At 70.1% G+C, this 57,671-nt stretch carries 45 protein-coding genes and 1 pseudogene (1 of these 46 running past the window's edge); 31 read left to right on the plus strand and 15 right to left on the minus strand.

Annotated features, from left to right (window positions below):
* Positions 1 to 135: 135 nt before the first annotated feature.
* A pseudogene (locus BU204_RS42300) lies at positions 136 to 390 on the minus strand (ferric iron reductase); the annotation flags it as partial.
* A 51-nt stretch (positions 391 to 441) separates the two neighbouring features.
* Positions 442 to 1,029, minus strand: a complete 588-nt coding sequence (locus BU204_RS25265; protein WP_075128242.1) for a hypothetical protein — start codon at positions 1,027 to 1,029, stop codon at positions 442 to 444.
* A gap of 135 nt (positions 1,030 to 1,164) precedes the next feature.
* Here BU204_RS25265 and BU204_RS39340 point away from each other — a divergent pair, with 135 nt between their 5' ends.
* The 3 genes from BU204_RS39340 (at position 1,165) to BU204_RS25275 (ending at position 5,084) form a co-directional block, all read left to right on the plus strand.
* Positions 1,165 to 1,293 (plus strand): SapB/AmfS family lanthipeptide, encoded by a 129-nt coding sequence (locus BU204_RS39340; protein WP_143229726.1) that lies wholly within the window; start codon positions 1,165 to 1,167, stop codon positions 1,291 to 1,293.
* Between the two features lie 90 nt (positions 1,294 to 1,383).
* Positions 1,384 to 3,975: a class III lanthionine synthetase LanKC gene (gene lanKC / locus BU204_RS25270; RefSeq protein ID WP_143229727.1), complete on the plus strand. Its 2,592-nt coding sequence runs from the start codon at positions 1,384 to 1,386 to the stop codon at positions 3,973 to 3,975.
* Positions 3,972 to 5,084, plus strand: a complete 1,113-nt coding sequence (locus BU204_RS25275) for a right-handed parallel beta-helix repeat-containing protein (RefSeq protein ID WP_075128244.1) — start codon at positions 3,972 to 3,974, stop codon at positions 5,082 to 5,084. The genes lanKC and BU204_RS25275 overlap by 4 nt, the downstream gene beginning before the upstream one ends.
* Positions 5,085 to 5,165: 81 nt before the next feature.
* On the opposite strand, the gene BU204_RS25280 is transcribed toward BU204_RS25275, so the two are convergent.
* The gene (locus tag BU204_RS25280) at positions 5,166 to 6,731 is read right to left on the minus strand and encodes a methyl-accepting chemotaxis protein (protein ID WP_083661620.1); all 1,566 of its coding nucleotides are present in this window, start codon (positions 6,729 to 6,731) and stop codon (positions 5,166 to 5,168) included.
* 658 nt (positions 6,732 to 7,389) lie between these two features.
* On the opposite strand from BU204_RS25280, the gene BU204_RS25285 reads away from it, so the two are divergent.
* Positions 7,390 to 7,593 carry a cold-shock protein gene (locus BU204_RS25285; RefSeq protein ID WP_075128245.1) on the plus strand — a complete coding sequence of 68 codons (204 nt, stop codon included), beginning with the start codon at positions 7,390 to 7,392 and terminating at the stop codon, positions 7,591 to 7,593.
* Positions 7,594 to 7,642: 49 nt separating this feature from the next.
* On the opposite strand, the gene BU204_RS25290 is transcribed toward BU204_RS25285, so the two are convergent.
* Entirely contained in the window at positions 7,643 to 8,713 is a 1,071-nt protein-coding gene (locus BU204_RS25290; RefSeq protein ID WP_075128246.1) for a hypothetical protein, read from the minus strand.
* A 129-nt stretch (positions 8,714 to 8,842) separates the two neighbouring features.
* Between BU204_RS25290 and BU204_RS25295 the strand changes: the two genes are divergently transcribed.
* The gene (locus BU204_RS25295) at positions 8,843 to 9,976 is read left to right on the plus strand and encodes a sensor histidine kinase (protein WP_143229728.1); all 1,134 of its coding nucleotides are present in this window, start codon (positions 8,843 to 8,845) and stop codon (positions 9,974 to 9,976) included.
* A complete protein-coding gene (locus BU204_RS25300; protein ID WP_075128247.1) occupies positions 9,973 to 10,617 on the plus strand; it encodes a response regulator in 645 nt (214 codons plus the stop codon). The genes BU204_RS25295 and BU204_RS25300 overlap by 4 nt, the downstream gene beginning before the upstream one ends.
* Positions 10,618 to 10,638: 21 nt before the next feature.
* On the opposite strand, the gene BU204_RS25305 is transcribed toward BU204_RS25300, so the two are convergent.
* The 5 genes from BU204_RS25305 to BU204_RS25325 all read right to left on the minus strand — a co-directional run bounded on the left by BU204_RS25305 (position 10,639) and on the right by BU204_RS25325 (position 14,998).
* Entirely contained in the window at positions 10,639 to 11,559 is a 921-nt protein-coding gene (locus tag BU204_RS25305; protein ID WP_075128248.1) for an acetamidase/formamidase family protein, read from the minus strand.
* On the minus strand, positions 11,556 to 12,503 hold the full coding sequence (locus tag BU204_RS25310; protein ID WP_143229729.1) for a PDR/VanB family oxidoreductase: 948 nt from the start codon (positions 12,501 to 12,503) through the stop codon (positions 11,556 to 11,558). The genes BU204_RS25305 and BU204_RS25310 overlap by 4 nt, the downstream gene beginning before the upstream one ends.
* The gene (locus BU204_RS25315) at positions 12,496 to 13,278 is read right to left on the minus strand and encodes an MOSC domain-containing protein (protein WP_075128250.1); all 783 of its coding nucleotides are present in this window, start codon (positions 13,276 to 13,278) and stop codon (positions 12,496 to 12,498) included. Before BU204_RS25315 ends, BU204_RS25310 begins: the two co-directional genes overlap by 8 nt.
* Positions 13,279 to 13,319: 41 nt before the next feature.
* A complete protein-coding gene (locus tag BU204_RS25320; RefSeq protein ID WP_075128251.1) occupies positions 13,320 to 13,943 on the minus strand; it encodes a DedA family protein in 624 nt (207 codons plus the stop codon).
* A 143-nt stretch (positions 13,944 to 14,086) separates the two neighbouring features.
* Positions 14,087 to 14,998: a LysR family transcriptional regulator gene (locus tag BU204_RS25325; protein ID WP_075128252.1), complete on the minus strand. Its 912-nt coding sequence runs from the start codon at positions 14,996 to 14,998 to the stop codon at positions 14,087 to 14,089.
* A 97-nt stretch (positions 14,999 to 15,095) separates the two neighbouring features.
* Here BU204_RS25325 and BU204_RS25330 point away from each other — a divergent pair, with 97 nt between their 5' ends.
* The 5 genes from BU204_RS25330 to BU204_RS25350 are packed head-to-tail and all read left to right on the plus strand — an operon-like array spanning position 15,096 to position 20,520.
* Positions 15,096 to 16,217 (plus strand): FAD-dependent monooxygenase, encoded by a 1,122-nt coding sequence (locus BU204_RS25330; RefSeq protein ID WP_075128253.1) that lies wholly within the window; start codon positions 15,096 to 15,098, stop codon positions 16,215 to 16,217.
* Entirely contained in the window at positions 16,214 to 17,968 is a 1,755-nt protein-coding gene (locus BU204_RS25335) for a CocE/NonD family hydrolase (RefSeq protein WP_075128254.1), read from the plus strand. The genes BU204_RS25330 and BU204_RS25335 overlap by 4 nt, the downstream gene beginning before the upstream one ends.
* Positions 17,965 to 18,456, plus strand: coding sequence for a nuclear transport factor 2 family protein (locus BU204_RS25340; protein ID WP_075128305.1), 492 nt, complete (start codon positions 17,965 to 17,967; stop codon positions 18,454 to 18,456). The genes BU204_RS25335 and BU204_RS25340 overlap by 4 nt, the downstream gene beginning before the upstream one ends.
* Positions 18,457 to 18,458: 2 nt before the next feature.
* Positions 18,459 to 18,773 carry an NIPSNAP family protein gene (locus BU204_RS25345; protein WP_075128255.1) on the plus strand — a complete coding sequence of 105 codons (315 nt, stop codon included), beginning with the start codon at positions 18,459 to 18,461 and terminating at the stop codon, positions 18,771 to 18,773.
* A gap of 46 nt (positions 18,774 to 18,819) precedes the next feature.
* A complete protein-coding gene (locus BU204_RS25350) occupies positions 18,820 to 20,520 on the plus strand; it encodes an AMP-binding protein (protein ID WP_075128256.1) in 1,701 nt (566 codons plus the stop codon).
* A 24-nt stretch (positions 20,521 to 20,544) separates the two neighbouring features.
* Here the strand turns inward: BU204_RS25350 and BU204_RS25355 are convergent, their stop codons facing one another.
* Together BU204_RS25355 and BU204_RS25360 are read right to left on the minus strand one after the other, a co-directional pair.
* On the minus strand, positions 20,545 to 21,132 hold the full coding sequence (locus BU204_RS25355) for a DUF3558 domain-containing protein (protein WP_075128257.1): 588 nt from the start codon (positions 21,130 to 21,132) through the stop codon (positions 20,545 to 20,547).
* 123 nt (positions 21,133 to 21,255) lie between these two features.
* Complete coding sequence (locus tag BU204_RS25360; RefSeq protein WP_075128258.1) at positions 21,256 to 24,156, minus strand: S8 family serine peptidase; 2,901 nt, start codon at positions 24,154 to 24,156, stop codon at positions 21,256 to 21,258.
* Between the two features lie 500 nt (positions 24,157 to 24,656).
* Here BU204_RS25360 and BU204_RS25370 point away from each other — a divergent pair, with 500 nt between their 5' ends.
* On the plus strand, positions 24,657 to 25,316 hold the full coding sequence (locus BU204_RS25370) for a helix-turn-helix transcriptional regulator (RefSeq protein ID WP_075128306.1): 660 nt from the start codon (positions 24,657 to 24,659) through the stop codon (positions 25,314 to 25,316).
* A 32-nt stretch (positions 25,317 to 25,348) separates the two neighbouring features.
* Complete coding sequence (locus tag BU204_RS25375; protein ID WP_075128307.1) at positions 25,349 to 25,840, plus strand: DUF3291 domain-containing protein; 492 nt, start codon at positions 25,349 to 25,351, stop codon at positions 25,838 to 25,840.
* A 7-nt stretch (positions 25,841 to 25,847) separates the two neighbouring features.
* Here BU204_RS25375 and BU204_RS25380 read toward each other — a convergent pair whose 3' ends face one another.
* On the minus strand, positions 25,848 to 27,410 hold the full coding sequence (locus BU204_RS25380) for an outer membrane protein assembly factor BamB family protein (protein WP_075128260.1): 1,563 nt from the start codon (positions 27,408 to 27,410) through the stop codon (positions 25,848 to 25,850).
* 353 nt (positions 27,411 to 27,763) lie between these two features.
* Here BU204_RS25380 and BU204_RS25385 point away from each other — a divergent pair, with 353 nt between their 5' ends.
* From BU204_RS25385 to lanL, 6 genes are all read left to right on the plus strand, one after another.
* Positions 27,764 to 28,330 carry a hypothetical protein gene (locus BU204_RS25385; RefSeq protein ID WP_143229731.1) on the plus strand — a complete coding sequence of 189 codons (567 nt, stop codon included), beginning with the start codon at positions 27,764 to 27,766 and terminating at the stop codon, positions 28,328 to 28,330.
* A 217-nt stretch (positions 28,331 to 28,547) separates the two neighbouring features.
* The gene (locus BU204_RS25390) at positions 28,548 to 29,564 is read left to right on the plus strand and encodes a radical SAM protein (protein ID WP_198942998.1); all 1,017 of its coding nucleotides are present in this window, start codon (positions 28,548 to 28,550) and stop codon (positions 29,562 to 29,564) included.
* A 203-nt stretch (positions 29,565 to 29,767) separates the two neighbouring features.
* Complete coding sequence (locus BU204_RS25395) at positions 29,768 to 31,444, plus strand: ABC transporter ATP-binding protein (RefSeq protein ID WP_075128263.1); 1,677 nt, start codon at positions 29,768 to 29,770, stop codon at positions 31,442 to 31,444.
* On the plus strand, positions 31,441 to 33,192 hold the full coding sequence (locus tag BU204_RS40225) for an ABC transporter ATP-binding protein (RefSeq protein WP_075128264.1): 1,752 nt from the start codon (positions 31,441 to 31,443) through the stop codon (positions 33,190 to 33,192). The genes BU204_RS25395 and BU204_RS40225 overlap by 4 nt, the downstream gene beginning before the upstream one ends.
* Before the next feature lie 23 nt (positions 33,193 to 33,215).
* The gene (locus BU204_RS25405; RefSeq protein ID WP_075128265.1) at positions 33,216 to 34,262 is read left to right on the plus strand and encodes a radical SAM protein; all 1,047 of its coding nucleotides are present in this window, start codon (positions 33,216 to 33,218) and stop codon (positions 34,260 to 34,262) included.
* A 7-nt stretch (positions 34,263 to 34,269) separates the two neighbouring features.
* Positions 34,270 to 36,942, plus strand: coding sequence for a class IV lanthionine synthetase LanL (lanL, locus tag BU204_RS25410; protein ID WP_075128266.1), 2,673 nt, complete (start codon positions 34,270 to 34,272; stop codon positions 36,940 to 36,942).
* Here lanL and BU204_RS25415 read toward each other — a convergent pair.
* Positions 36,839 to 37,603: a LuxR C-terminal-related transcriptional regulator gene (locus tag BU204_RS25415; protein ID WP_075128267.1), complete on the minus strand. Its 765-nt coding sequence runs from the start codon at positions 37,601 to 37,603 to the stop codon at positions 36,839 to 36,841. The two genes, lanL and BU204_RS25415, sit on opposite strands and share 104 nt — an antisense overlap.
* A 292-nt stretch (positions 37,604 to 37,895) precedes the next feature.
* On the opposite strand from BU204_RS25415, the gene BU204_RS25420 reads away from it, so the two are divergent.
* The 12 genes from BU204_RS25420 (at position 37,896) to arfA (ending at position 55,009) form a co-directional block, all read left to right on the plus strand.
* Positions 37,896 to 40,655, plus strand: coding sequence for an AfsR/SARP family transcriptional regulator (locus tag BU204_RS25420; RefSeq protein ID WP_075128268.1), 2,760 nt, complete (start codon positions 37,896 to 37,898; stop codon positions 40,653 to 40,655).
* Positions 40,656 to 40,985 (plus strand): hypothetical protein, encoded by a 330-nt coding sequence (locus BU204_RS25425; RefSeq protein ID WP_075128269.1) that lies wholly within the window; start codon positions 40,656 to 40,658, stop codon positions 40,983 to 40,985.
* A 14-nt stretch (positions 40,986 to 40,999) separates the two neighbouring features.
* Positions 41,000 to 42,850: a RiPP maturation radical SAM C-methyltransferase gene (locus BU204_RS25430; protein WP_075128270.1), complete on the plus strand. Its 1,851-nt coding sequence runs from the start codon at positions 41,000 to 41,002 to the stop codon at positions 42,848 to 42,850.
* 92 nt (positions 42,851 to 42,942) lie between these two features.
* Positions 42,943 to 43,530, plus strand: a complete 588-nt coding sequence (locus tag BU204_RS25435; protein ID WP_158073509.1) for a DUF3558 family protein — start codon at positions 42,943 to 42,945, stop codon at positions 43,528 to 43,530.
* A gap of 85 nt (positions 43,531 to 43,615) precedes the next feature.
* Positions 43,616 to 45,799 carry a HEAT repeat domain-containing protein gene (locus BU204_RS25440; RefSeq protein ID WP_075128272.1) on the plus strand — a complete coding sequence of 728 codons (2,184 nt, stop codon included), beginning with the start codon at positions 43,616 to 43,618 and terminating at the stop codon, positions 45,797 to 45,799.
* Between the two features lie 102 nt (positions 45,800 to 45,901).
* Entirely contained in the window at positions 45,902 to 47,104 is a 1,203-nt protein-coding gene (locus tag BU204_RS25445; protein WP_075128273.1) for an MFS transporter, read from the plus strand.
* A 525-nt stretch (positions 47,105 to 47,629) separates the two neighbouring features.
* Positions 47,630 to 49,147, plus strand: a complete 1,518-nt coding sequence (locus BU204_RS25450; protein WP_075128274.1) for a non-reducing end alpha-L-arabinofuranosidase family hydrolase — start codon at positions 47,630 to 47,632, stop codon at positions 49,145 to 49,147.
* Positions 49,148 to 49,251: 104 nt separating this feature from the next.
* The gene (locus BU204_RS25455; RefSeq protein WP_075128308.1) at positions 49,252 to 50,244 is read left to right on the plus strand and encodes a LacI family DNA-binding transcriptional regulator; all 993 of its coding nucleotides are present in this window, start codon (positions 49,252 to 49,254) and stop codon (positions 50,242 to 50,244) included.
* Between the two features lie 10 nt (positions 50,245 to 50,254).
* Positions 50,255 to 51,598 (plus strand): extracellular solute-binding protein, encoded by a 1,344-nt coding sequence (locus BU204_RS25460; RefSeq protein ID WP_075128275.1) that lies wholly within the window; start codon positions 50,255 to 50,257, stop codon positions 51,596 to 51,598.
* A gap of 22 nt (positions 51,599 to 51,620) precedes the next feature.
* Complete coding sequence (locus BU204_RS25465) at positions 51,621 to 52,604, plus strand: carbohydrate ABC transporter permease (protein WP_198942999.1); 984 nt, start codon at positions 51,621 to 51,623, stop codon at positions 52,602 to 52,604.
* Between the two features lie 2 nt (positions 52,605 to 52,606).
* Entirely contained in the window at positions 52,607 to 53,500 is an 894-nt protein-coding gene (locus tag BU204_RS25470) for a carbohydrate ABC transporter permease (RefSeq protein WP_075128277.1), read from the plus strand.
* Between the two features lie 3 nt (positions 53,501 to 53,503).
* Positions 53,504 to 55,009: an arabinosylfuranosidase ArfA gene (gene arfA / locus BU204_RS25475; protein ID WP_075128278.1), complete on the plus strand. Its 1,506-nt coding sequence runs from the start codon at positions 53,504 to 53,506 to the stop codon at positions 55,007 to 55,009.
* A 240-nt stretch (positions 55,010 to 55,249) separates the two neighbouring features.
* Here the strand turns inward: arfA and BU204_RS25480 are convergent, their stop codons facing one another.
* Positions 55,250 to 57,310: an RICIN domain-containing protein gene (locus tag BU204_RS25480; protein WP_075128279.1), complete on the minus strand. Its 2,061-nt coding sequence runs from the start codon at positions 57,308 to 57,310 to the stop codon at positions 55,250 to 55,252.
* A gap of 188 nt (positions 57,311 to 57,498) precedes the next feature.
* Positions 57,499 to 57,671, minus strand: the final stretch of a protein-coding gene (locus BU204_RS25485; RefSeq protein ID WP_075128280.1) for a FadR/GntR family transcriptional regulator. Its footprint extends 559 nt past the window's final position; 173 of the gene's 732 nt are visible here — the last part of the coding sequence; the start codon falls outside the window, past its right edge — the gene reads right to left on this strand; its stop codon occupies positions 57,499 to 57,501.

Here is a 57,671-nt window from a genome sequence, read left to right on the forward strand (position 1 = left end):
TGCGCATGCGGATCCCTCGAAACATAGTGGAGTGCCCGGCAAAAAACTGTTTCGGTCTCACCGCGCGGGGCACGATCCATGCCCTCTACCACCTACAACACCGAGCCAGCCGAGATCGTGCCCCGATCCCGAAATTCACACCGGATTCTCAGCAAGCCAGACCCGCTCCGCTGGCAGGAGAACCTGCGGGCTACGCCCTGACACGGTGGACCCACGTTCGGGTGTAGGCGGTGCGCGAAAGTCACCCTCATGCGAACGGCAGGCACAGCGCCGCGGCGTCGCAGGGTCCATCATCACGACCTCCTCGGCGACGTCCTTGAGGATGACGCGTTCGACCACCCCGTCGGCGAGGACGAGGATCACGTTCTCCCCGTGCGGCATGAACGCGAGCTCGTACGCTTGTGCGGTCTCACCCGGTCTTCGGCCGACCGACCACGTAGATCAGCCGATGGTGAGTCGGCCGCTGGTGAGCATCTCTCGTACGTACGACGGCCAGTCCCTGTTCAATGTGCGCTCAAGCGCATCGTGGACGGCGTCACGTTCCTCTTCGCCGAGATCCTCGCGACTTCCGTCCGAGTAGAAGATGGTGTGGCGCTTCGCCGCACTGCCCAGGTGGGAGTACGCCCGCCGACTGATCGTCAGGTAGAGGCCGAGTATCGGCAGTTCTGGAATCTCGAGCAGCGCTCGTTCCCAGTCGACGCCCAGGCTGGCCCATGATTGATCCTTGGTGTCCAACCAGCGGGTCACATCGGTGAACCACACAGCCCTGTGAGCGGGATGTTCCTTGTTGTACAACCGAGTAAAGCCTACGACGTCCTCCACATGCTGTGGTATCCCAACGCTGGGCACGGAGTGAGGAGCGACGGCGAATGCCGCCTCGGCCATCGGTGCCTCCGAAGCCGCCTGCGGCCACTCGAGCGCGTAGATCAGCCAGAAGGGCGGATGGACGAGCAGCTTCTCGATGTCATCGTTCCCACGAGGTCGGTTGGGCATGGGCGAGACCTTAACTGGGTCGTCGAAATCAGCCATCCAGCCTGCGGACACCGGCTTGTCCTGATGACGGTTGTCATGGTCGAAATCCAGCCAATCGGACCAACGGCAACGTGACAGCCGCTCGTAGGCTCGCGCCTGGTATCACCACGCCCGTCAGAAGGGAGGTGACTCATGAACCACATCCTCGACCTCCAAGCGCTTGACGACAGTTCCGAGACGCATCCCGAGGCTCCGTCGGTGTTCAGCTCGGCCAGCGCCGGCCTGTGCATCAGCTGCCTGAGCCTCACCGTGTGCGGCTGACGACCATCAACGCCAGGTGAACCGGTGGGCCCCACCTGCCGGTTCGCCACCTGGACAGACCCAGCTGATCGGCGGTGTCACCGAGTGGACATGCGGTACCTGGAGTTCTGCCTCACCGACCCGCTCTTCTACGATTCTCCACGGGAAATCGCGGACGCCGCCGCCAGGGACTACCTGGCTGATCTCACGGTGCCAGCGGGCTGGACGGCGTCTCGCAAGGGAACCTGGACGTTCCTGCGGCCGCCTGCGGCCTCACTGCCGGCCCAGGGCTGGAAGGTTCACGCCTCGGCCACCCTCGACAATGCGCGGGACGTGCTCCGCGAGGTGTGGGACTACTGCGTTCCTCGCGGTGTCACGTTCAAATTCCTCGCCAGTCCGGTAGATCTTCTCCTGCGCAACAGCAAATACGCCGATCGGGCCGGCAGTGGCAAGTTCGTCGCCATCTATCCGCAGGACGTCGACCAGCTCGGAACCATCCTGCGGGAGCTCGGTGCGGTGCTGGACGGATCGAAGGGACCGTACGTCCTCAGCGACATCCGATGGGGTTCAGGGCCGCTCTACGTCCGCTACGGAGGCTTCGCCGAGCGATTCTGTCGGTCAGACAACGGGGAGCTGGTGCTGGCCATTGCCACCCCGGACGGTCGGCTCGTTCCCGATCAGCGCCGGGCAAGCTTCACCCCACCGTCATGGGTCGACATCCCCGAGGTGGTGGCCACCAGCATCGAAGCCCGGACGAACCAGGGAGCCGCGACGCGGTTCCCGTTCCGAATCGTCAGGTCACTGCACTTCTCGAACGGCGGCGGCGTCTACCTGGCCGTCGACAGCCGCAGCGGTCGGGAGGTCGTGCTCAAGGAAGCCCCACCATACGCCGGGCTCGACCAGGACGGGACCGATGCCGTGCAGCGCCTCCTGCGTGAGCGGGACTTCCTGAAGAAGCTGGCGAACACCGGTGTCGTCCCCGAGCTGTACGAGCATCTGGTCTGCTGGGAGCACCACTTCCTGGTCGAGGAGTACATCGAGGGACGGTCCGTCGGCCGGGAGATGGTCGAACGCATCCCCCTGATCCGCGCGGGGACCGACGACGGGCACGTCCGGGAGTACGCCGCGTGGGCGCTGGGCGTGCTGGACAAGGTGAGCCGCTGCGTCCGGGTCATGCACGACAACGGGATCGCGTTCGGCGACCTCCACCCGCACAACATCCTGCTGCGGCCCGACGGCGGGGTCCGGTTCATCGACCTCGAGATGGCTTCCTACCTCACCGACGAGGAGCGGCCGGCGCTCGGCGCGCCGGGTTATGTGGCACCCGACGGACGCGCCGGTGGCGATGCCGACCGCTACGCGCTGGCCTGCCTGCGTCTGAGCATGTTCCTGCCACTGACCACGTTGTTCCCGTTGGACCGGGACAAGGCGGCGATGCTCGCCGACTCGGTCGTGCGGCGCTTCGGACTCCCCGAGTCCTACGCCACCGAGATCATCGAGACCACGCGGGACCGCGGCGGTGCAGGTCCACGCAAGCGGAGCCGCGCCGCCGAGCTCGCCGCCGACGTCGACGCCGGTACCCCGGACTGGCCGGTGCTGTGCCGCTCCATGCGGGACGGCATCCTGGCCAGTGCCACGCCGACGCGGACCGACCGGCTGTTCCCCGGGGACATCGCGCAGTTCAGCCATACCGGCATCGGCATGGCCTATGGGGCGGCCGGTGTGCTGCACGCGCTCGCCGCGGCGGGCTTCGGCAGGTTCCCCGAATACGAGGACTGGCTGCTGAACTCCGTCCGACAGGGACGGTGCGACGGGCAGGTCGGCTTCTACACCGGGCTGCACGGCGTCGCCTACGTGCTGTCCGGGCTGGGCCGCGACGACGACGCGCTCGCCGTGCTGGACAGGGCGATGCTCGCGCCGAGGGACGCGCTGCCGGCGAGCTTGTTCGCCGGGCTGGCCGGAGTCGGGCTCAACCTGCTGCACTTCGCTCTCCGCACCGGAGACTCGTCGCTGCTCGACCAGGCGGTCGACCTCGGTACGGAGTTGGCCGGGCGGCTGGGGCTCCCGCTCGCACCGGCCGCCACGACCGGGACGCAGCGCGCCGGTTTGCTGCACGGGCCCTCCGGAGCGGCGCTCCTGTTCGTGCGGCTCTTCGAGGCCACCGACGACCAGCGGTTTCTTGACCTGGCGGAGGCGGCACTGCGGCGCGACCTCGACCGGTGTGTGGAGGTGGGCGACGGGAGCCTCCAGCTGGACGAGGGCTGGCGGGCGATGCCCTACGTCGAGACCGGCAGCGTGGGTGTCGGGCTGGTACTGCGGGAGCTCCTCCGCCACCGGGAGCGGCCCGACCTCGCCACCGCGTTGTCCCGCATCCGGCGTGCGGCGGAAGCGGAGCTGGTGATCTGCTCCGGACTGTTCAACGGGCGGGCCGGACTGATCACCTTCCTCACGGCGGCAGGAGGCGACGACGCGGCACTGAACCGCCACCTGAGGCGACTCGCCTGGCACATCGTGTCCTATCAGGACCATGTGGCTTTCCCGGGCGACCAGTTGATGCGACTGTCCATGGATCTGGCCACCGGGTCCGCGGGCGTCCTGCTCGCGGTGCGCGGTGCGCTCGACCACAACGGCCCCATGCTTCCCTTCCTGACCCCACCAGAGAGCCGCGTGTCGCGGCAGCCGCGGAGGATCGCCACATCATGAGAAGCACCAGACCGCTGGCCCGCCTGGCGATGATCATCATCGCCATCATCGCGGTGACGTCTCCCGGGGCGGCATCGGCAACAGGTGCGCGGCGTGTGCACGTCGTGTGGCCGGGCCAGTCCGTCCAGGCCGCCATCGACGCCGCCGCGCCCGGCGACACGGTGGTCCTGCGACCGGGCACGTACCGGGAGAACCTGTCCATCACCACGAATGGTCTGACCCTGGTCGGGTTCGGCGCCAGGCTGGAGGCACCGGCCGTTCCGACACCCGCCGGCTGCGTGCCGGCCGAGCAACCCAACCCCGTCGGCGTCTGCGTCAGCGGGGAAACGGACGCGGACACCGGACAGACCGTCGAGGTAGCCGACGTCACCATCCGGGGCCTGACCGTGGGACGGTTCCCGTCGACCGGGATCATGGTGCTGCACGGCCGGCGCACCCGGATTGAGCGCGTGGACGCCACCGGTGGCACCGCGTACGGGATTCTCATCCTCCGGTCCTCGGACAACACCGTGACGGGCAGCACGCTCCATGGTGGACAGTCCGCGGGGCTCTACATCGGCGAGTCTCCCGAGGCACGTAGCACCGTCACCGGAAACCGGATGTACGACAACGTGACCTTCGGGATCTACGTGCGTACCGCCTCATACGGCATCATCACCGGCAACCAGGTGGAGGGAAGCTGCATCGGCATCGGTTTCATCCCTACCCACCCGGCCGAGGACGCCGTGGCGCACTGGCGGGTCACCGCGAACCGGATCACCGCGAACAACCGGCTGTGCGAGAGCGCATCCGGTCCGGTGACGGGAATCGGCGTGTACCTCGGCGGCACCAAGGAGATCACTGTGGACCACAACCGAATCGAGGCCAACACGGGCGCCCCCGGGACGCCTCACTCGTGGGGCGGGGGAATCGTCGTGAACGACGGGTCACTGTACGGCTTTCCCAACCAGCCGATCGACAACCAGATCCGCCACAACCTCCTGCGTGACAATCTTCCCTACGACATCATGGTTGTGGTGCCCGGCACCGGCAACACCATCACCGCCAACCGCTGCGAAGCCAGCTCCCCGCCCGGCTTGTGCCGACCCCGGACAGGGTCGCGGCGGTAGGCCCACGCGCTCCGCGAAGGGGCGACGTCTCGGCGCCGCTCGACCGCCTCCTTGGCCGGTCTCGGCCGCTCGGCTCCCGAGTCAGTAGGTGAAGGCGCTGATGAGTTCGTTGATCTGGCGGGCGGTCGCCGCCAGGTTCGCGCCGGACTGTTGGGTCGCGGCGGCGCCTTCGTCGGTTGACGTGGCCGAGGTGGAGATCTGGGCCAGGGAGTTCTCGATGCCAGCCGACGTGCCGCTCACCTCGTCGACGTGGGTGGAGATGCCCTCGGTCATGATGGACTGTTCCTCGACGGCGGCCACGATGCGTTGCTGGTCGTCGTTGATCTGGCGGATGACCGCGTTGATGCTGTCGATCGCGGTGACCGTCTCGCTGGTCACCTGCTGGATGAGGCCGATCTTGGTCTTGACGTTGTCGGTGGCCTTGGCCGTCTCCTGAGCGAGGTCCTTGACCTCGCCGGCGACCACGGCGAACCCCTTGCCCGCGTCGCCGGCGCGCGCGGCCTCGATGGTGGCGTTGAGCGCGAGGAGGTTGGTCTGTTCTGCGACCGAGGTGATCGCCCCGACGATATGGCCGATCTCCAGGCCGGCCGCGCGCAGGCGCTCCACCCCCGCGGCGCTGTCCTCCGCCGCCCTGATCGCCCCGGTGGTCGACAGCACCGCAGTGGAGCTGGCGCTCGCGACGCTTCGCGCTGACTCGCTGATCTGGCTCAACACCTCCGCGATCCGCGTCACGGCCTCCTTGACCCGCCCGGCGGAGGTGGTGGCGGCGTTCGTGCGGTTCAGGGTCTCCTTGGTCGCCGCGCCCAGTCGGTCGGACACCGAGTCGAGTTCGGTGCCGGCTGCGGTCAGGGCGGACGCGCGGTCGCCCATGTCGGCGAGGACAGTCCGGATCGACCCGGTCGCGCCGTTGAGCGCCCGCGCCATCTCGCCGAACTCGTCCTCGCGGATGATCTCCACCTGGTAAGTGAGGTCCTTCGCGGCCACCGCGCGCAGGCCGCGCACCATGCCCATCATCGGACGGTGGATGGCCCGGTAGGTCCACATCGAGAACCCGATGAACGCGGCAGCGGCGGCAATCCCACACGCGATGATCCACCACAGCCCGGACAGCCCCGCATCGTCGGCGAGCTGTTTTTGCTGTTCGACCGCCTTCGACAGGTTGTCGTCGAGCGTGCCCATCTGGTCTTCCAGCTGGGAGAACAGGGTCATGAACGAGGAGACCCCGGCCTGGGCGGCGGAGTGGTCGGTTTGCGCCGTCGTCACGAGCCGCTCGGCCAGCTCGGTGTACCCGACGAGGGAGGGACGCAGGTCGGTGAACTGCTGCCGGAGGCCGGCCGGCGCCATCCCCGCCGCGGCGTCGAAGTGTTGAATCATGGCTTCGACGTGGTCAGACACCTCGGCGACGCCGTACGTGGCACGCTGCTCGTCGGTGCTGGCGTTCAACGCCGCCATGACGTCGGCGCGGAGACCGTCGTGCATCATGTCCGCGTTCCACTGCTCACTCATCGCCGCGCTGACCGTCGCGAGTGATGCCGTCCCCTGCGCCTGAACGCTGTTCGCATACGCCGCGACACCGAGCATCGCCGCGAGCGCGCCCACGCCCACCACCGCGCCACCCAGCACTCGCAACCGGATCGTCAGCCGCATCCCGACCTCCTGACATGTTGACCACCAGGTCTTCGATCGGCACCTCGACGTCGGACATGAACGAATTTCTGGCAAGCACCGGCTCAGCAACCGTTGCTCCTGCTGCGTCACCGGCAAACAGCAGCCGCCGCGGACAGACTTCCCGTTCGGGAGGTCCGATCAGTGAGGCGACGGCGGCGAACGCCAGCGAAAGGCGAGAAGCCACCAGCGATCCAGCACGAACGACACGGCTGGTGGGATCACTAACGGTGACACCCAGGACCGCCAGACTGACCCGCTGTGACCAGGCCCCGTACCACGTGGGACCAGCCGGCCCTGCGCTACGCGCTGACACGGCGGCGTGCCACTGTCGTGGCCGGTCTCTCCCTCAACGGGGTGCACCCTGTCCACGATCGACGTCGACATCGGTGACGCAGGGACGCACAGGGCCGGAGGGCCTGGTCAGTGCCGGTTCGGTCGGTGCGGGGTGGGGCCTGGGGAGACGCAGCCACCGAGGTCATGTAGTCTGAAGGAGGTCGTTTAGTTTTGTGTTCGTGTTCAACGCGCTCGCGAGACTTGTTGCGGGCGTTCGTTTCTCCAGGTTGGTCGAAGCGGTCGTCGCAGACAACCCGGCTCGTCGACAACGACGGTCCGTACCCCACCTGTTGAGGAGACAACTATGGCTCAGGGCGTTGTGAAGTGGTTCAACTCGGAAAAGGGCTTTGGCTTCATCGCCCCCGACGACGGCGGTGCCGACGTGTTCGTGCACTACTCGGAGATCTCGGGCGGTGGCTTCAAGTCCCTCGAGGAGAACCAGCGCGTGCAGTTCGACGTGGGCCAGGGCCAGAAGGGCCCGCAGGCAACCGGCGTCACCCCCATCTGAGTCAGGTCCCAGGCCTCACCTGGGACCCGACTACTTGCCACCGGCAGGCTCATCGCACAGAAGAGCCTGCCGGTTTGGCGTGTGCGGCCGGAGTACCGCCAACACCCGCAGCACCCGGCGCGCTGCCCCCGGCGGTCTTCTCGGTGGCGAGCCGCCGCTGGCGGTAGGCGAGCGCGGCCACGAACAGTCCCAGGCCCCAGAGCGGCCAGAGGGTCTCGGGCATGTTGGTCACCCACTTGCCCTCGACGCCGGTCGCGACGGCGAGCCGGATGTACATCACGCCGGCCGAGGTCACCAGGACCGCGACGATCGTCGCCGGGACCACCGCGAGGTTGATCGGCACGCGCTTCCCGGCCAGGCCGACCATCCAGCGCGGGAAGCGCTCACCCCACGGCCGCAGGAGACCGACGGTCAGCAGCGCACCGCCCGCCCCGAGAGTCGCCAGCGCCGCGCCGCCCAGCCACAGACCGCTCTCCACACCCTCGCGGTACATCTGCTCCTCCAGACCCACGCTCCAGCCGAGCGCCCACGCCCACCGGGTCACGCAGTAGACGAGCGGGACGACGACGGCGACGATCACGGCCGGCCTGCCGAAGCGGACGAGGTCCAGCTCTCCGCCACGACGGCCGTACCGCATCGCGGTCCACGCCCACCCGATACCGGCCAGCAACAGCAACGTCAGGTTCGCGCCCGGCCACTGGATCAGGTCGCCCCATCCCGCGTCCGGCGGAAAGCCGAAGAAGGTCTTGCTGACCGCGAGAATCGGCGTGTATGCCACGATGACCAGCGGACGGTAGTCCTGGATCACGAACATCAGAACGACGGCGTAGAGGCACGCGGGCACCAACAGGGCGTAACGCCACCCGCCCCGGCCGACGCCGCGCGCCATCAGCAGCGCGACGATCCCGCCGAGGAACCCCAGGACGGCGATGATCGGCCCGGCCACCTCGGGCGTCGACAGTCCCAGCAGGTTCGCGTCGATCGCGTCGGGGCCTTCGTCGACCATGAGGGGATCGCCGACCCCGAAGGGGTAGGCCCGGCCGGTGATCGCCCAGTAGAGACCCGCGAGGCCGTACAGGAACGAGAAGCCCGCGGTGAGGTATTCGATGTACTTTCGCATGCTCACAGCCTGGTCAGCGGGCGTGCGGCGGCACATGTGCCGACCGGCGCATCCTCGGGTGCCACGCGGGCGTCGATATGCCGATCGGCATATCGCGGGGATCCAGGGGCGCCACCTAGGCTCGTGATCATGTGCCTCCGCCGCGTGCTGGCCGCCTGCGGCGTGCTCGCTCTCGCGGCGGGGACGCTGCTGGTCCCGGCTCCGCCCATCGGCATCGTCACGCCGGTCACGCTCTGGCTCGGGCTGGCCGTCCTGCTCGCCCTCTGGCCGAGGACGCGGGCCGCTTCGCCCTGGGCGGCCGGGGCCGCCGCAGGTCTGTCCGCCGCGGTCACCGTGGCCTACCTGGTCCTACGGCCCGGCGGTTCGAGTGAGGGCCCGGTCCTGTGGTTCCTGCTCGAACCGGCCGGCCTGGCCGTCTACGTGTACCTGGCGTTCCGCTGGGCGCCCCCGAGGTCCGCGCTGACCGGCGGCGGAGCCGCCGTGCTCGCCCTGGCCATGACCGTGCAGCGGTACCTGCCGGCCGAGGCGGTCGTGGAGGCGATCGCCGGAAGTCTCGTCTGGCTGATCCCCGGCGTCGTCGCCGGCCTGGTCGCCTGGTACCCGCGGCTCATGGACGAGCGGCGGGAACGGGCCGTCGCCGAGGCTCGTCGTGCACAGCGCGTCGACCTGGCATCCGACCTGCACGACTTCGTCGCCCACGACGTGAGCGAGATAGTCGCCCAGGCCCAGGCGTCGCGCATGGTCCTCGCCGGCGACGATCCCCGGCTCACCGAGACCTTCGAGCGCATCGAGGCCGCGGGGCTGCGCGCGTTGGCGTCCATGGACCGCACCGTCCACATGCTCCGGGACTCCGGCGGGGCGGCTCGCACGCCCGTCGGCGTCCTCGCCGACCTGCCAGAACTGGTCGCCCGCTTCTCCCAGGGCGGCATGGGCGTCCGGCTCGACCCGACCACCACCGAGGTCCCCCGGGAAGCCGCCGCCGTGGCCTACCGCATCGTGGTGGAGGCACTCACCAACGTCCGCCGCCACGCACCTTCGGCCTCCACGGTGGACGTCACGGTCGCGGTGGAAGGACGGGACCTGCGCGTCACCGTCGCCGACGACGGCACCGACGAGACACGACCGAGCGGCCGGGCGCACGCCGGACTCGGCCTGCCCGGCCTCGCCGAGCGCCTGGCGTCCGTGGGCGGGACGCTCAGCGCCGGCCCTCGGGAACCCCGCGGCTGGTCCCTTTCCGCACGCATCCCCCTGGACGGCCGATGATCCGCATCCTGATCGCCGACGACCAGGAAGGCATCCGCGGGGCCTTCCGGATGGTCCTGGACGCCCAGCCCGACCTCACCGTGGTGGCGGAGGCCGCCGACGGCGAGAGCGCACTCGCCCAGGCCCGGCACCTCAAGCCCGACGTGGTGCTCGCCGACATCCGCATGCCCGGTCTGGACGGGCTGGAACTCACCCGGAAGCTGGCCGGCCCGGGAGTGGCCGACCCGATGCGCGTCATCGTGGTCACCACCTTCGACCTCGACGAGTACGTCCACACCGCGCTGCGCGACGGGGCCTGCGGATACCTGTTGAAACGCTCGGGTCCGACACTGCTGGTCGAGGCGGTCCGCGCGGCGATGGCCGGGGACACCCTCATCAGCCCGCAGATCACCGTCCGGTTGCTCAAGCGGATGATCCCCGCCGCCCCTCCCCCACCGGAACGTGACCCGTTGAGCGGACGGGAACTGGAGGTCGTCCGCCTGGTCGCCGAAGGCCGCACCAACGCCGAGATCGCCACGAACCTGTTCATCAGCCCCGGGACGGTGAAGAACCACCTCGCGAACGTGCAGCGCAAACTCGGAGTCAACAACCGCGTCGGCATCGCCGCCTGGGCGTGGGCGACGGGACGGTCAAGGCCATAGCCCATACCGCGGCCGCGTGACTCAGGTGATCGCGCCGTCCGCGAGGACGGCATGCACTCCCCACGTCTCGTTCACGACCTGGGTGATGCGCAGGTCCACGACCAGGCTGGCGAGCGCCGCGGCCGTCCCCCGGTCCAGGTCGTGCAGACTCTGCATCCACGTCACCATCGCGGTGAGCGCGTGCGCCATCGCCATGTTCAGGTCGGCGTCGAACCCGAAGGTGACGCGCCCGCCGGGGGTGGTGGCGTGCAGGCCGGGAACCGGGGCCTCGGTGGCGATGTCGAGCGTCACGACCGTCGTCATCGGACATTCGATCGCGGTGCCGCACACCTCGCCGTCGCCCTGGGCGGCGTGGCCGTCGCCGAGGTGCAGCAGTGCGCCGGGGACGGTGACCGGCAGGAACAACGTCGTCCCGGCGGTCAGGTCGCGGCAGTCGATGTTTCCGCCGCCGACGGCCCGTGGCGGGATGGTGGAGTGTTGACCCGGTTCGTCCGGTGGCATGCCGATCACGCCGAGGAATGGCGCGATTCGCACGGTGTGGCCGCGGTCGCTGGTGGCGGTTCCCCCGGCGGCGTCGATCTCCCAGAGGAGCGATGAAGGTGCTCCCCGCAGACCCAGCGTGCGGTTCAACGCGTTGTCCTTCGCCCCCGCGTTCGTCCAACCCCAGTCACCCGGGCTGGCCGAGCGGATGTGCACCGCGAGCACGTCCCCCACGTCCGCACCGCGCACCTCGATCGGGCCGGTGAGGCAGTGGCCGCGCCGTTCGTCGAACATGGTGGGCCGCCGCTCCCCCGGCGACTGCTGCCGTTCGAGGTATCCGTGCGCGTCGAGGGATCGCACGACGACCGTGTCACCGGGCTCCACCGTCAGCACCGGCACCGCACCGCGGTCGAACACGTCCGTGGTGGTTCCGCGCTCAGCATTCAGCTCGTGGACGCTCACGCGAGTTCCTCGTCCTGGTAGGGGCCGACGACGAGTTCGGTCGACCTGGCCCGCGACACGCAGGCCACCATACTGGCGACACGCTCGCTCTCGGTCAGCACGGAGTCGGCGTGCTCGACCTCGCCGTCGAGGACCGCGACGCGACACGTGCCGCACACGCCGGCTTCGCAGGACGAACCAACGCGAACGCCTTCGCCGCGCAGCGCGGCGAGCAGCGAGAGGTGTGCGGGAACCCCCACCCGTCGCCCGTCCGGGGCCCAGACCGCCGTGAACGGCGAGGACAGTTGCCGGTGGCCGGCCGCGAACTCCTCCAGGTGAATCCGGCTGAGGCGCCAGTGCGCCGTCAGCGTCCGCACCGCCCGCACGAGTGCCGGGGGGCCACAACAGTAGATGCGCACGTCGTCGTCCGGAACGCCGAGGTAGGGCCACAGGTCGAGCCGTCCCCGGCCGCCGCTGTGGTGCACGGTGTCCTCCGGACCGGCGAACTCCTCCAGGAACGGGGTTTCCGCGGCGGACCGCGTCAGGTAGAGCAGCCGCACACCAGCGCGGCCCGCGGCACGCAACCGGCGCACCATCGCCCGGATCGGGGTGATGCCGATGCCCCCGGCGATGAACAGGTACCGAGGCGAGGGTGCCAGAGGGAACCTGTTGGCCGGCGCGGAGACCACGAGCGTGGTGCCCACCGCCACGTCGTCGTGCATGCTCACCGAACCACCCCGGCCGTCGGTGTCGCGACGCACGCACAGGACGTACTCCCGGGGCTGGGCGCCGCCCGGCTCGACGAGGCTGTAGGCGCGCCTGTGCCCGGCCGGAGTGGACACCACGACGTGCGCACCGGGCTCATACGCCGGTAGCCGGGACCCGGCCGGGTCCCGCAGAACGAACCGGCGGACGGTAGGGGTGAGTTCGCCCGCCGCGCTGACCCGCAGCCGAAGCTCAGACACCGACCGCACTGCCCTTCGCCAAGGTCCCGGCAGTCAGGACTTCCACGTAGATTCCCATGAACTGGTGTCCGTAGGTCCGGTGGATCATGCTCACCACCGCCAGGTCGCGACGGCCGGTTCCCGGACCGACCTCGGTCGCGGCGCAGCGCCTGGTTCTGTGCACGGCCCGCACGCGCACCCCACCGAGGTCGAGCTCCCGACCGACCGCGTCCATTTCGGACCACGCCGGCAGTCCGTCGACGACGACGTTGGCCCGGAACCGGAGCGGGTCGACGACGGTGCCGGTGCGCGCCTCCAGGTCTCGGATCGAGGCCAGGCTGACCACCGAGACCCAGTTCATCGGCCCGTCCCCCGCCGCCGCCGCGTCGGTGAAGCGCCTACCCGGTTCCCGTGCGAGCACAGGCGTGACGCCCGCGGGCAGGTCGAGGACGGGCGTGAGGAACCGCATCGCCTCGTCGCGGCCTTCCTCGGTGCCCAGGTCGGCCTTCAGCACGTCGTGACCCGCGACTCGCACGGTGAGAACATCGGTCCCGGTGTCCACATGGGTGTCGAGTCCGGCGAGGCGGGGGTCCGACACCAGCGCGAAGAACTCCTGCTTCGGCAGCCCCACACGCGTGCCGGGCCGGTACCTGCCGTCCGGCCGGGCGAAGGCGAACCTGCGGTCGTTCGGAAACCCCGTGCCCGGTCGGAGCGCGACACGGTCCAGCGGCTGCGCGCTGAGCCCTTTGACCGGATAGACGAACAGTGCGTCCACCCGGCCTCGTCCCTCCACCATGGATGATCTCCCGTGGGTGCGTGCTGTGTGAGCCGTGATCGTCAGTCGACGGCCGTGTCGGCCGCGACCCCGCCGCGGCGACGGCGGAGGTGCCGGACCACCTCGATGACACCGGTCACCACGAACGCGAGACCGACGCCGACGGCGATCGCGAGCAGCGTGTTCTCCTGGAACACGACACCGCCGAGATATCCCGAGAGGGCGGTGTACGCGCTCCACGCGGCGGTGGCGAACCCGACGAACATCATGTACTTGCCCAGCGGGTAGCCGACCAGCCCCGTGGACAAGGTGGCCAGGTAGCGTCCGAACGGGATGAACCGGGTGGTCACGAGGATGAAGCCGCCGCGGACGTCGAGCTCGCGGGTGAACCAGTCGTGCGCCGCTCGCCGTTTGGTGCCGGGTGGCAATCGCCTGAGGACTCGTACCCCGAGCAGGCGTCCGACCGCGTAGGGGATGAGGTCTCCCAGGAAGGCGCCGAACGCGGTGGCGGCGATGACGAGGACGATGTCGGTCTGCCCGGTGGCGGCGTAGACACCGGCGACGATCACGACAGCCTCGCTCGGGATCAGCGGGAGGAACGAGTCCAAGCAGGACACCACGACGAGCACCGCGTACAGCCACGGTGACGCGATGAGCGACTCGGCCAGCCGTAACCAGTCGATCATGGGTCGCCACCGGCGTCGGGAGGAGCGGAGGGACCGTACCGGGGATTCCGCGAACTCATGCGGAAAACGCTAGAGAAGCCACCGGTTGACAGCAATTGCAAGTTCGTCAACCTGTGTTTTCGCGGGAGGTAATCGGCGCGGGCTCACCCCTGGTCGGCCGCGGCGGCCATGATGTGGCGGGTGCGCTCGCGCAGCAACTGGTGCGTGCGGTCGTTGTGGTTGCGCGGGTGCCACGCCATGCCGATCGCCAGGGACGGTAGCGCCAGGGGGATCGGGAACGTGCGCAACCCGAGCGTGTCCAACATCGGCCGGCCCAGCCTGGCCGGTGCGACGCAGACGACGTCGGTTTCGCGAGCCAGGAACAGCGCGCTCGCGAAGGTGGGGACCACGGCGACCACCCGCCGGCGCAGGCCCAGGTCGCCGAGCCGCTCGTCGATCGGGCCGTGGACTCGGCCGCGTCGCGACATGACGATGTGGTCGGCCGCGGCGAACCGCTGTGGACTCACGGTCTTCGTCCTGGCCAGGGGATGGTCCGGCCGCACCGCGCCGACCAGGGTCTCGGTGACGAGGGTCGTCGAGCGGATCTCCGGCTCACCGGGGCGGATGATCCCGATCTCCAGGTCCACCAGCCCTTCGCGCAGCGCCGGGGTGTCCTCGATGCTCTCCGGCCGCAGGCGCAGGGAGATGCCGGGAGCCTCGATCCGCAGGTCGTCGATGAGCGAGGGGATGAACGTGGTGGCGAGCATGTCGGTGACCTGCAGGTCGAACATGCGTACCGCGGTCCGCGGGTCGGCGGTGTTCGACGGCGCGAACAGGGCCCGCGCCCGGGCGGCGACAGCGTGCACCTCGCCGCGCAGCTCGAGGGCCCGGGGAGTGGGCACGAGATCGCGTCCGGCCCGCACGAGGAGCGGGTCGTCGAAGGCGCGTCGCAACCGAGCCAGGGTTCGGCTCATCGCCGGCGCGGAGGTGTTCAGGCGTGCCGCCGCCTTCGTCACGCTGCTCTCGGTGAGCAGCACGTCCAGCGCCTCGATGAGGTTCAGATCGACGTGGTCCACCTCCGGATTATCACATCTGAAATGACCCTGTACCGACGTTGCACTGGTGTGAATCGGCCGCGGTTCCCTACCGTCGGCACCGACAGGAGGAGAACTGATGCGGGCTGTGGTGATCGGTGGCGGAATCGTGGGCCTGACGAGCGGGCTCGCGCTGCGCCGGGCGGGGATCGACGTGATGATCTGCGAGCGCGCGCCGGAGATCCGCGCCGCCGGGGCGGGACTGGGACTCTGGGCCAACGCCCTGGCGGTGTTCGACGAGCTCGGCATCGGCGAGCAGGTGCGGGCCAATGGCAAACCCAGCGAGATGTACTTCCACGACCCGGCCGGGCGGCTGCTGGAAACCCCGGAGTTCGGTGTCGAGGACCACCAGTACCTACTGGTGCACCGGGCGAAGCTGAACGACCTGCTCGCCGACGCCGTGGGGCGAGAGAACATCCGCCTGGCCACCGCGTTCCAGACCTACGAGGAACACCACGACCAGGTCACCGTTCGGCTGTCCGACGGCAGCGCCGAGAACGCCGACCTACTCGTCGGGGCGGACGGGACGTACTCGGCGGTGCGCGCGCAGCTGGTGCCGGGCGCCGAGGCGCAGGAACACCCCGGCCACCAGGTCTGGCGCGCGGTCATACCGGCCCCCGGCATCGCCGTGTCGGAGGATCGACTGATCCTGGGCACCCACGGCTGCCGAGGCGGGTACGTACGGACCCACGACGGGTTCGTCTACTGGCTGGTTAACCAGTTCAGGTCACCCGCGTTGACCGGCAGCCGGAAGCAGCAAGCCCTGCACCGGGCCCAGTATCTCGAGCAGGGAGCGCCGAATCCGGTCCTGGCCGAGCTGATCGCCGCGACGCCGGAGGAGCAGATCCTGCACAACCAGATCATGCTCGTGCCACCGCTGCCCCACTGGGTTTCCGGGCGGGTCGCGCTCGCCGGTGACGCGGCGCACGCGATGTCGCCGCACATCACCGCCGGCGCGACGCTCGGCATCGAGGACGCCGTCCTGCTCAGCTACCTGCTCACCACCGCCGCCGACGTGCCCGCCGCGCTGGCCGCCTACGAGGCCAGCCAGATCCCGCAGTACGCCAGGGTCTCGCGGCTGTCGGCGGCGGTCGAACACTCCCGCACGCCGCAGGAGTTCGCGCACCACTACGCCGCGTTCAGTCACTGGATGATCACCCAGGAGCCGCGGCACCACGGGCCGAACCGGGTCACGGCATGACGTTCACAGTGGAGGTGGACGTGCCGGTGCCGATGCACGACGGTGTCGCGCTCGCCACCAACGTGTGGCGGCCGGCGGGGCCGGGACCGTTTCCCGTGCTGCTGGTCCGCACCCCGTACGGCAAGGACGACGCCGGAACGTACTGCAATCCGAAGTTGCCGGACGTGTTCGCCTTCGTCGAGGCCGGATATGCGGTGGTGGCACAGGACGTCCGCGGGACCTCCCGCTCCCCGGGAGCGTTCGAACCGCACGTGCACGAGGGTCGTGACGGCGTCGACACCCTCCTGTGGCTCGCCGCGCAGCCGTGGTGCGACGGCGCGGTCGGCATGTGGGGCGGGTCCTACATGGGATTCGCGCAGTGGCAGGCTGCCGCCTCCGGCGCACCGGCACTGCGGGCGATCGCGCCGGTGATGAGTTCCGCCGACCCGTACGGGGCACCGTGGTACTCCCCCGGCGGCGCGTTGTCGCAGGACGCCGTCCTGACCTGGGGCACACTCTCGGCACTGCGCAACCTGCGCCGCGACCTCGCCGGTGATCCGGCCGACGCCCAAGCCCTTCTCGCGGGACTGTCGGACCCGCGGCTGCTGCACGACCCGCTGCCGGTCGCCGACCGCGGCGCCCTGACCCGCTCCCTGCCCTGGGTGGGCGAGGTGCTCGACCATCCGGAACGGGACGCGTTCTGGCAGGACGTCGCGGCGATCGACCGGTGCGCCGACATCACCGTTCCGGCGTTCCAGGTGGGCGGCTGGTACGACGTGTTCATCGGCGAGACCGTGCGGTCCTACACCACGATGCGCCGCCACGGTGGCAGCGCCGCCGCCCGCGAGGGCCAGCGGCTGCTCATCGGGCCCTGGTCGCACGCCGACGGCACCGACCTCGGCACCTTCCCCGACCGGTCCTTCGGGCTCGACGGCAGCATCAAGGCCGTCGACGTCACCGGGGCGCACCTGCGGTTCTTCGACCGCTGGGTCCGCGGCCGGGCGGACACCCCCGACGACGGCAACCGGGTCCGGATCTTCGTCATGGGTATCGACCGGTGGCGCGACGAGATGGACTGGCCGCTGCCCGACACCCGCTACACCGACTTCTTCCTGGACGGGACCGGCCACGCCAACAGCGCCGCCGGCGGCGGCGTACTGACGCGCGACGTCCCGTCGGAGACGGCCGTGGACACCTTCCGCTACGACCCGCGCCGGCCGGTTCCCACCCTGGGCGGCACCGTGCTCGCCGCCGCGCCCGGCGCCTATCCCGGACCCGCCGACCAGGCGGCGGTCGAAACCCGCGAGGACGTGCTGTGCTTCACCACCGCCGTCCTCGACCGTCCCGTCGAGATCACCGGCCACGTCAGCCTGGTACTGCACGTCTCGTCCTCGGCACCGGACACCGACTTCACCGGCAAGCTCGTCGACGTGCATCCCGACGGGAGAGCGATCCTGCTGTGCGAGGGGATTCGGCGCGCCCGGTACCGCGAGTCACTCATCGAAGCGGCGCCCCTCACCCCCGGGACTGTCTGCGAGCTGAGTATCGACCTGTGCGTCACCTCGAACGTCTTCCTGCCCGGGCACCGCATCAGACTCGAGGTCTCCAGCAGCAACTTCCCCCGCTACGACCGCAACACCAACACAGGCGGGCCGATCGCGACCGAGGGCGAGGACGACCTGGCCGTCGCGGTGAACCGGGTCCACCACGGACCGGCCCACCCCAGTCGCCTTGTCCTGCCGCTGATCGAACGGACGGAGGCGTGGGCATGAGCGCACTGCAGGAGTTGGTGGACCGGACGGCTGTCGCCGATGTCGTCGCCGGCCTCGCCCACGCCCAGGACGACCGGGACTGGGCCGGCCTGCGGCGACTGTTCGCCGACGAGGTGCTGCTGGACCTGTCGACCCACCACTTCGGACGCCCCCCGACGACCGTGCCCGCGGGCGACCTGGTCGAGCTGGCCCGCGGCACGTTGACCGGCTTCGACTGCACCCACCACGCCGCCTCGAACCTCGCCGTGCGGCTGTCCGGCGACGAGGCCGAATGCCGCACGCACATGATCGCGTATCACCACGTCCCGGCGGACCCCGGTGTCGTCGACCACTGCACGATGCGCGGCTACTGGCAGCTCCGGCTCCGCAAGCTCGGCGGACGCTGGCTGATCACCCATTGGGCGGTGGTACGCACCGCTCCGTGGGAAGGCTCGCCGGACGTCTACGCACTCGCCGCCGCGCTGACGACCACCGCGAAGGAGGAGTGAGGATGTTCTACGAGATCCGCACGGAGTACGCCAGGCCCGGCTGCGGCGCCGGACTGGCCAGCTACATGGACGAGACCGTCGTTCCGCTGCACCGCGAGATGGGGATGAACGTCGTGGGGACGTTCACCGTGATCGACGACGAGGACTCGTTCGTCTGGATCCGACGGTTCGAGGACGCCGACGACCGCGAACGCGTCCTGGCGGCCGTGCACCGGCATCCCCGGTGCGCCGCCGTGGTCGACACCTTCTCCGCGCTCGTCGGCAGGACCGAGTCCACTGTCCGCCTGGAACCGACGGACGGGTCCGCGCTTCGCTGACCGGACCCGTGCCTGTCCTGTCCCGCCCACTCGAGGAGAACAGCTCGTGAACGCCACTGACGCGTACCGGCAGAGCCGGGACCAGCTGCTGCGACTGCGTGGCGAGCACGCCCGCGCCGTGGCCGAGTTCCGGTGGCCGGAGCTCGGTACGCGGTTCAACTGGGCGGTGGACTGGTTCGACGCCATCGCGGACGGCAACGACCGTCCGGCACTCGTCGTCGTGGCCGAGGACGGGTCCGCGACCGAACGTACCTTCGCGGAGATGTCCCGTGCCTCGGATTGTTTGGCGTCGTGGCTGTCCATGCACGGCGTCCGCCGCGGCGACCCGGTACTGCTGATGCTCGGCAACCAGGTCGAGCTGTGGGAAGCGATGCTGGCCATCATGAAGCTCGGCGCGGTGATCGTGCCGACCACCACCGCCGTGGGACCAGCGGACCTCGAGGACCGGATCGTCCGTGGCCGCGTCCGGCACGTGATCTGCGACGCCGCGGACACCGAGAGCGTCGACCAGGTGCCCGGCGACTACACGCGGATCAGCGTCGGTGCGACCGAGGGCTGGGCGAACCTGCGGACAGCCGCCGAACTGGCCCCCACCGGCGTCGCGCACCCGGGCACGGCGCCGCACGATCCGCTGCTGCTGTACTTCACCTCCGGTACGACGTCACGCCCCAAGCTGGTCGAGCACACGCAGGTCTCCTACCCGGTCGGCCATCTGTCCACGATGTACTGGCTGGGCCTGCGGCCGGGCGACGTGCACCTGAACCTCTCCTCGCCGGGATGGGCCAAGCACGCGTGGTCCTGCTTCTTCGCACCGTGGATCGCCGAAGCGACAGTCGTCGTCCTCGACTACCGGCGCTTCGACGCGGCGGCGTTGCTGGATCAGCTGCACCGTAGGAGGGTCACCTCGTTCTGTGCTCCACCGACCGTCTGGCGAATGCTGATCACCGCCGAGCTCGGCGAGCGCCCGGAGGTGCTGCGGGAGGCGATCGCCGCCGGAGAGCCGCTCAACCCCGAGGTCATCGAGCAGGTCCGGCGGGCGTGGGGCCTGACGGTGCGCGACGGGTTCGGTCAGACCGAGACCACCGCCCAGGTGGGCAACACTCCGGGCGCCGCGGTCCGGCCCGGCTCGATGGGGCGGCCGCTGCCGGGGGTTCCGGTGGTCCTCGTCGACCAGACCACCGGTCGCCCGGTCACCGGAGCAGGGGAAGGCGAGCTGTGCCTCGACCTGTCGACGCGTCCGCTGCCGCTCATGACCGGCTACCGCGACGACCTCGAACGCAACGCCGACGCGATGAGCGGCGACTACTACCACACCGGCGATGTGGCCAGTCGCGACGCCGAGGGCTACGTCACCTATGTCGGCCGCACCGACGACGTCTTCAAGGCGAGCGACTACAAGATCAGCCCGTTCGAACTCGAGTCGGTCCTCATCGAGCATCCGGCGGTCGCCGAGGCGGCGGTGGTTCCGGCACCGGACTCGGTCCGGTTGGCCGTGCCCAAGGCGTACATCGCCCTGGCGCCCGGGCAGGAGCCGACGGAGGAGACCGCGCTGTCGATCCTGCGGCACGCCCGAGAGCGCCTCTCCCCCTACCAGCGGGTGCGCCGGATCGAGTTCCGTGATCTGCCGAAGACGATCTCCGGCAAGATCCGCCGCATCGAGCTCCGGAAACGCGAGCAGGAACGGCGAGACGGCCGGCAACCGAGCAACGAATGGCGAGACGACCAGTTCCCCGGCCTGAAGAGCTGACCGCTCGACCAGAAGCGTCCTCGGTCATCGCAGCGTTGCGAGCACCATGCCCGCCACCCGGTCAGCCCGCTCGCAGTCCGGCCCGCCTGCCGAAGGATCGACGACGACGTCGATGACCGCGACCGACGCGTCGTCGGCCACCCCCAGGAAGATCTTGCACGACCCGTACTCGGCGATCATCTCGTCCGGGGCCCGGATGACCGGGTAGCCGTCCACCTGATCGACACTCCACTGGGAACAGTCCACAGTGCCACACTGCGCGTACTGGCCGGTCAGCCCGACATCCTCGAAGATCACGAGCCGCAGGTAGGTCGACGAGTCCGCGGTCTCGCCGTCGGCACGCAGGTCACATGTGGCTTCCCTTGCCTGGGTGCGCGGCAGCCCCAGCTCACGCCGCTGGAACTCGTCGAGAAGTGCGCACGGGTCGCCGACGAACGTCCCCACGTCCAACGGCCGCGCGACCGGTGGTACCTCCACCGAGGTCGACAACGGCGAGGTCACCGACTCACCCGCCGGCGAGTCCCCGGAGTCCGAGCCACACCCGGCCACGGCGACCCACCCGGCCACCACGAGGCCGAGCATCGAAGCCGTCCCGAAGTCGAACCGCCCCATCGCCTCCACCCCGCGGGTTGACGTAGTCGGCGTACGTCCGGGGTGATGCTACCGTGCGCCAGGTCATCGCGCCGTCGGCGACGCCGGACACGATCTCCCTGGTCATCGGGTCATCCGCTCCGTTTACCGCGTCCCGGTGGCGGCTGGTGTTCGGACCCGGAACGAGGTCGCGAGGTGCTCGACGGAGATCAGGTAGGTGCGGACGGCATCAGGAGTGATCGTCCAGCTCACCGTGGTCGACGCGCCTGGGGCCAGGCGCACCGGGGTGACCGCGAACGTCGAGTCGCCGACCTTCAGCTCGGCGTCGTAGGTGCCTGGCGAACTGCCGACGTTCTTCACCCGCACCGCCACGGAGACCGGCTCGCCGACCTCGACGGTGTCCTGGCTGACGGTCAGCTCGTAGGGGGTGAAATGCGGCGCGTTCACCGGCGGTTCGGGTGCGACCCACTCGATCGCGTTGTCGAAGATCTCTTTCGCGTCGGCCGTCCAGGCGGCGGGGTCGGCGCCGTGCATGGACAGCAGCACGTGTCGGTTGTTGGCGCGTTGGTCGACGGCGACGCCACCGCCGATGACACCGCTGTTGCGGCCCAACGCGCCGATGATCCGCCTGCCGTCGCCTTCGTAGCCACCGAACCAGGCCGCCCACTTGGGTAGGTCCGAGTCGACCGGGGCCAGCATCACGTGGTCACCGACCTGCCGGTCGCCGAAGATCGGGTGCTGCGCGGTGACCTCGTAGCGGAGGTCCTCCCCGTCGATCCAGCCCGCCGTAGACCAGGTTTCCTCGGGTTGACCGGTGTGCGTGGACAGCTGACGGAGCCCGTTGGGGTGGCCGGTCGGGTGGTCGAGGAAGAGCACACCGGCGCCGCTCGCGTCGGTGGCGTCCAGCATCGCCTGGAACCGGGCCTGGTCGTAGCCTCCCCCGCTGTTGTACCCAATCAGCACAACGGGGTGCCGGGCGGCCTGCTCGAGTTCGCTGTAGGAGTAGGTGGTCGCTGGGACGCCGGCGGGCGTGAACACGTGGTCAACGTACTCCTGGGCGTACGACTCCGGAGTGGACACGACGGCCACCGACGGCGGTCTCTGGCGCAAGGTGAAATTCGCCTCGGTCGCCGCGTCCACCGTGATGGTGACCTGGCTCGGGCGCGGTGCGGTGAAGGACGGGTGAATGACCTCGACGGAGTAGGTGCCCGCCGGAACGAGCGGGATCGTGTAGCGCCCGTCCGCGCCGGTGGTCGCGGAGACGTTCCGGGGCACGTCGAGGAGGCTGATGGTCGCCCCGGGCACGCCGTGGCCGGACTCGGCGAACACCACCGTGCCGATCAACTGTCCACTCGGGACGTCCTGGAGCGGGACGGCCACCGGCGTGAAGGAGTTCTCCCCGACAACCACGTCGGACACGGTGGCGGCCTCGAAACCGAACGCGGACACGACCACCTCGTACGCGCCCGGCTCGAGGCGGGTGCTGAAGGTGCCGTCCGCATCCGTGGTCACTGTGCGATTGCCCGGCAGGACGACGACTTTCGCGTCACCGACCGGGTCACCCGACGCTCCCGCGGTGACCGTCCCGGTGATCCCGGAGCGCACCGCGACCCGGGCGGTGGCCTCGTAGGCGTTGATCCGACCGTGCCCGAACCGGGTGTCCGGCCGGTCCGGCGAGTTGCGGTCGTCCCAGAACGACGTGTCGGCGAGCGCGGCGAACAGGGCGTCGACGGACAGGCCGGGCGCGGCGGAGCGCATCAGCGCGGCCGTGCCGGCAGTGTGTGGGGTGGCCATCGAGGTACCGGAGAACGTGCTGTGGCCGCCGCCCGGGTTGGCCGAGTACACATCCACCCCCGGCGCGGAGATGTTCGGCTTGACCCACTCCTCCGGCCACTCCGCGGGCGGTTCGGTCCACTGGTCCTTGCGAACCACGCCGCCGCAGGAGAACGAGGCCACGTTGTCCGAGGAGTCCGTGGCACCGACGGCGATCGCCTCGTAGACGTTCCCGGGACTGGCGGTACCGGCCGTGCCGCAGTTGTTCCCGATGGCGATGACCGGAACGATGCCCGCGGCCCGGATGGCCTGCGTCGGCGCGATCATCTCCTCGAGAAGACCGTTGGCGCCCAACGACATCGACACCACATCGGGAGGTGAGCCGGCTGGTTCGCCATTGATGTCGGTCGGCGCGACGGCCCACTGCATACCGGCGGCGATCTGCGCGAACGTACCGCGCCCGTTGGGGATGACCAGGCCATGCATGTACTCCGCGTCGGGCGCGACGCCGATCGCGGTGCCGGAGGTGTCGCCGCCGACCACGGTGCCGGTCACGTGCGTGCCGTGCTCGGCCGAGTCCCGGGGCAAGGAGTCGACTCGTCCGCCGCTGACGTCGAACTCCGCCCAGCCGCCGGGGTGCCTCGGGTCGCGGGGGTTGGTGGTGGCCATCTTGTCGGCCAGGTCCGGGTGGTCGATCGCCACACCGGTGTCCAGCACCGCGACCTTCGCGTCGGCGCCGGTGACGCCGAGGTCCCGCCAGACCCGCGCGGCCTCGATCTTGTCCACACCCCAGGTGAGCCCCTGCGCGCGGACGTCCGCGGATTCCTTCACGTCCGGCAGGGTCAGCTCGAAGTTGGGGATCAGGTGGTCGACACCCGGAATGTCGGCGAGCGCCGCGAGGGCTTCGGCGCGGGCCGGGAACTCGACGACGAGCATGTTGGTGAGCCAGAGGCGGTTCAGCACGGTGAGGTCGTCGCGGGCTTCCAGGTGCCGCACGACCTCGGCCTGGCTCTCGGCCGCGTGCTCGCGCAGGGTGTCGATGACGACGTCGTAGCCGCCGTCGTGCTCGGTGACGTTGGGCAACATCAGCAGCGCCTGTACCGGCTCACCCTCGTCCGCGGCGTCGACCAGGGCGGCGAGTTCCGGCGCGATCGGCGCGGCGTCGGGTTGGGCCGCGGCGTTCGTCGGCGAGATGGCAGTGCCTGCCAGGCCGGCGAGTACGGCGATCGTGGCCAGTCTGGACCTCGTGGAGCTCACCCGGAAGCGCCGCATGCGTCCACCTCAGCAGAGTATGAAGTTTCAACTAACTCCCAGGATGGTGGATAACCAACAGCCTTTCAATGCTCTGTTCGGCCGCCTGGCCGGACTACTCCGCATCGGGCTGGGGCGCGGCAGCCTCTTCCAGGCAGGTCGGGAGTGGGCGGCGTGGCTCACGGACACCACTCGGGTCGCCGGCATCGGTCACCCAGACGGTCACCGCCTCCCACCGGGTCAATCGGGTTCCCGCGGCCGGCAGCTGGGCCACGACCAGCCCATTCAACAGCGGATGTGGACTGTCAGGATCAGGTCCCTGCAGGAGCAACCCCGCATCGTGACCACTCAGCCATGCGTCGAGAGCTTGCCTGCCCTGGAAATCGGGGACCACTACCGGCTGCGCGTCCGGTCGGTTCTCGCCCAACTCAACTCACCCGCTCGTACTCTACCGCCAGTCGATGCCGAAATGAAGGCACCAGGCTTCTAAGGAAGGTTCGCGTTGTTCTTAGAATGCTGTGGTGGAGGACATCGAGGCGATCGTGGTGCTGCAGGATCCCGTCCGGCGGCAGTTGTACGAGTACGTGGTCGCCCAGGACCACGACGTGAGCCGGAACGAGGCAGCCGAGGGCGCCGGGATCGGCCGCACGCTCGCCGCGTTCCACCTCGACAAGCTCGTCGATGCCGGACTGCTCGCCACCGAGAGCCGACGACTCACCGGGCGTTCGGGCCCGGGCGCCGGGCGGCCGGCGAAGCTCTATCGCCGGTCCGGCGCCGAACACCACGTCTCGGTCCCCGCCCGGGACTACCGCACCGCCGCCGACCTGCTGGCCGAGGTGGCGGACGGCGCCCGGCTGGATGTCGAGCTGCGGGCCGCTGCCGCACGGGAGGGACGGGCCGCGCGGGCCGCCGCCGGACCGATCGAGGACCTCGACGCGGTGCGGGCCGTCCTGTCCGCACGCGGCTACGAGCCGCGCACAGACGCGGACGGCGCCGTCCTTCGCCTGGTCAACTGCCCGTTCCACGTCCTCTCGGAGCGGCACCCCGCGCTGATCTGCGGCATGAACCTGGCACTGTTGGAAGGCCTCATCGGGGACACCGAAGGGCTGCGGGCCCGCATGGACCCCCGGCCCGGGATGTGCTGCGTCAGCGTTACAGCTTCTAAAAATAATGACGATTGACTTAGAAGGGCAAGGATGGTGAGGTGGGTTCCATGAGCGGACACCACCTCGCCCAGCTCAATGTGGGCACGCTGAGACACCCTCTTGACGACCCACGCATCCACGGCTTCACCTCGATGCTGGCCACCCTGAACGCCGTCGCCGACCGGGCACCCGGCTTCGTGTGGCGACTGGTCGGCGACGGGAGCAACGACGCCACCGCGGTCCAGACCACCCTCGGCGCGGACGTCATCGTGAACATGTCGGTCTGGGAGAGTCGCGAGAGCCTGTGGGACTACGTCTACCGCAGCGGCCACCTGGACGTGCTCCGGCGCCGCGCCGAGTGGTTCGTGCTGCCGAAGACGGCGTTCCAGGTGATGTGGTGGATCCCGGCCGGTCACCTTCCCACCGTGGACGAGGCGGTCGAGCGACTGGAACTCCTGCGGGCGCACGGCCCGTCGCCCAGAGCCTTCGGGTTCAGGGACGCCTACACTGCCGCGGACGCCGGCCTCGACGTCGCACCCGATCGACGGTTGTCGTGCTGAGGCGGAGCTACTGCCGGTCCGGGAGGCTGAACGCGTAGAAGGTTCGGCTGCGGGTGCCGATACCGGCGCGTTCGTAGCCGTTGCCCCAGTACACCGAGCCGTCCACGATCGCGGGGCCGGAGTTCGACGAGCCCTCGCCACGGGTCTCCCAGAGCACCTGGCCGGTCGCGGCGTCGATGGCGTACATGTAGCCGGCCAGGGAGCCCGCGTAGAGCACGCCGTTGGCGACGCTGACCGCGCCCTGGGCCAGGCCCTGGTGCGGTTCCCCGACGTGCCAGACGACCTCACCGGTGGCCGCGTCGAGTGCGGCGATGGAGCTGTAGTCGATCACCGTGCCGTCCGGCAGCTCGTACTCCTCCCTGCCGAAGTTGGTCTCCACCAGGTATACCCGCTCGCCGTCGGTGGCAGTGCCCCACTGAATCCCGCCGACCTCGGAGCCGGGCGCGAGGGCGGCGCTCCACACGATCTCACCCGTCGTGGCGTCGACCATCCAGTAGATGCCGCTCTTCTGCCCGGCACCGACCAGCTTGCGCTGCTGACCGTCGGCCCCCGTGACGGTCAGCAGGTGCGCACCGTCGGCGAAGTCGTGGTCCGGGCCCGGGATCGGCGGGCAGTTGTTCGGTGGCGGACCGATGATGCAGCCGCCGTTCCACGTGTCGAACGCGTCCTCCCCGGCGGTCCACCTGATGTCGCCGGTGGCCGCGTCCATCGCCACGATCGAGTTCAGGTGGTTGCCCGGCGAGCACTCGCTCGGCGTCCCGCCGTTCTCCTGGCAGTCCTCGACGTCGTTCGGCACGGTGTAGTTGTTGCCGGTGGTGATGTAGAGGGTGCCGGTGTCCGGGTCGATCGCCGGCGTGCTGCTCCAGATGGCGTTGCCGCTGTACCTGCCGTTCGTCGCGGGGTCCTCCGGGGACTCCGGGGTCGTGTAGGTCCGCCAGAGGATGTCGCCGGTGGCCGCGTCCACAGCGGTCATGCTGCCCCGGAACGTGCAGCAGTCGTAGTCGGGGTTGATCGCGGCGACCTCCTCGTCGGAGGACACGCCTTGGTAGAGGACCCCGTCGTACACCATCGGCGACTGGGTCAGGATGGCGGACGGGTGCTCGTCCATGGTCGTGGACCAGCGGAGATCCCCGTTCGCGGTGTCGATCGCCAGCAGCCGGGCCCCGCGCTGAGTTCCGATGTAGACGGTGTCGCCGACCACGGTCGGGCTGCTGCGCGACACCGCCTCGGCGATGCCGACGTAGTCAGGGATCGAACGCTGCCAGATCAGCGCGCCGGTCTGGGCGTCCACTTTGGAGAAGTAGCCACCCCAGTCAGGGAAGTAGACCGCGCCGTCGACCACCGCGGGCGTGGCGGAGACGTCCCCTTGCGTGGACTGTGTCCACCTGGTGTCCAGGTCGGGCACCGTCGTCGTGGACAGGGTCCGCTCGACCGGGTTCCAGCGGGTGTTCGCGTGGTCGTATCCGCCCATCGACCAGTCGGCGTCACCCTGCGCCGCGACGGGAGCGCCCTGCACCGCGCCCACCACGGCGACCGCGATCAGCGCGAACGTAAGCCTCACTGCACGCATACCTGCCACCTCACGCAGAGCAACGGGACGACTACGCCGTAGTGTGCGGCGGTCGAACGAGCGTCGTCAACCGATTCCCTTTTCCGGAACGGTCGCCAACGAAAACCGCGCCGAAAGCCGGAAAAGCCTGGTGGACGCGGCTGGGTCGGGTCCTTTCGTGATCAGCAGGTGGCTCGTTTTCGGGGAACTTTTCGCAACGACTCCGAAAGATCTCGCCCGCCACCGCCCCGCCGGCCCTCTCCTGCGCGAGTCGACCACGCGGCCACGCGATGAACGCGGCGATGCCGATTCGATGAAGACGGTGGCCAAGACTTGCTCCGGCAACACAGCCACCCTTCTCGAAGAGGAGAGACATGCGTCAAACGTTCAGACGCGCTGGGTTACTCGGGATGGCCTTCCTGCTCGCGCTGGCGGGAACGGTGTTCGTGGCCGGTACGGCGTCGGCCGCGAAGTCGAGACAGGCGTTGGACACCGCGTCGGTCACGCAGGCCTGCGAGATTTCGGCCTGCGCCAAGGATGTGCAGAGCATCCCGGCCAACGCGGCGGTCGACACCTACTGCTCCCACCCCGGGGGCGGGTTCAACCTCACCTACACCAATCCCACCTTCGGGCGTGGCGGGTACATCCCCGTCACGAACTTCGCGAACAACACCCGGAACCCCGAGCAGTGTGGTGCCTTTTCCGGTTCCTTCGCGCGGACAAGGGTTGCGACCAACCTGTGGTCCTGTTCAGGCGGAGGATGCGTGAACTTCGGCAACGTCCTCCAGCGCGGTGAGCAGCTCCGGGCCTTCTGCCACCTTCCGCCGGGCCAACCCAACTCGTTGCTCGTCTACGTGCCACGCAACACGTTCGCGGGCTTCGTCCGCACCTCCGAGCTGGACATCAACCCCAGCGTCCCGAGCTGCAACCAGGGATTCTGACCCCGACCCACGAACAGCCGGGCCGTCCCCGGGCGGCCCGGCCTTCCCTTCCTGGGAAGGATTCGGGCGACTTCCCGAGCCACAGGGGTGCGTGGTCGCTTCCGGCGGGAAAAGCAGGAATGTCACGGTGTTGAGTGTCGACGAGATCGGCCGGACGAGGGGAATCATCACAATGTCTGGTACCGCTGCCACTGTTTCCGGCGGGCCCACCGATATCGTGTGGGACATTACCTACGCCTGCCCGCTGCGGTGCACGCACTGCTATTCGGAGTCGGGACGGCGCCCGACGCGGCAGCTGACTCCCGCGGAGCTGCTGCGGGTCGCCGACGCGATGCTGTCGCTTCGCCCGTCGACGATCGTGCTCGCCGGTGGTGAGCCGCTCGTCGTCCGGGGGTTGTCCGACGTCGTCGACCGGATCACCGCCGCCGGTGTCGAGGTGCTGCTGTACACCAGCGGGTGGTCGCTATCGCCGACGATGATCGACGAGGTGGTGGCCAGGTGTGCCGCGGTGAGCGTCAGCCTCGACGGTGCCACGGCCGAGGTGCACGACGCGGTCCGCGGCCGCAGCGGCTCGTTCGACCGGGCCATGCGGTCCCTCACGATGCTGAACGACGCGGTGCGCGAACGCCGACGCGCCGGCGGGACGCCCTTCGAGTTCGGCATCGACGCGACGATCGTGCGCAGCAGCTTCGACCAGGTCGCCTCGTTCTGCGAGGACATCGCCCCGCGGTTCAGCGAGCTCAGCTACGTCGCCCTCGGCCCGGCGATGCCGATCGGTCTCGGCAGCCGCGCCGTGTTCGTCGAGCACGAACTCCTCGACGACGAGCAGGTCGACCGGCTGACCGCCCCCGAACAGCTCGCCTACCTCAGGTCGCTGGCGCCGCCGCCGGTCCAGGTCTCCGTGACGGACAACCGCCTGCTGTCCTACCGTCCGGATCTCCTCGCCCGGGGCCGCATCCCCGCGATGCAGGTCGAGCCCGACGGCCTGGTGCGGGCGATGGCGATCTACGAGGGCACGGTCGGGAGCCTGCTCACCGACCCGCCTGCGGAGCTCTGGCGCCGCTCGGTCGACCGATGGCGTGACCCGTTCGTGGTCGACACCCTCACCCCGGTGCGCACGATGCGGGAGTGGGCCGAGGCCACCAGGCGCCTGGACTACCGCTTCGGCACCGACGACGACCGGGCCCGCATCGACAACCGGCCCGTCTTCCTTTCCCTGTCCCCGTCCCGGTGAGCGATCGCCGGGAACATCACGGCTACCGAGGAGGGAGGTGACACCGATGGCGTACGACATCAACGATCTGCAGCTCCTGGAGGAGGCCGAGGCCGACCTCGAGCTGTTCCCGTGCAAGTGCACCTGCTGATCACCCGCTGGTCCCGGTCCGTCAGCCCGGCGGCGGGTTGGCGGACCGGACGGCGTCCACCGAAGGAGAGATCATGCCGACCGAACCCGCGCGGGCGCCCGTCGCGTCCACGGCCAAGCTGTGTGCGACGGTGGTCGTGGCCGGGTCGGCGCTGGTGCTCCCGGTCCTGTCGGCGCGCGCGGTCGACGTGATCCTCGCCGGCGGCACGCCCGGTCCCGCGCTGCTCGCCTTCGCCACCGTGCTGGTCGTGGCGACGCTCGCCGAGATGTGCGGCGAGGTGACCGGCGTCCTCGCCGAGACCGCGGTGCTCGGCCGGCTGCGGCACCGCCTGCTGGGGCACGTCTTCCGCCTCGGCGTGCCGGGTTCACGGCGCTACGGCGTCGGTGACCTGCTGACCCGGTTCACCGCCAACGCCGCCGCCATGGCCAGGGCCACGCCCTACCGCATCGAGGCGGCGGTCGGGATCGCGGCGGCCGTGGCCGGCTGGCTCGCACTGTGCGTGATCGACTGGCGGGCCGGCGTGGCCCTCGCCGCGGGGACCCTGCCGCTGGTGTTGCTGATCCGAACCCGGCTTCGCACGTCGACCAGCCGGTTCGCCGACTACCTCGACCGGCTGGCCAGCATCGCCGCACGGCTCACCGACGCGCTCACGGGGCGCCGGACGATCCGCGCGGCAGGCACGCTGGACCGCGAGGTGCGGCGGGTGCTGGCGCCGCTGCCCGCACTCGCCGCCGCCGGGCTCGCCACCTGGGAGGTCCGCCGGGCCGTCTCCTGGCAGCTCGGCCTCGCCCAGCACGGGCTCCGGATCCTGGTGCTCGTCATCGCCGGTCTGGGTGTCGCGACCGGCCGGCTCTCCCCCGGCGGTTTCCTCGCCGCGTCCCTGTACCTCACTGTCGCGCTCGGGTTCGTCCAGCAGCTCGACACCCTGCTCTTCCTCGCCGACGCCCGCGCCGGCGCGGACCGGGTCCACCAACTTCTCCGGGAGCAGCCTCGGTTCCGCGCCGGTGGCACCGGGACCCCGGCGCCGGGGCCCGGGTCGCTCGCCTTCCGCGGTGTGCGGGTCCGGATCGACGGGCGGACCGTCCTGGACGGGATCGACCTCGAGGTGCCGGCCGGCACGGTGCTGGCCGTGGTCGGCCGCTCCGGGAGCGGGAAGAGCACGCTCGGCCTGCTGGCCGGTCGACTCCTCGATCCCGACGACGGCGAGGTGTCGCTGGACGAGGTGCCGTTGCACACCATGGCGCCGGCCGAGGTGCGCACCGCCGTGGGCTACGCCTTCGAAAGGCCGGTCCTCCTCGGCGACACTCTCCGCGAGGCGATCGCCTTCGGCCGGCCGGTGCCCGACCGGTCCGCGCCGGAGCGCGCCTGCCGGCTGGCCCAGGCCGAGGACTTCGTTCGCCGGTTGCCGCACGGCCTCGACACGCTGCTGGCCGAGGCGCCGTTGTCGGGTGGAGAGTTGCAGCGGGTGGGGTTGGCGCGTGCGGTGGTCACACCACCTCGGGTGCTTGTGCTGGACGACGCGACGTCCGGCCTGGACACGGTTACCGAGGCCCGACTCACGACGGCCTTCACCGAGGCGCTGGCCGGTCGCACGCGGTTGGTCGTCGCGCACCGCGTGGCGACCGCGGCGCGTGCCGACCTGGTCGCCTGGCTCGACCGCGGCCGGGTGCGCGCGGTCGCGCCCCATTCGGTGCTGTGGACGACCGAACCCGACTACCGGGCCGTGTTCAGCGCCGGGGAACTGCCGTGACCGGCCGGGGGTGGCGCGCCGGCGCCGGGTACCGGCTGCTGGTCTCGGCGCTGCGGCGACAACGGCGCGGACTCGCATGGATCCTGCTGTGGTCGGTGCTGGAGTCGGTGCCGCCGTTGCTGTCCGGGCTGCTGGTGTCGGTGGCCATCGACGGCTTCCTCGCCGGGGACGTGGCGGGCGCGCTCGGCGCGCTCGGGTTGTTCCTCGGCGCCGCCGTGGTGGGGGCCCTCGCCACGAGACAGGTGTTTCCGTGGCTGGCCCGCGTGGTGGAGGCGGTCCGCGACTCGTTCGTCGTCGCGACCGTGACCGGGGCGCTCACCGACGCCGTCCAGTCATCCGGACCCTCGGACACTGCCGGCGTCGCCCGGCTGACCGAACACGTCCAGTCGGTTCGCGAGGTGCTGTTCGCCGTCCTGCGCATTGTCCGGCAGATCGCGTTCACCGTGGTGGCCGCGTTGATCGGGCTGTGCCTGCTGGCCCCGGTGGTCGCGCTGGGCACCGCGCTGGCGGTGGGCCTCGCGATGGCGGTGTTCCTCGTCCGCATGCCGAAGCTGGCCGCGACCCAGAAGACGGTCCTGCTGGCCGAGGAGAAGGTCGCCCGGCGCGCGGGTGCGGTGTTCGGCGGGATCCGGGACGTGGTCGCGTGCGGAGGGGAGCGCCAGGCCGCCGGCGATGTCGGTCGGGCGGTCAACGACCACGTACGACTGTCCAGAAGGCTGGCGGTGGCGACCTCGTCCCGGATGGTGGTCGTCTTCCTCGGCGGTCAGCTTCCGCTGCTGGCCCTGCTGGCGGCCGCACCGTGGCTGCTCGTCGGCGAGCACCTCAGCGTCGGCGAGCTCGTCGGGGCGGTCACCTACCTCACCGCGGGGCTCGAACCGGCACTGCGCAGGCTGCTGGAGGTGCTCGCGACCTGGGGACTGGAGATGGGGGTGAGCGTCGCCCGGCTCGGCGAGGGGTTCGCGCCGGGGGACGGGGCACGGCCGGCGACCGGTGGCGTGCCCGCGCCCGGCCGGATGAGCCTCACCGCGGAAGCTCTCACGTTCGCCTACTCCCCGCACGCCGCACCGGTGTGCCGCGACCTCGGCTTCCGGTTGGCCGAGGGCGAGCACCTCGCGGTCGTCGGCCCGAGCGGCACCGGCAAGTCCACGCTCGTGAGCCTGCTCGCCGGTCTCCTGCCACCCACGCGGGGTCGGGTACTGCTCGGCGACACCCCGCTCGGCGACATCGCGGACGGCGAACTGCGGCGGGTGATCGGCCTCATCCCGCAGGAGGCCTACGTCTTCGCGGGATCGCTGCGGGAGAACATCGGCTACCTGGCGCCGGGTGCGGGCGCCGGAGAGATCTCGGCGGCCGCGTCCGCCGTGGGTCTCGACGAGCTCGTCGCCCGGCTCGGCGGCCTGGACGTCACGCTCGGCCCCGAGGGTGCCGAGCTGTCCCACGGCGAGGCACAACTCGTCGCACTCGCCCGGGTCTACCTGTCGCCGGCCAGGATCGTGATCCTGGACGAGGCGACGTCCGCGCTCACGCCGGACGAGGAGGCGACCGCGGAGGCCGCGTTCACCGCCCGCGGCGGGACGCTCGTCGTGGTCGCCCACCGGATCAGCTCCGCCGTACGCGCCGGCCGTGTGCTCCTGCTCGACGGTGACACGGCGGTGATCGGCACGCACGACGAGCTGGTCCAGCTCTCGTCCACCTACGCGGACCTGGTCGGCCACTGGCGGCACGACGCCATGTCGGCCGCCACCTGAGTACTCATCCGGAGGGAATCTCCATGACGACGCCCGACCGCCCCGACTACATCGTCTGGGACATCACCTACGCGTGCCCGTTGCGGTGCGAGCACTGCTACTCCGAGTCGGGGCGACGACCGACCCGGCAGCTCGACCACGACGAGATCCTGCGGGTCGCGGACCGCATCATCGAGCTCGCACCGGCGGCGGTCGGCATGGCCGGCGGCGAAGCACTGGTGGTGCGGGGAGTCTTCGACATCATCGAGAGGATCATGGACGCAGGCATCGAAGTCCTCCTCTACACCGGCGGGTGGCCACTGCGGCCGCACATGATGGCCGACCTCCTGCGGCTACGGCCCCGGGTGCACGTGAGCGTGGACGGCGCGACCGCCGCCGTGCACGACCGCATCCGTGGCCGAGCCGGTTCGTTCGACCGGGCGATGGCCGCGCTGCGCCTGCTGGACGAGGCCAGCGAGGCGGCACGGCGGGATGGCGGCGAGCCGCTCGAGTTCGGCCTGGACGCCACGATCGTCCGCAGCAGCTACGACCAGCTCGACCTGTTCTGCACCGACATCGCCCCGCGGTTCCCGGAGCTGGGCTTCCTCGCGCTCAGCGCGGTCGTGCCCAGCGGGCTGGCCAACCGGGCCGGGTTCGTCGAGCACGAGGTGCTGAGCGACGAGCAGACCGCCTCGTTCACGACCGCCGCGCTGCGCGATCGGCTGCGGGCACTGACCCCAGCAGACGTGGAACTGTCCACATCGGATAACAAGGCGATGATGATGCACCCCGACCAGGTCGCCAACGGGAGCGCGTTCCGGGGAATCGCGGTCGAGCCGGACGGCGCGGTCCGCGCGATGTGCATTTACGAGGGCGTGGTGGGCAACCTGCTCGCGGACGAGCCGGCGGAGCTGTGGCAACGCGCGCGGGCGCGGTGGAGCGACCCGTTCGTGGCCGACACCCTCAGACCGGTTCGGAGCATGCGACAGTGGGCCGAGGCGGTCCGCCGGATCGACTACCACTTCGGCACCGACTCCGACCGCGCCCGGATCGACCGGCGACCCGCGTTCGCCGCGCCCGTGTCCGTGTGAGGCGAGCATGAGCGTCGACGACCTCCTGCTGACCGACTGCGCGGCCGCGGCGCTGGCCCGTGCGGACCTGCCGGGCTGGCGGCTCAACCTGGGCGACTTCTGGTGTTACGTCGAACCGGCCGCCGGCCGAACCCGTGCGCAGGGCTGGAAGCTCCACGTCTCGGCCACCCCGCTGTCCGCGCCGGCGGTGCTCGCCCGGTCGGCCGAGGTGCTGCTGGCGCACGGATGTCCGTTCAAGTTCGCCGCCGGACTCGCCCAGGTGGCGGAACTGGGACACCGCCAGGCGGACCGGGCCGGTGGCGGCAAGTTCCTCACCGCCTACCCCGACCGCGGCCCCTACGAGTTCCGCGAGCTGGCCGAGGCACTGCACCGGGCGACCGAAGGGCTGCCGGGGCCCGGCGTGCTCTCCGACCGCCGGTACCGGCCGGGCAGCCTGGTGCACTACCGGTTCGGCGCGTTCGGCGGCGTCCGAATGCTCGGCAACGACGGGGTGTACGAGTCGATGCTGGTACATCCCGACGGCAGCCTCGTGCAGGACCGGCGCACGGCGTGGTTCTCGCCGCCGTCATGGGCGCCACCGGACCCGTTCGGGCACACCCGCCCCGCCGCCACCCGCCGGTCCGTGCTGCTGAACGGCCGATATCTCGTTCGCGAGGTGATCCGGCACGCGTTCACCGGTGGAGTGTTCCGTGCCGTCGACCAGGAGACCGGCGCCGAGGTCATCGTCAAGCAGGCGCGTCCGCATGCCGGCGCCACCCTCGCCGGCACCGACGCCCTCGACCAACGGCGGCACGAGGCGGCGATGCTGGAGCTGTTCGCGGAGTCCGGGTACACGCCCCGGCTGCTTGACGTCTTCGAGCAGCAGGGTGAGGTGATGCTGGTGCTGGAGTCGGTGCCGGGAACCACGCTGCGGCAGTGGGTACGGGACCGGGGCGGGCGAGACGGCGTCCCCTGGCGGGAGACCGCGCTCGGGCTGGTAAACCTGTTGACGCTGGTGCACGGCAGAGGGCTGGTGGTCCGGGACTTCACCCCGAACAACATCATGGTCACCCCGGAGGGGGGCGTGCGGCTGGTCGATCTCGAACTGCTCGCGGAGCCGGGCACGTGCGTGGTGCGGGGCCACACACCCGGGTATGGCGCTCCGGAGCAGGTTCGGGCCGCCTCACCTGGTCCTGCCCCGTCGCCGGCAGCGGATCTGTTCAGCCTCGGTGCGACCTTGTTCTACCTGGCCAGCGGCGCGGACCCGGTGCTCTGCGCGGACGAGCCGCCGGCGCGGGCGATCGCGGAACGAGTCGGGAGCTGGCTGGGCCGCCTCGAGCGGGACAGCGTCGTCGCGCGCCGGCTCGCGCCGGTCGTCGTCGCCCTGATGCACGAGGAGCCGGACCGGCGCCCGGACCTGGCGGCCGTCCGCGACCATCTCACCCGTGCCGAACCGGCGGAACCGCTGCCGGTCAGCGGCTCACCGCCCCGGGCGATCGACGGCGACGCACTGGACCGGCTGATCACCGACGGCTTCGGCCACCTGCTCGACACGATGCGACCCGACGACTCCTCCGGACGGCTGTGGCCCTCCGGGGACTTCGGTGCCACGACCGACCCGCTGAACGTGCAGCACGGCGCCGCGGGGGTGCTCGGCGCACTGATCGCCGGCTGCCGCGCCGGTCTCGACCTGACCGACGCCGTCGCCGGGACCGCGGCGTGGATCGCCCGCCGGGCGCCGCGGGAGCCCCGCGTCCTCCCCGGGCTCCATTTCGGACGGTCCGGAACCGCCTGGGCCCTGCTGGATGCCGCGACGATCCTCGGCGACGAGGAGCTCGCGCGTACCGCCAGGGACCTCGCCAGCCGGGTACCGGTTCGCTGGCCCAACCCCGACGTCTGCCACGGGATGGCCGGTGCCGGGCTCACCCAGCTCCGCTTCTGGGAGGTCACCGGCGACGACGAGTTCCTGGCCAGGGCGCGAACCGTGGCCGAGAACCTGGCCGCCGCCGTCGGGCGGCACGACGACGGCGCGGTCCACTGGCCCATCCCCAGGGACTTCGAGTCCACCATGGCGGGCATGTCCCACCACGGGTTCGCCCACGGGACCGCCGGTGTCGGCACGTTCCTGCTCGCGATGGCCGAGCTCACCGACGAAAGCGCCTACCTCGACCTGGCCACGGCCGCCGCGGACACGCTGAGCGCGGCGGTACAGCGCGACCGCGGCGCGGCCTACTGGCCGAGCAGGGTGGGTGGCGGCCCACCGAAGACCAACTGGTGCAGTGGCTCCTCCGGCGTGGGGACGTTCCTGGCGCGGATGTGGCGCCACAGCCACGACGACCGGTACGGCGAGCTGGCCGGCGCCGCAGGGCTGGCGGTTCGGCGATCGAGGTGGCACGCCGGGCTTTCCCAGTGCCATGGCCTCGCCGGTGACGGTGACTTCCTGCTGGACCTGGCCGAGATCACCGGGGACGACCGTTACCGGGACTGGGCGGCCGAGCTCGCGGTGAGCTTCAGCGTGCGGGCCGCGTTGCGCCACGGACGCATGGTCGTGCCGGACGAGACCGGGATCGCGGTGGTCGCCGACTTCGGGACCGGCCTCAGCGGCGCATTGACATTCCTGCTGCGGCTGCGCGGTGGTGGCCTCCGTCCATGGCTGCCCGAGGTCCTGGCGAGCGACCGGGCGCCGGCGGCGTCCACGTAGGCGCGCGCCCGGCCGGGGCGTTCGGGTCGCGGCCGAGACCGGCCTCCCTGGCCAGCACGATCGCCTCGGCCCGGCTGCTCACCCGCAGCTTCGCGAAGATCGTGGAGATGTGGTTGCTGATCGTCTTGCCGGCGAGGTGGAGCTGCTGGGAGATCGCCGAGTTGGACGCACCCGCCGCCACCAGGTCCAGCACCTGCCGTTCCCGGGCGGTGAGGTGGGTGAACGTGGTTGCCGAACCCGACCCGGCGGGCCGGGTCAGCAGGCGGCCGAGCCGCGTGTGAATCCGTGAGCCGAACACCGTGCTGCCGGCGGCGACGGATCGGACGGCTCGGACGATCTCGGTGTCGTCCGCGTTCTTCAGCAGGTAGCCGCGGGCGCCGGCGTGCACCGCCGCGCACAGGGTGGCGTCCAGGTCCTGCCCGGTGAACACGAGCACGGCCACGCCGGGTGCTGCCTCGCGGAGCTCCTCGATGCCGGCGAACCCAGCCACCTGCGGGTCCAGCACCAGGACATCGGGCTGGCGGGCGACGGTTTCCCGTACGACGGCGGCGCCATCGTCGATCTCGCCGACCACCTCGATGTCGGGCTCGGCCGCCAGGACCGTGCGCAAGCCGTAGCGCAGGATCGGTTGGTCATCACACAACAGCACGGACAACGGCATGTGGTTCCCCCAGTACCTTCTTCGTGCTTCCTGTCAACGCCTGCCGGGTGGCGTCGCGGGAGGCACCCAGCACGGTCCCCACGCACGCTGCGGCCTGGCAACCGCGCGAGGACACCCCCGATCGTCCGACCGGCCCCTCCCCCGGCACACGACAGGCCCCCATACTGGCTACGGGGCCTGGACAGGTCGCTGGAGCACACGCTGGACCAGACCCTTCCCGGAGGCGGGACAGCGTCTTCCGGGTGCGGTACCAGGAGCGCTAGGTTGGCCCAGTCCTCAGGAGGGGGCGTCCATGACGGGCAGGCACGGGACAGGCCAGCTGCGTTTCGAGGTACTCGGTCCCCTGCAGGTCCTCCGCGACGGTACTCCCGTGGAGTTCGGTCGTCCGCAGCAGCGGGTCGTGCTCGCCGCGCTCCTCCTGAACGCCAACCGCCCACTCGGCAGGGACCGGTTCGTGCATGCGGTCTGGGGTCCGGCGGTCCCCGAGTACGCGGTCAACCTGCTCCAGAAGCACGTCTCCGGGCTGCGCCGCCTGTTGGCGCCGCCCGGTGCCGACCTCGCCAGGTACGACAGGGTGACGTGGACCGACGCCGGATACGTGTGCGCCGTGCGGCCGGGCGAACTGGACCTGGACGACTTCGACCGGGAGGTCGAGCGTGCCGCGGGCGCACGGGCCCGCGGCGACTCGCGAACAGCGTCCCGGGCGTTGCGTGACGCGCTGGCACTGTGGCGTGGGCCGTTGTGCGCGGGGCTCACCGCTCCGTTCCTGGACGCGTACCGGGACCAGCTCGCCGAGCGGCACGTCGGTGTGCTGGAGGATCGGATCGAGCTCGAGCTGACCTTCGGCGACCGCGCGGACCTGGTGCCCGAACTGCGGGCGCTGGTCGCCGAACACCCCCTGCGGGAGCGGCTGCACGAGTTGCTCATGCTGGCCCTCTACCGGTCGCAGCGCCAGGCCGAGGCGCTGGCCGCCTACCACGACCTGCGCCGGCACCTCCTGGAGGAACTGGGCATCGAGCCCACCGACCGGCTGCAGCGGCTCCAACGGCGGTTGTTGTCCGCCGACCCCGCGCTCATTCCCGCCGCCGCGGCCGAACGGCCCGCCATGCCGGAGCCCGACGGCCGGCCCCGCATGGCGGCCCCGGCCGTACCCGCCCAGCTGCCGCACCGGATCCGGCACTTCGTCGGTCGCCGGGACGAGCTGGCCCGGCTGCGCGACCTCACCCGCGGCGACCGGCGGGCCTCGCTCGTCACGATCACTGGCACGGCCGGGGTCGGCAAGACGACCCTTGCCCTGCATCAGGCCCACCAGGTGCGCGGCCAGTTTCCCGACGGACAGCTCTACGTGAACCTGCGCGGCTTCGACGGTAGCGGGACCCAAGTTGAGGCGGGCGACGCGCTCATGGGGTTCCTCGACGCGCTGGGGGTGCCGTCCCACCAGGTGCCGACACAGCTGGACCTGCGGGCCGCGCTGTTCCGCAGCGTGCTGCACGACCGCCGGGTGTTGCTGGTGCTCGACAACGCCGCGACCGCCGAACAGGTGCGACCGCTGGTGCCCGCGTCCGACGGGTGTCTGGTGATCGTCACAAGCCGCAACTCGCTCATCGGGCTGGTGGCCGTCGACGGGGCCGAAAGGGTGCACCTCGACCTGTTCGACGCGACGGAGGCACGCCAGCTGCTGACCACCCGCCTCGGCGCCGACCGGTTGACCGCCGAGCCGGACGCCGTCGAGGAGATGCTCATCTCGTGCGCCGGCCTTCCCCTGGCGCTCGGCATCGTCGCCGCGCGGGCGGCCTGCCACGCAAGCTTCCCACTCGCGGTGCTCGCCGGGCAGCTGCCGGCGCACCAGGGTGAGCTCGACGCGTTCCGCGGCGACGACGAGTCCACCGACCTGCGTGCCGTCATCTCCTGGTCCTACCGGGTACTGGCACCCGACCCGGCCCGGCTGTTCCGCCTCATGGGCGTCCACCCGGGACCGAGCATCACGGTCGCCGCGGCGGCGAGCCTGCTGGGCGAGAGCCTTTCCAGTGCCGCCGCGGCGTTGACCGCGCTTGCCACAGCCAACCTGGTCGACGAGCGCAGTCCCGGCCGCTACGGCTTCCACGACCTCCTGCGCGCGTTCGCCAGCGACGAGGCACAGGTTGCGGAGTCCGAAGCAGACCGACGGTCGGCGCTGCATCGAGTGCTGTTCCACTACGTGCGAACCGCCCAGTGCGCCGACCTGCTCATCAACCCGAGCCGTGAGCCGCTGGTTCCGGTGCCGCCGGTACCGGGTGCCGTTGCGGTGGACCACGAGGACGAGACGTCAGCGCTCACCTGGTTCAGCGCCGAGCTGCCGGTACTACTGGCCATTGTCGACCTGCCACGACGAGTCCGGTCCGATCCGGACACCAGCCTCCTGCTCTGGGGGCTCGAGACGTTCCTGGATCGTCGGGGTTACTGGCACGAACGCCAGTATGACGACGGATATGCCGGCTACCAACAGGTTCTGGCGTACGTCGGTCAGTCGGGTGACCGAGGCGGAGAGGCGCGCACCCACATCCACCTGGCCTGGGTGTTGGAGCGGCAGGGCAAGCACCGGCCCGCGCTGGCGCACGCCCAGCAGGCCCTGGCGCTGTTCACCGCGATGGACAACAAGATCGGCCTCGCGGAGTCGCTCAACGCGGTCGGCTGGTGCCACATCCAGCTTGGAGAGCCCGAGCCAGCCGTCGACCACTGCATGCGGGCGTTGCGCCTGCACCGGGTGACCGGCCACCGCGACGGCGAAGCGCACACGCTGGACAGTCTGGGCTACGCATACCAAAGGCTCGGCCAGCACGACAAGGCGGTGCTGTACTACGGCCGCGCCGTGGATCTCTGGCGAGAGCTGGATGTCCCGTGTTACGAGGCGGACACACTGACCCGCATCGGAGACGCGCACCACGCCCGCGGGAGCCTCGGCTCAGCACAGGACGCGTGGCGCCAGGCCCTGTTGTTGTTCGAGCGGTTCGGTCACCCGGCCGCCGCCGAGATCAAGTCAAAAATGGACGCTGAGACGAGTGGAGGTACGTAGATGCCCGAGGTGCGGATAACGCAGAAGGACATCGACAGTCTCGGCAGGAAGCTCGACCAGCTGGCACCGGAGCTCACCGAGCGCGAGCAGGCACTGCTGGCGTTCGTGTTCAGCGTCGCGGCCGACGTGATCCAGCGCTCCAGGAGCGGCCCTGTTCTCTCTGCCGCGGCGAAGCAGGACCAGCCGGTCGTGGTGACCTCGGAGACGACGGCATCCTCGGTCCACGAGCAGTTCGCCAGTGCCTTCACCCCGGCGAGGTCGATGGCGAAACCGGTGCTCGGCAGAATCGGTCCCGGCAGCATCGGACCGGCCCCGACCCCCCAGGACTGATCGGACCGCTGGCTATGCTCTCCACGCCCGAACAGCGTCACGACTGTCCCGTCGTGCTGGTTTCGATGCCGTTCATGGAAGTCTACCGCCCGTCGATCCAACTAGGACTGCTCAAGGCGATCGGGGTGACCAGCGGGTTCCCCGTCCACACACTGCACGCCAACCTGGACTTCGCGGCCCGCATCGGGGTGGAGCACTACCGGTTGCTGACCGAGCAACGCGGACAGCAGCTCGGTGACTGGTTGTTCTCGCTCGCCGCCTTCGGTGACCTGGCGCCCGATCCCGGTTCGTACTGGGTGGACGGCTTCGCCCGTAGGCTGGCGACGACCGGCCGCCCCCAAGCCGAACTGCGGGAGTGGCTGCTGCGGATCAGGAACGTCGAGGTACCCGCCTACCTCGACTCCCTGCTGGACCCGGTGCTCCGACACAAGCCGAGGCTCGTCGGGTTCACCTCGACCTTTCAGCAGAACGCGGCGTCGTTCGCACTGGCCCGGCGGATCAAGAGCCGGTACCCGGAGATCACCATGGTTTTCGGCGGCGCGAACTTCGACGGCGAAATGGGGGTGGAACACGTTCGCGCGGTCGACGTCGTCGACGTCGCGGTCATCGGGGAAGGGGACGTGGCCTTTCCGATGCTGTTGGACGCCGTGGCCGCCGGAGCCGATCCCGGTTCGGTGCCCGGCACCGCGAGCCGAGCCGACGACGGCGTCCGCCGCACAGCGCCACGCCCGTTGTCGCACAAGCTCGACGAGCTGCCGGTGCCGGACTACGACGAGTACTTCGAGCGGGCCGAGCGGCTCGACCTGCTGGACCGGACCGACCGCCCGGAGATCTGGCTCCCGTTCGAGTCGGCGCGCGGTTGTTGGTGGGGCGAGAAACACCATTGCACGTTCTGTGGCCTGAACGGAACGTCGATGCGGTTCCGCTCCAAGTCCGCCCAGCGCGTGTTCGACGAGCTCGCGCACCAGGCCCGGCGGTACGGAGGGTTTCGTTTCGCCGCCGTGGACAACATTCTCGACCTCGCCTATCTGCGGACATTGATCCCCATGCTTCTCGGCACGGACTACGAGCTCTTCTACGAGGTCAAGGCCAACCTCACGCGTGCCCAGGTCCGGTTGCTGGCGCAGGGCGGGGTGCGCCGGCTGCAGCCGGGACTGGAGTCGCTGAGCTCGCACGTGCTCCAGCTCATGCGCAAGGGGGTGACGGCAGGACAGAACGTCAACCTGCTCCGGTGGGCCCGCTACTACGGCATCCACGTCCAGTGGAACCTGCTGTGGGGCTTTCCCGGGGAGACCGAGCAGGACTACGCGGAGCAGGCGGCCGTGCTGCCGCACCTGGTTCACCTGCAACCGCCGGAAGGCGCGACCCGAGTCTGGTTGGAGCGGTTCAGCCCGCTGTTCACCGAGCCGGACCTGATGGCCGTGCGGTCCCGGGCACCCGAGGCCACCTACCGAGCGGTCTACCCGAAGGACGTCGACCTGGACCGGGTCGCCTACTTCTTCGAGTACACCCAGGCCGACCAGCTACCCGACCGGGTCTACGACCAGCTGGCCCATGCGGCGGCCCAGTGGATGGAAGCGGAACCGGCCAACCTCACGTACCGGTCGGCTCCCGGCCTGCTCCAGATCGAGGACACCAGACCGGGCCGCGCGGGCGTGTACCGTTTCGAGGACACGATCGCCGACATTTACGTTGCCTGCAGCGAACGGCCCCTGTCCGCGCGAGCGGTGCGGGACAAGCTACGACTGACCACCGAGGAGCCCACGATCCAGGCCGTCTTCGACGAGTTCGCCCAGCGCGGCCTGATGTTCCTCGACGGTCGCCGCGCTCTCGCGCTCGCCCTCCCCGCCGTCCCGGGCCGTTGACCCGACGGTCTGCCCTGTGTTGCGGGCGAAAAGTCAAGTACGGTCGGATGGGCACCGTCGGCGAACCGGGGGTAATCGGCTTGTCTGCGAAGATGGCGATCTGCGTTGTCGTAGCCGGTGTGCTGGCCGGATGCACGTCGGCTCCGTCGGAGGAGAGCACGGCACCGACCACCACGGCACCTATCACCACATCGTCTCCCGCCGTGTCAGCACTGACACCACTGCCTTCCACGCCGCCGCCGATCGCCCGGCCGCTGGACGCGAGTCGGTACGCCACCGAGGGCACGGTGTGTGACCTCCTGACCGACGACCAGGCCGTCGAGCTCGGTCTGCGGGGCACCGCGAACCCGTACAACGCGAACGACGGGAGCATGCTGACCTGCAGCCGGAACGGCTTCGACACCGACCGGGACGTCGAGTACAACTTCTGGCCCGACTCCGACGTGTTCGCGGCGCAGTTCGGCGACCGGAGGCGGCAGGGCGGTGACGACGCACACCTCGTGGACGTCGCGGGCCAGCCTGCCGTCGTGAACGGGAACGATCCCCAGCCGGCCTGTCTGGTGACCCTCGGGCTCGCGGAGCGCCAGGGTGTCGAGGTCCTGGCCAGTGACGGGAAGAACCGCGCGTGTGCGCTGGCGATGGCGGTGGCGGAGCGGATGGTGCGCAACACCACCGGGTAGGTCCCGACAGCACGCGTGACGACGGAGACGACCGCGCTTTCGCCGTGCGGGGAGTACTGAACGCGATGCCGTAAGGTCTGCCGGCGTGCTGGAGACGCTGGATTCGGTGCCGTGGGCCGAACTCGACCTCGCGGGGGTATCCGAGGAGACGCTACCCGAGCTGTTGCGCACCATGGCCGGTCCGGACGACGAGGCCGCGGTCGCCGCGTTCCACGACGTGCGGTGGGAGGTCCTGCACCAGGGCACGGTCTATGCGGCAACCCCTGCCGTCGTGCCCTTTCTCGTCGAGGTGCTCGAGGTGGTGGGGCCGGTGTTGCGGGGTGCGGTCGTCGAGTTCCTCGGGGACCTGGCACACACCGTGGAGCTCGACCCGGACGAGGACCTCCGCGTCGAGGTGCGGGCCGCCGTCACCGCCGAGGTGGACCGGCTGCTGCCCATGCTCGCCGACGACGACCCGTGGTTGCGGTACGTCGCCGCCTACGCGGTGTCCGGGTGTCCGGACCGGGCAGCGGACGTCCTGGCCGTGCTGGGCCGGCGCTGGCAGGACGAGCCGGACCCGCGGGTGCGGGCAGGCCTCGTCATCGCCGCCGCGACCCTGGACCGGCGCACCGACCTGGTCAAGGACGGCCTCGGCACGCGCCAACCGCCGGTGGTGCGGGCCGCGGCGGTGCTGGCCGCCGTCCGGACCGGGCGGCGGTGGCCGGGTGCCAAGGCGGTCGCGGCCGTCCGCGCCGCGTGGCGGGACGGCGACCCGTTCGCCGGCGCCGAGTGGGACGGCGATGGCCGGTGGCGCCCGCCGGACTGGTACCCGGAGGCGATGGCCGACCTCCTCGACAGCCTCCCACCCACCGACCAGCCGCCGATTCTCGCGGCGTTGCTGCACTCCGCCGACCCCGTCGTGCGCGAGCGGGCGCTGTTCCACGCCGGCATGGCCATCGGCACCCGGCGGTCGTTGCGAAAGTCGTTGCCGCCACTGCTCGTTCCCGCGCTCGCCGACCCCGAACCGGCGGTCCGGCTCGCGGCCGCCGACGCCATCCGGCGGGCAGGCCGGGCGGTCGCGCCGCTGGCGGACACGTTGGCGGACCTGGCCGACCGCGACGACGAGGCCGCCGGGCAGGCGGTCGCCGCGCTGGTCGAGCTCGGCGACCCGCGGGCCGCTGACCTGGTGCCCCGCCACCTCCGCGGCGGGACCGCCGCCGGTGACATCGGTGTCGCACTGGCCAACGCGGGCGCGCCGGCGACGGACACCCTGCTCTCCGCCGTGCGCCACCGACTCGCCGCGTTGGCCGGCGGAGCCGAGCAGCGGTTCCGGGTGACCCACGAGTTCTACCGGGCGTTCCACATCTCCGAGATCACGGCTCTCCTGCGGCTCGTGCGGGCCTGGGGGCCGGCCGCCGCGGCCGCGGCGCCGGAGCTCATCGGCCTGATCCGGGCGGAGCAGGCGGTCCGTGATGCGACGGCGGCGCTCGCGGCGATGGGTCCGGCCGCCGCCGACGTGGTCCCCGAGCTGCCGACGTTCACCCCGGGGTTCCTCGAGCGGCGGGGGAACAACGAGGTCCGGCTGGCCGTGGCCCGGGCACGCTGGTGCCTGGGAGGCGAGGCCGGTCCCGCCGTCGACGAGGCGTGGCTGCACGTGGCCCGCGGCGGCTACGCCCCCGGCGGAATCGCGTTGCTGAAGGAGATCGGCGAGCCGGCGCACGTGCTGGCGCCCAGGATGCGGCGGGCCCGGGACCACTGGCTGGCGCAGGAGGAGATGGAGGACCGCGGCGAATGCGTCAGCGTCGCCCGCCTGCTGTGGGAGTGGACGGGCGACCCCGAGGAAGCCCGCCCCACGACACGCGTCATGCTGGCCGACATCGACCCGGACCTGATCCCCTACGACCAGTTCGAGGCCGCGATCCTCGCCGTCGAGCTCGGCGAACCGGATGCCGTGCCGACGCTGCTCGGCATGCTGGAACCGGACGACCGGTCGTTCCTCCAGGTGATGAGCGCGCACCGGGTGCTCTGGCGGCGGACCGGCAACCCCGAACCGTTCCTGAGCTACGTGCGCACCAGACTCGGCGCCGACCAGCCGCCCAACACCACGAGCTGGCCGCTGATCCTCGACCTGCTCGCCGAACTGGGCCCGGCCGCGGCTCCACTCCACCCGACGCTGCGCTCGTTCGCCATCCGCGACGAGCAGGTCACGGCCTACACCCACGGCGACACCCCCGGCATCGCCGACGAACAGGTCCGCACCGCCATCCAGGCCGCGGCCGGCGGCTCCTGATCAACCTCCGCCAGAGCGGGAACACCCACGGACTCGACAGCGAGTCCGTCCTCAGTGGAACCAAGCGGATCGGCATGGTGACCGCCGGGGGCGGGCACGGCGATGGCTGAGGGATCGTTCCGACGACTGCTGGCCGCCACCGCCCTGTCCGACACCGCCCAGGGCGTGTTCACGATGGCGAGCGTGCTCACAGCCGCCGGCGCGGCGGGATCGGCCTGGCTGGTGGCGGCCGTGACCGCGGCGGCGACCCTGCCGTGGCTGGTGCTCGGTATCCCGATCGGCATGGTCGTCGACTCGGTGAGCCGGCGGTGGACCCTGGCCGCGGCGAGCCTCGGCCGCGCGGCGTTGATGCTGCTGCTCGGCTGGCTGCTGCTGGCCGGGAACGCACCGGCGTGGCTGCTGCTGGCGGCGGTGTTCCTGGTCGGAGCGCTCCAGGTGATGCTGGAGACCTCGGCCGAGGCCGTGCTGCCGGGGATCGTCGAGCGAACCGGGCTCACCCGCGCGAACGGGCAGCTGGCGGTCGCGACCCGGGTGACGAACCAGTTCGTCGGACCCGCGGCGGCCGGGGTGCTCTTCGGACTGTCCGCCGCGCTGCCCTACCTGATCTCGGCGGCGGCGTGCCTGGTCGCGGTGGTGCTGCAGGTCGCGGTCGTTCCCACCCGCACCGCGGCGCCCGGCGGGCCGGCGAGGTTCGGCGCCGGGATCCGCGCGATCGCCCGGGACCCGGTGCTGCGGACGCTGGTGACCGTGAGCGGGGTGACCACGCTCGCCAACGCCGCCTTCCTGACGGCGCTGGTTCCCTATGCCGTCGCGCCCGGGCCGTTGATGCTCAGCAGCGCCGCGTACGGCGTCACGGTCAGCGTCATCGGCGTCGGGGCGGCCGTCGGGTCGCTGCTCACCGCCCGGCTGGCGGCGCTCGTCGGGCGTGCTCGCGTGCTGTGGCTGTCCCGGGTGGGCTGGGCGCTGCTGTTCACCTCCCCACTGGTCACCGGCGGGTGGGTGTTCATGCTGCTCGCCGGGGCGGGCAGCATCCTGGGCGGCATGTGGGCGGTGATGGCCCTGACCGTCCGCCAGACGACCGTGCCGCGCGAGCTGCTCGGCCAGGTCGCCGGCGCCACCCGCAGCCTCACCTACGGCGCAACGCCGATCGGCGCGGCCCTGGGCGGAGCGCTGACCGCGGCGGGAGGCGCGTCCTCGGTGTTCCTGAGCGCGGCGGCGATCACGCTGCTGCTGATCGTCCCGCTGCGCCGGTCGCTGTCCGAGCGCAGGCTGCGGGCCGCGGAGGACCGGGTGAGCACCGGATGAACGGCAAACCCTGGCACCTCGACGCACCACAAGGGACGGTTCCCGAGCACATACGCTCCCCTGGTCGCGTTGCCCCGTCTCGGCCCGTGGCGCGTAATTTCGCCGGCAAAGCACTCGATCAATGCGTCCGGGAAACGATCACGCCTCGCCATTCTCCCGACCAGGGACGCGGCAACTCCCTCTTGAAGGTTCGGAAACAATCTGGCAACCTGCAAGGAAGCGGCGATGTTGTCCGAAACTTCCGATGTCGTTTTGGTGCGTGCCCGTCGCGTAAGCGTGGATGTTAACGCTAACATTCACCTAACTGATTACCGCTGTCGCTTCGACAAGGAGCTGCGATGAGGCCCGACGCGATTCTGTGCAGGTCCGGCAGCATGGCAAACCGCTTCCGCTGACGGAGCACGACGAGCGCGCCCGCCTCACCCATCGGAGCAGGGCCGGATCCCCACCACAACCAGCAGGCTGGGAGCGCTCCCAAGAACGCGTCTCGGGCCTTGGCGGCCCCGGAACCCGAAGGAGAACACCATGAGTCGGATGGGCCAGGCCCCACCACCCACCGCGCCACCGTTTCGCAGGCGCCGTGCTCGCCGCATCGGGCGGGCACGCGCGCTGATCACCCTGCTCGTGACCGTCCTCGTCGCTCCCGCCGCCGCCGCGCTCAACGCCGGTGCGGCGTCGGCGGCGACCGTCGACACGACCGCGTGGTACGTGCTGGTCAACCGCAACAGCGGCAAGGCCATGGACATCGCCAACACGTCCACCAGCGACGGGGCGATCGCCCAGCAGTGGGCTCGCCACGACGGAGCCAACCAGCAGTGGCAGTTCGTGGACTCCGGTGGCGGCTACTACCGGCTGAAGTCGAAGAACTCCGGCAAGGTTCTCGACGTGAACAACTTCTCCACCGCCGACGGGGGGAAGGTCCAGCAATGGACGGACCTCAACGGAACCAACCAGCAGTTCCGTCTCGCCGACTCCGACGGCGGCTACGTCCGGCTGATCAACCGCAACAGCGGCAAGGCCGTGGAGGTGACCGGCGCGTCGACCACGGACGGAGCAGCCGTCCTCCAGTACACCGACCTGAACGGGTCCAACCAGCAGTGGCAGCTCGTCCGCGTGACCGACAGCAATCCCGGCGCGTGCTCGCTTCCCTCGACATACCGCTGGACCTCGACCGGATCGCTGGCGAACCCGAGGCAGGGGTGGGTCTCGCTCAAGGACTTCACCCACGTCGTCCACAACGGCAAGCACCTGGTCTACGCGACGACGCACGACACGGGAACAAGCTGGGGCTCGATGAACTTCACGCCGTTCACGAACTGGTCGGACATGGCCTCGGCCGGCCAGAACGCGATGAACCCCGGTGCTGTCGCGTCCACGCTGCTCTACTTCGCGCCGAAGAACATCTGGGTGCTCGCCTACCAGTGGGGTCCGACCGCGTTCAGCTACCGGACCTCGACCGACCCCACCAACGCCAACGGGTGGTCCGCGGCCCAGCCCCTGTTCACCGGAAGCATCTCCGGCTCCAACACGGGCCCCATCGACCAGACGCTCATCGGTGACGGTACGAACATGTACCTGTTCTTCGCCGGGGACAACGGCAAGATCTACCGCGCCAGCATGCCGATCGGGAACTTCCCCGGCAACTTCGGCTCGTCGTACACGACGATCATGAGCGACTCGACGAACAACCTGTTCGAGGGGGTCGAGGTCTACAAGGTCAAGGACCAGAACCAGTACCTGATGCTCGTCGAGGCGATCGGCAGCAACGGGCGTTACTTCCGGTCGTTCACCTCCAGCAGCCTGAACGGCTCGTGGACGCCGCAGGCCGCCACCGAGAGCAACCCCTTCGCCGGCAAGGCCAACAGCGGCGCGACCTGGACAAACGACATCAGCCACGGCGACCTGATCCGCAGCAACCCCGACCAGACCAAGACCATCGACCCCTGCAACCTGCAGTTGCTCTACCAGGGACGCAGTCCCAACTCCGGCGGCGACTACGGCCTCCTGCCCTATCGCCCGGGTCTGCTGACACTACAACGCTAGAACACGTCCGCGTCCGACACGGACGACCCGACCTTGACGATTGACGATCGCCGGGCCACAGTTAGGCGAACGTTCGCTCTCGCTGGGGAGGGTCGTCCGTGTACGTGTCGCTCAAGGATGTCGCGGCGCGTTCCGGCGTGAGCTTCCAGACTGCGAGCAAGGTCCTCAACGGCAACTCCGGGGTGGTCTCACCCAGCACCCGGGAGCGCATCCTGCGAGCCGCGGCAGACCTCGGCTACGTGCCCAACGCGATGGCCCGGGGTCTGGTCCGGCAGGCCTCGGTCACGATCGGGGTGCTGGCGGACGACTTCTCCGATCTCGCGGTCTCGCAGTTCGTGTTGGCCGCTCAGCGGGCCGCGGCCAGCCGTGGCCACGGCGCCCTCATCAGCAGCGTGCACGCCGATGTCGACGCCGACCTGGCCGTTCGCAAGCTCCTGGAGTACCGCGTCGACGGCATCCTGGTGGCGGCACCGTCACTGGAGGACGATCCGAGGCTCGGCGCGGCGCTGCGCGGCCCGCTACCCGTGGTCAGCATCAACCGGATCCATGGCCGTCGGGTTCCGGTGGTCGGGTCCGACCACGCGGTCACCGGCACCCTGGCCGCCGAGCACCTACTCGGCCTCGGGCACCGTCGGATCGGCACGGTCACCGGACCGCGGCGACGACAGGTGGTGCAGCGCCGGATGCACGGGTTCCGGGAGGCGTTGCGCGCCGCGGGCGAACCGCTGCCCGAACAGCGGGTCGTCGAGGCGGACTGGAGCTTCGAGAGCGGCCGGGCCGCGGCACACCAGTTGCTGGACACCGATCCGACGGTCACGGCCGTCTTCGCACACAACGACGTCATCGCCGTGGGCGCGCTCAAGGCGTTGCACGAGCGTGGCCTGCGGCTACCCGACAACTGTTCCGTCGTGGGCTGCGACGACCTGTCCTTCGCCGAGTACCTCGTCCCGCCGCTGACCACTGTGCGCATCCCGTTCCAGGAGACCGGCGAACGGGCGGCAACCCTGCTCCTCGACCGCATCGGAGGGCGGCAGATCCGCGCACGCGACCTGCTGCCCGTGGAACTCGTCGTCCGTGCGTCCACCTCGTCCCCCTAGGACGGTGACAATGAACAGCCCTCCCGTTCCCCGATCCGCGCTCACCCGGCGCGACCTGCTCCGCGCCACCGTGCTGGGGGCCGGCGCCATGGCCATCAGCGGTTGCTCCTCGATCGGCGCCGGTCTGCTCGCCACACCTCCCGCCTCCGGCACCGTGACGTACTGGAACCTCTTCGGTGGTGGCGACGGCATCCGCATGCGTGAGATGGAGGACGGGTACCGCAAGGCGAACCCGGACATCGAGCTGCGGACCGCCACCTTCATGTGGGGCAACCCGTACTACACGAAGTTGGCACTGTCCACCGTCGGCGGCCGGCCGCCCGACGTCGCGGCATCGCACCTGACCCGGATGAAGACCCTGGTCCTGGGAAACCTGCTGCAGGAGCTGCGCCCCGAGGACCTGGAACGACACGGCATCACCGCCGAGAAGTTCAACCGGAAGGCGTGGGAGGCCGGCCTGGTCGACGGGAAGTGCTATGCGATCCCGATCGACACCCATCCGTTCGTGCTGTTCTACAACACGAAGATCTGCGAGCAGGCCGGTCTACTCGACGCCGAGGGCAACCTCGCACCGATCGAGGGTCCGGACGCGTTCGAGAACGCCCTGAGCAGGGTCAAGCAGGTCACCGGCCGGTACGGTGCCACCCACGGCATCACCTCCCCTTCCTCGGCGCCGTGGCGGCTGTTCCAGACCCTGTACGCCCAACTGGGCGGCGAGGTGCTGGCCGACGACGGCGCACGGGTCGTACTCGACGACACCAAGGCGAAGCAGGTACTCGACTACCTGCGGATGCTCACCGTCGAGAAGCGACTGATGCCGGGCAGCGTGGACTACCAGGGCGCGATCGCGCTGTTCGCCAGCGGCGCGGCCGGGTTCCACCTCAACGGCGAATGGGAGATCTCGACGTTCCAGGACGCGAAGATGCCGTTCAGCATGACGCTGGTGCCCAACGTCTTCGGCGGACCGTACGTGGTACAGGCCGACTCGCACACTCTCGTGCTGCCGGTACGGCCGGAGCCGGACCCGGCCGCACTCGACCGCTCGATCGGTTTCGTCCGGTCCATGCTCGACCAGAGCCTCACCTGGGCGCAGGGCGGCCATGTGCCGACGTGGCAGCCGGTCGCCACCAGCGATGCGTACCAGAAGCTCACCCCGCAGTCCCAGTACGCGGCGGCCGCCACCGCCGCCGTCTACGACCCGCCCGGCTGGTATTCCGGCTCGGGGTCGAACTTCGAGACCGTCATGGGCTCCGCGGTCGGCGCCGTCGAGGCCGGCGACCTGTCGCCCGAGGAAGCGATCGCGCAACTCCGTTCCAAGCTGGCCGTTCTGGCTGCCACCGCGTCACCGGTGTGAGCGACAAACGAGGAGGTTGGCCGTGGCCAGCACCGACATCACCGGCCGAGCCGGGACAGTCGCCCCCGCGCGGCCCGAACCCCGCGGGGGCCGGCACGCTCGGACGCCGAAAAAGCCGAGGCGCGAGAACCGCCTGACCGGACACGGTCGGCCCGCGCTGCTGTTCCTCGCGCCGTTCCTCGCGCTGTACCTGCTGTTCATCGTCGGACCGGCCATCTACGGCCTGGTGATGAGCTTGTTCAACACCAGCATGGTCGCTCCGGGCCTCGGCGAGTTCGCCGGCTTGGACAACTACGCCGAGGCGCTGTCGAGCAACGACTTCTGGTCGTCGCTGTGGCACACCATCTGGTTCACGATCCTCACCACGCCGCCGCTCGTCGCGCTCGGCCTGGTGTTCGCGCTGCTCGCCGAGCGAGCGCGCCGGGCGCGGTGGTTCTTCCGACTGGCGTTCTTCTTACCCTACGTTCTGCCGTCGGCGGTGGTCGCGCTCATCTGGATCTGGATGTACACCCCGGAACTCGGTCTGCTCAGCCGAGCGGTGACGTCGCTGGGGTTCGCCGAACCCGACTGGCTCGGCAACCCGGACTTCGCGATGGTCTCACTGGCTATCACGACCGTGTGGTGGACACTCGGGTTCAACTTCGTGCTGTACCTCGCGGGTCTGCAGGAGATCCCGCGTGAGCTGTACGAGGCCTCGGCCATCGACGGTGCGGGACCCTGGCAACAGATCCGCCTGATCACGGTGCCGCTGCTCGCCCGCACCACCTCGCTGGTGGTGGTGCTGCAGGTCATCGCCTCGCTGAAGGTGTTCGACCAGATGTACATCATGACCCAGGGCGGTCCGAACTTCGCGACCCGCTCGGTCCTGCAGTACGTGTTCGACGTCGGGTTCACCGACCTCCGCAGTGGCGCCGCCGCGGCCGCGTCCACCTTGTTCTTCGTCGTCGTGCTCGCGGTGTCGACCATCTGGCTCGTCATGACCCGCCGCCAGGAACCGGAGCTGTAGACATGGCAATCCTCGCGCACAGCGACGACGTCCAGCCGCTGACCGCCGCACAGGCACAGCGCTACGCCGACACCGCCGACCGTCGAACACGCCTGTTCAACCGGTGCTGCACCGCGGTGCTCATCGCGTTCGCCCTCCTGTGGCTCGTTCCGCTGGCCTGGGCCCTCGACACCGCTCTCAAGCCCAACGGCGAGACCATCAACCCCACCTGGCTCATCGAGAACCCGACTCTCGCGTCGTTCCGGACGTTGCTCGCCGAGGGCGACATCCTCGACTGGTACGCCGCGAGCTTCATCATCTCGACGCTGTCGGCGGCCGGGACGGTGATCACCGCCAGCCTGGCCGCCTACGCGCTGTCCCGCATGCGGTTCCGGTACCGCTGGCTGGCGTTCTGGTTCATCCTGCTGGGCATCATGATCCCCCGGCAGGTCCTGATCGTGCCGCAGTTCCAGGAGCTGGACAGCGTCAACCTGTTGAACACGTACTGGGCGGTGATCCTGCCGTCGATCCCCATCGCGATCGCGGTGGTCGTGTTCAAGCAGTTCTTCGACGGGATCCCGAAGGACCTCGACGAGGCGGCGCGCATCGACGGAGCCGGCTTCTTCCACATCTACCGGCAGGTCGTGCTGCCCCTCGCTCGCCCGGCCCTGTCGGCGGTGGCGATCTTCAGCTTCGTGTGGACGTGGAACGACCTGCTGTGGCCGCTTCTCGCGCTGAGCAACCCGGAGGTCATGACGATCCCGGCCGGTCTGGCGACCGTTCAGGGGACGTACGGGATCCGGTACGCCGACACGATGGCCTCGGCCATTCTCGGCGCGCTCCCACTGGTGCTGGTGTTCCTGCTGTTCCAACGCCGCATCGTCGAAGGAATCGCCGGCACCGGTCTGAAGGGATAGTCCATGCAGCACGCCGCACTGACCATCGATCCGGCGTTCCGCATCGCGGAGGTGGATCCGCGCCTGTTCGGTTCCTTCGTGGAGCACATGGGTCGGTGCGTCTACACCGGAATTTTTGAACCGGGCCACGCCACCGCGGACGACGAGGGGTTCCGCGGTGACGTCGCCGAGCTGGTCAGGGAACTCGCCCCACCGATCCTGCGGTACCCGGGGGGCAACTTCGTGTCCGGCTACAACTGGGAGGACGGTATCGGCCCCCGGGAGAGCCGGCCGAGGACGCTGGACCTGGCCTGGCGGTCGTACGAGACCAACCAGGTGGGCGTGGACGAGTTCACGAAGTGGGCCCGCCGGATGGGTAGCGAGCCGATGATGGCGGTCAACCTCGGCACCCGCGGCATCGACGCGGCACGCAACCTCGTCGAGTACGCCAACCACCCGGGCGGCTCGTACTGGTCGGACCTGCGCCGCCGCAACGGAACGTCCGAGCCGCACGGGATAGCGCTGTGGTGCCTGGGCAACGAGATGGACGGGCCGTGGCAGCTCGGTCACAAGACCGCGGCGGAGTACGCACGGCTCGCGGCCGAGACGGCGCGGGCCATGCGCAGGGTCGACCCGTCGATCGAGCTGGTCGCGTGCGGCAGCTCGCACCAGCGAATGCCGACCTTCGGCGACTGGGAGGCCACCGTACTCCGCGAGACCTACGACCTGGTCGACTACGTCTCCCTGCACGGCTACTACGAGCAGCGTGGCGACGACCGCGGCAGCTTCCTCGCCAGCGGGGTCAACATGGACCGCTTCATCGAGTCGGTGATCGCCACCTGCGACCACGTACGCGGCGCGGGACAGCACAGGAAACGTGTCAACCTGGCCTTCGACGAGTGGAACGTGTGGTATCTGGGCAAGTTCGCGGGCGAGGAGAACCTGGACTGGTCCGAGCGCCCACGCCTCATCGAGGACCAGTACTCGGTGGTCGACGCGGTCGTGGTCGGCAGCCTGCTGATCTCCCTGCTGCGCCACGCCGACCGGGTGAAGATCGCCTGCCTCGCCCAGCTCGTCAACGTCATCGCGCCGATCCGCTCCGAACCGGACGGCCCGGCGTGGCGGCAGACCACCTTCCACCCGTACGCGCTCACCTCCCGTCACGGGCGCGGATCGGTCCTGCGGGTCGAACCCACCGGTCCCACCTACGAGACCTCGTGGATGGGCGAGGTTCCCGTCGTCGACGCGACGGCCGTCCACGACGAGGAGACCGGCACGGTCACGGTGTTCGCGGTCAACCGCGACCAGCACGAGCCGGTGGCACTCGACATCGACCTACGATCGCTGCCCAACCTCACGACGGGCGAGCACACGGCACTGTTCGACGACGACCCCGATGCGACGAACACCGCGGCCCAGCCCGATCGGGTCACTCCGACCCGGCTCGCCGACGTGAAGGCCACCGAAGGCACGATCACGGCCGTGCTGCCAGCTCTGTCCTGGAACATGCTGCGCTTCGACTCCCGGTAGCCAGGGTCTTGTGGTGAGCGCCCAGGGCGGTGACCGCGGCGGCGAAGTCGCGGGCGACCGTGTAGTTCTTGGCGTTGTCGGTCAGTACGCGGTGAATGCGCGGGATGCCCTGGGCCAGGCGTCCATGCACGGTCAAACGAGCGTCAGCGTGTCCCATCGAGGCCTCCGGTGCGGTGGTGATTGCGAAGTCAGTCACCACCGCGCCGGAGGCCTCACCCATGATCAAGCCAACGAGTACACCTAGGGCGTGGTGAGGTCGAAGCGGCCGACGGTCACCGCGCCGCCGAGAGACTGCGTGGCGTAGTTGAAGATCCCGTAGCGGTAGCCCATGAAGAACTGCCAGGTGTTGTTCAGTGTCAGCGCGTTGCCCAGTGGCGTGAAGACGGTTCCGTCGGTGCTGTAGGAGAAGCGGGCCTGTCTGCCGGCGCCGGGGCGGATGTCGGCATTGACCCGGAGCCAGATCCTGCTGCCCGTGATCGGCGCGCTCGCCACCTCGGTGCCGGTGTTCGTGGTGTTCCAGCTGCCGTCCATGGCAAGACCGTTCGTCATGGCGACCCGGGTGGTGCCGTTGTCGCGCTTGACGCCGATCCAGGCGGAGGACTGGCGGAGCATCGCGAGCCCGGCTCGGTCCCCGTCACGCATCGCGCCGTGGTCCAGTTCGATCGTCGCCGTCGAGGTGGGACCCTGGATGCGGTGGGTGAGGGTGTTGCGGGCGGCGTACAGGTCGCTGGTGACCGTGGCCGTCCGCAGGGTCAGGCCGTTGTTCACCTGGTACCGGCTGGTGTCGGGATCGTGGTTCCACTCCCACTGCGGGCCCAGCGCCGTGCCGGCGAAGGTGTCGGTGCCGATGAGCGGTTTCACGGGCCGGAGCGGCAGTGGCGCCGGGTAGTTCACGCCCCACCTGCCGTTGACGGTCTGCAGCACCGGCCAACCGTCGGAGGTCCAGGTGATCGGTGCGAGCGCGGGCACTCGGCCGCCGGGGTAGGCGTCGACGAACGCCATGTAGTACCAGGAACCGTTGGGCAGCTGGACGAGCCCGCCCTGGTGTGGCACGCCGCCGCCGCTGATCGGACCGGGGAGGTCGAGCAGGACCTGGCGCACGGTGTACGGGCCGAACGGGCCGTTGTCGGACTTCAGCACGTACTGGCCGTTGGCCGGGCGGGTCAGCCAGATGTAGTAGCTTCCGCCGCGTTTGTAGAACCGGGCACCCTCCAGCGTCCCGATGTTCGACGGGGTCTGGAAGACCTGCTGCGCGCGGACCTGGGTACGGCCGTCCGCGGACAGCTGGGCCACGCTGATCGTGGTGTTGCCGTAGGCGACGTACATGGTGTCGTTGTCGTCGATCAGCATGCCCGCGTCGTAGTAGCAGTTGTCGATCTGTGTGTGCCGGTTCCACGGGCCCTCCACGCTGGAGGACGTGTAGATGAACGTGTCGTTGAACTCGATGCAGCCGGCCCAGTAGTAGGTTTGGTTGCTCGGCCGGTAGGCCAACGTCGACGCCCAGATGCCCTTGACGTAGGCGCGCTGACCGTTCGTCAGGTCGTACTTCGTGCCGAACTCGAGCGAGGGCACCGCGTGGCCGGCGAACTCCCAGTTGACCAGGTCGTAGGACCGCAGGATCGGCGCGCCCGGCGAGTAGTGCATCGTCGACGCCGTCATGTAGTACACCTCGCCGACCCGGATCACCTCCACGTCCGCGAAGTCCTGCCACACGACGGGGTTCGTGAACTGGTCGGCGGGTTGCTGGCCGCCGTCCACCCGGACGAGCTGCCACTGCTGGTTCGCACCACCCCAGTCGGCGTACTGCACGACGTTCGCGCCGTCCGAAGTGGATGCGTTCTGCACCTCGACGGCCTTGCCGCTGTTGCGGTTGACCAGTCGGACGTAGCCGCCGTCGGAGTCGGCAAGCGTGAACTGCTGGTTGGTCCCGTTCCCGTCGGCCCACTGCACGATCGCCCCGCCGTCGGCCGTGGAGAAGTTGTGGACGTCGAGGACCTTGCCGGAGTGGCGAGACTTCAGCCGGTAGTAACCTCCTCCGGCATCGAGGAACTGCCACTGCTGGTTCGCGCCGTCGTTGCGGGCCCACTGCGTGATGCGCGCACCGTCGTTCGTGGCCGAGTTGTAGACGTCCAGAGCCTTGCCGCTGTTGCGGTTCACCAGCACGTACCACGCGCTCGTGTCCACTGTCGCAGCCGCGCTCGGTGTCGGGTTGAGGACCATCGCGACGGCGCTCACCAGCGCGGCGACCAGCAGTGTCACCGTGCCGGTCAGCCGACCGGACCTGCCTCGCGTGAGAATCATGTCGACAGCGCTCCCCGATCGGCGATGACGGGTGTTAACGCAAACAGCAGGTCGATGAGGTCACCTGACAGCGCTCGTGATCCAACCCACCGCGTTGTCGGAACATAAGTCCGATGTTTCCATGAAAGCACCGAACGAACGGCCGAGTCAACAGCGGGAAGCGAGAATGTTAACGCTAACGTCGTGCCCTACCCGAAAAGGCGGCGCTGTATCTCGCGACGGTAGTCCTCGAGGGTGTTGTCCAGGTGCACGGCCGCGGCCGCGGCGGCCGCATCCGGTTTGCCGTCACGGATCGCCCGGTAGATGGCGGCGTGTTCCTCGACCGCCTCCGCCGCGTGCCCGCCGACCGTGCCGCACAGGC

Source organism: Actinophytocola xanthii, assembly GCF_001921205.1.
GTDB lineage: Bacteria > Actinomycetota > Actinomycetes > Mycobacteriales > Pseudonocardiaceae > Actinophytocola > Actinophytocola xanthii.

What these genes read in the sequence shown, in the direction of transcription:
- BU204_RS25460 (WP_075128275.1), top strand. Translation starts at nt 50,255, where the DNA reads ATGAACAGCCCTCCCGTTCCCCGATCCGCGCTCACCCGGCGCGACCTG.
- BU204_RS25470 (WP_075128277.1), top strand. Translation starts at nt 52,607, where the DNA reads ATGGCAATCCTCGCGCACAGCGACGACGTCCAGCCGCTGACCGCCGCA.
- BU204_RS25360 (WP_075128258.1), bottom strand. Translation starts at nt 24,156, where the DNA reads ATGCGGCGCTTCCGGGTGAGCTCCACGAGGTCCAGACTGGCCACGATC.
- BU204_RS25265 (WP_075128242.1), bottom strand. Translation starts at nt 1,029, where the DNA reads ATGGCTGATTTCGACGACCCAGTTAAGGTCTCGCCCATGCCCAACCGA.
- BU204_RS25345 (WP_075128255.1), top strand. Translation starts at nt 18,459, where the DNA reads ATGTTCTACGAGATCCGCACGGAGTACGCCAGGCCCGGCTGCGGCGCC.
- BU204_RS25385 (WP_143229731.1), top strand. Translation starts at nt 27,764, where the DNA reads ATGCGTCAAACGTTCAGACGCGCTGGGTTACTCGGGATGGCCTTCCTG.
- lanL (WP_075128266.1), top strand. Translation starts at nt 34,270, where the DNA reads ATGAGCGTCGACGACCTCCTGCTGACCGACTGCGCGGCCGCGGCGCTG.
- BU204_RS25480 (WP_075128279.1), bottom strand. Translation starts at nt 57,310, where the DNA reads ATGATTCTCACGCGAGGCAGGTCCGGTCGGCTGACCGGCACGGTGACA.
- arfA (WP_075128278.1), top strand. Translation starts at nt 53,504, where the DNA reads ATGCAGCACGCCGCACTGACCATCGATCCGGCGTTCCGCATCGCGGAG.
- BU204_RS25355 (WP_075128257.1), bottom strand. Translation starts at nt 21,132, where the DNA reads ATGGGGCGGTTCGACTTCGGGACGGCTTCGATGCTCGGCCTCGTGGTG.
- lanKC (WP_143229727.1), top strand. Translation starts at nt 1,384, where the DNA reads ATGCGGTACCTGGAGTTCTGCCTCACCGACCCGCTCTTCTACGATTCT.
- BU204_RS25295 (WP_143229728.1), top strand. Translation starts at nt 8,843, where the DNA reads ATGTGCCTCCGCCGCGTGCTGGCCGCCTGCGGCGTGCTCGCTCTCGCG.
- BU204_RS25275 (WP_075128244.1), top strand. Translation starts at nt 3,972, where the DNA reads ATGAGAAGCACCAGACCGCTGGCCCGCCTGGCGATGATCATCATCGCC.
- BU204_RS25395 (WP_075128263.1), top strand. Translation starts at nt 29,768, where the DNA reads ATGCCGACCGAACCCGCGCGGGCGCCCGTCGCGTCCACGGCCAAGCTG.
- BU204_RS25380 (WP_075128260.1), bottom strand. Translation starts at nt 27,410, where the DNA reads ATGCGTGCAGTGAGGCTTACGTTCGCGCTGATCGCGGTCGCCGTGGTG.
- BU204_RS25375 (WP_075128307.1), top strand. Translation starts at nt 25,349, where the DNA reads ATGAGCGGACACCACCTCGCCCAGCTCAATGTGGGCACGCTGAGACAC.
- BU204_RS25450 (WP_075128274.1), top strand. Translation starts at nt 47,630, where the DNA reads ATGAGTCGGATGGGCCAGGCCCCACCACCCACCGCGCCACCGTTTCGC.
- BU204_RS25340 (WP_075128305.1), top strand. Translation starts at nt 17,965, where the DNA reads ATGAGCGCACTGCAGGAGTTGGTGGACCGGACGGCTGTCGCCGATGTC.
- BU204_RS25405 (WP_075128265.1), top strand. Translation starts at nt 33,216, where the DNA reads ATGACGACGCCCGACCGCCCCGACTACATCGTCTGGGACATCACCTAC.
- BU204_RS25435 (WP_158073509.1), top strand. Translation starts at nt 42,943, where the DNA reads ATGGCGATCTGCGTTGTCGTAGCCGGTGTGCTGGCCGGATGCACGTCG.
- BU204_RS25300 (WP_075128247.1), top strand. Translation starts at nt 9,973, where the DNA reads ATGATCCGCATCCTGATCGCCGACGACCAGGAAGGCATCCGCGGGGCC.
- BU204_RS39340 (WP_143229726.1), top strand. Translation starts at nt 1,165, where the DNA reads ATGAACCACATCCTCGACCTCCAAGCGCTTGACGACAGTTCCGAGACG.
- BU204_RS25415 (WP_075128267.1), bottom strand. Translation starts at nt 37,603, where the DNA reads ATGCCGTTGTCCGTGCTGTTGTGTGATGACCAACCGATCCTGCGCTAC.
- BU204_RS25445 (WP_075128273.1), top strand. Translation starts at nt 45,902, where the DNA reads ATGGCTGAGGGATCGTTCCGACGACTGCTGGCCGCCACCGCCCTGTCC.
- BU204_RS25290 (WP_075128246.1), bottom strand. Translation starts at nt 8,713, where the DNA reads ATGCGAAAGTACATCGAATACCTCACCGCGGGCTTCTCGTTCCTGTAC.
- BU204_RS25285 (WP_075128245.1), top strand. Translation starts at nt 7,390, where the DNA reads ATGGCTCAGGGCGTTGTGAAGTGGTTCAACTCGGAAAAGGGCTTTGGC.
- BU204_RS25320 (WP_075128251.1), bottom strand. Translation starts at nt 13,943, where the DNA reads ATGATCGACTGGTTACGGCTGGCCGAGTCGCTCATCGCGTCACCGTGG.
- BU204_RS25430 (WP_075128270.1), top strand. Translation starts at nt 41,000, where the DNA reads ATGCTCTCCACGCCCGAACAGCGTCACGACTGTCCCGTCGTGCTGGTT.
- BU204_RS25280 (WP_083661620.1), bottom strand. Translation starts at nt 6,731, where the DNA reads ATGCGGCTGACGATCCGGTTGCGAGTGCTGGGTGGCGCGGTGGTGGGC.
- BU204_RS25420 (WP_075128268.1), top strand. Translation starts at nt 37,896, where the DNA reads ATGACGGGCAGGCACGGGACAGGCCAGCTGCGTTTCGAGGTACTCGGT.
- BU204_RS25330 (WP_075128253.1), top strand. Translation starts at nt 15,096, where the DNA reads ATGCGGGCTGTGGTGATCGGTGGCGGAATCGTGGGCCTGACGAGCGGG.
- BU204_RS25315 (WP_075128250.1), bottom strand. Translation starts at nt 13,278, where the DNA reads ATGGTGGAGGGACGAGGCCGGGTGGACGCACTGTTCGTCTATCCGGTC.
- BU204_RS25335 (WP_075128254.1), top strand. Translation starts at nt 16,214, where the DNA reads ATGACGTTCACAGTGGAGGTGGACGTGCCGGTGCCGATGCACGACGGT.
- BU204_RS25425 (WP_075128269.1), top strand. Translation starts at nt 40,656, where the DNA reads ATGCCCGAGGTGCGGATAACGCAGAAGGACATCGACAGTCTCGGCAGG.